Source organism: Pseudoalteromonas sp. MER144-MNA-CIBAN-0113 (genome assembly GCF_040308965.1).
In the GTDB taxonomy this organism is placed as follows: Bacteria; Pseudomonadota; Gammaproteobacteria; order Enterobacterales; family Alteromonadaceae; genus Pseudoalteromonas; species Pseudoalteromonas tetraodonis.
The window spans coordinates 1-48,251 of record NZ_JBEOOG010000025.1 but is presented as its reverse complement, the minus strand read 5'-3'; the positions used below and the strand labels follow the sequence as shown (position 1 = coordinate 48,251).

Sequence of the window (48,251 nt, the reverse complement as noted above, 5' to 3'; positions counted from 1 at the left end):
AAAAGAAAATGGCAGGGCTAGACGATGATTATCGCTCAACCCTGTTAGAATCTGGGATTAAAATGCGCTAGCCGTGCTAGGCATGTGATTAAAAAGGCAACTTTACTTGTATGATTCGCTAGTTTTACCGATAGGTTTTAAACACACTATGAATGCCAACCTATTATTCATACCAGACACTTTGACTATTATTATTTAGTTGTTTACACCCTCTATAGGCTGGACTAAGTTAATGACATTAACCAGACTATTAAACGCCTCCCTAGGGAAAAATCATGCAACAGAGTGTCCCATCTGCAATATTTATAAATTTTTTAGGTAAAGCACCTCAATGGTATAAATACACCATTATTGCATTTTTAATAATTAACCCGCTGCTGTTTCAATTAAACCCTTATTTGTCTGGCTGGGTACTGGTTATTGAGTTTATTTTTACACTGGCCATGGCGCTCAAGTGTTACCCACTGCAACCTGGTGGTCTACTTGCCATTGAGGCACTATTAATTGGTATGACATCAACCACGCAAGTTGAACATGAAATAGCACAAAACCTAGATGTGCTTTTATTACTTATTTTTATGGTTGCCGGTATTTATTTCATGAAAGATCTGCTGCTGTATATTTTTACCAAGTTAGTGGTTTCAGTAAGAAGTAAAACCGTTTTATCGCTTGCGTTTGCAATAGCTGCTGCGTTTTTATCAGCTTTTTTAGATGCCCTAACTGTAATGGCGGTTGTTATTGCGGTGGCCATGGGCTTTTATAGTATTTATCACAAGGTGGCCTCAGGAAAAGATTTTATTAGTGAGCACGATATTAACGATGATAACCAAGTAAAAGAGATAAACCGTCAAGAGCTTGAAGAGTTTCGTGCTTTTTTACGTAATTTACTCATGCATGCCTCGATTGGGACCGCACTTGGCGGCGTGTGCACTATGGTTGGTGAACCACAAAACTTAATTATTGCAGAGCGAGCAAGTTGGCTATTTGGTGAGTTCTTTTTAAGAATGCTGCCCGTTTCTTTACCCGTGCTTTTTGCGGGCTTATTAACAACCTTTTTATTAGAAAAAACAAAAACCTTTGGCTATGGGGCAAAACTGCCAGAAACAATTCATGCTATTTTAAAAAACCATGCACAAACACTTGATAAAAAACGTACCAAACGCGATAGAGTGAACCTCACAATTCAAGCACTTATCGCTATCTGGTTAATTACTGGCTTAGCGTTACATTTAGCAACCGTGGGCTTAATTGGTTTATCGGTAATTATTTTAGCCACGTCGTCGGCCGGCATAATAGAAGAGCACCAACTCGGTAAAGCCTTTGAAGAGGCCCTCCCCTTCACTGCACTACTTTGTGTATTTTTTAGTGTGGTTGCAGTAATCATCGATCAACAACTCTTTACTCCCGTGATTACTTGGGTACTAACATTTGAAGGGCACTTACAATTGGTGATGTTTTTTATCGCTAATGGATTGCTTTCAATGGTCAGTGATAATGTATTTGTCGGCACTGTATATATAAATGAAGTTGCTGCAGCTCTAAAAGCAGGTCAAATAACTCGAGACCAATTTGATTTACTTGCAGTGGCAATAAACACCGGCACAAACTTACCCAGCGTGGCCACCCCTAATGGTCAAGCTGCTTTCTTATTCTTACTGACATCAACACTAGCTCCCGTGTTACGCCTATCTTACGGTCGAATGGTGTATATGGCTTTACCTTACACTTTTGTGCTTACCTTTGTTGGGTTAAGCGCGACTTATTTTGGCTTGAGTGAAATAACCAGTTTGTTTTATGACTGGGGGATAATACAACACCACATCCCTGTAGCGAATTCTGGGCATTAAGAGCTTCCCCGACTTTGAGGAGCTAGGAAATTTCATAGCTCCTCACTTTTCCCTTTTACTTGCTCCGCTGTTTATCCTACGTCATAATCTAAGCCCTTATTTAAATACGGATTTGTTATGAACTGGCTTGCTAATCTAAGTACTCAGCGTACACCTTGGTTATTATTCAGTGGGATTGTTTTTCTGCTTGAAGTCATCGCGCTCTTTTTCCAATACAACATGGGGTTAGCGCCGTGCATTATGTGTATTTACCAACGCACCGCGGTATTAGGCTTACTTTTTGCCGGTATTATTGGCGCCAGTAAACCAAACAACCTCGTAGTCCGTATTGTCGCTTATACAGTGTGGGGGGTTTCAAGTGTATGGGGGTTACTAATAGCTCGTGAGCACATTGAAATGCAAACAACCACTGACCCCTTCGCATTTAGCTGTGAGTTTGAGCCAAATTTTCCAGAGTTTATGCCATTACATCATTGGATACCGCAATTTTTTGAGGCAACCGGTGATTGCGGAAACATAGATTGGCAATTTGCAGGCTTAAGTATGCCAGCATGGATGGAAGTTATTTTTGTATTGTTTACCGCCACACTCTTTATATTGGTGGCCAGCCGATTAATAACTAAAAAGTCACTTTAATATGTTTACTTTTTTTTCAAGCCACGTTGACGAACTTAAACACTTAAAAGTTCGTCAAAGACAAACCGTTATTGCGATCTCGTTAAGTATGCTCTCTCCTAGTGACAGAGTGTTAATGCGTATTGTAAAGCTTATGCTGCTAAGCCCATTTTTTTTAATATTTACCCTTTTTGAAGGATGGCTACTCGTGCCCTTTTTGATTGTGGCTGGTTTAAGCTACCCGCTATTAACTGCCCCCGTAGATGTTAATTTTGCTAAAAAGCACCTTGGTGCTGCCTTAAAACAGTTTTATCAGGGCGCATAGCGCCCTTTTAAGTTAAAACGCCACCTTTCCATCAAGTTTGGCTAGCATTTTTTTACCCACCCCTTTTACTTTAGCTAGATCTTCAAGTGATGCGAAATCACCATTGGTTTCTCTATAATCGATAATTGCCTGTGCTTTTTTCTTGCCGACACCTGGTAACTTAATTAACTGTTTTAAATCAGCAGTATTAATATTAACCACGGCTGATTGCATCTGCTCTGATAGCATATCGCTTTGCGCAAAGGTGGTACCCATAGGTAATAAACATAAAGCAGCGGCTAATGAGATGATTTTAATTAATTTCATACTATTTCCTTTTGTGTTCTCACATGAACATTTGTTGATTATTTACACCCAGCACTTTTACATAACGTTGTGGTTACTAAGTACTAACGGTAACAATCACTCCTTGCGACTCCTTTACTGCAACGCGTTATAAAGTGACTTAATAAATAAAGTAGAGTTACTCTTTATTGTCAACCAAGCTGCAGATAAACTAAGGCTAAAGCTTGCAAAAACGCGCGCAAGCTTGTACTGTATATAAAAACAGTAATCTAATGATTTAAATTAATCATATTGCCACGTAAGTAAGCAGGAGAAATCATGGCTGTTGTTGTTAAATATGTTGTAGAACGAAACGGAGTCGAGCGCATGACGTTTACTACTAAAAAAGAAGCTGATGCCTATGACAAAATGCTCGATATTGCCGAGTCACTAGAACTCATGCTTGAAAAAGTAGATGTACCACTAAGTGAACAACAGGTTGAGTCGCTCGCGCTGGAGATTGCAAAAAGTAAAGACGACTTTATGGCCGTACTTAAAGGTGGTAAAGAAGTACCCGCCAAGGCTAAAAAAACAAAGTCAGATAACGTTGCAGATATAAAAGAGAAAGCAGCGAGTTAGTACTTTTAAAAGCTCAATAGTAATTATTAAAAAAACTGAATTCGTTATTCGAATTCAGTTTTTTTATGCCTTTAAATAACCTGAACTCTGGTTAAGAGATTTACTAACGTATTGAATCAAAAAATGATATTTATGTTTATTTTTCTCTAGCCAGAGATTTCCAGTGAAAACAAGGCGAAATTACGCGTCAATAGCTAGCCTATTGCAAGTAAATTCAACGCAGTTAGCGCTGAAAATAGCTGCTTGAGATAGATTTATTATCCAGAGTTCAGGTTAAATAATAATAGCTAAAGGCAAGTAATCGGTGATTAAGCGTCATAATCTCAGCTGTTTAAACGAGATGAATGGTCTCTGCTAAAGGTCAGCCAATAAAAAATGCCAACCAGTTAAACTGATTGGCATTTATAAAAACCAACACTTTACGTTAGCTAATCAGTTACAATGACGATTCAACTTCATCAAACAGATCAGTAATTTCTTTTTTCGGTTCAGCTGTCACAAGGCTTCCTACCACAATAGCAATACTCGCTAAAATGAAACCTGGGACGATTTCATAAATTACACTGCTTAAGCTCTCACCATTAATGGTAATAGGCGCATAAATCCATACAAGCACTGTTAAAGCACCAACAACCATACCGCTAATAGCCCCTTTTAAGTTCATACGTTTCCAGTAAAGGCTAAACAAGACAAGTGGACCAAATGCAGCACCAAAACCAGCCCATGCGTTGCTAACTAAATCAAGTATTGAACTATTACGGTCATACGCTAGGTAAATAGCAAATAACGCAACCAGTATTACGCTAATACGCCCTACTAACACCAGCTCAGTTTGCGAGGCATCGCGGTTTAAGTAAATCTTGTAGAAGTCTTCAGTAAGCGAGCTTGAACACACCAATAATTGCGATGAAATCGTACTCATAATCGCAGCTAAAATAGCAGCCAGTAGGAAGCCAGCAATTAATGGGTGGAAAATAAGTTCAGCTAATACTAAGAAAATGGTCTCTTTATCGGCAATAGGCATTTGGTTTTCAATCATAAAGGCAGCACCAAATAAACCGGTAAATACCGCACCAATCGCAGATAGTGTCATCCAAGACATACCAATACGACGCATAGTTGGCATTTCTTTCACTGAGCGAATAGACATAAAGCGAACAATAATATGTGGCTGACCAAAGTAGCCTAAGCCCCAAGCCATCGCAGAAATAATAGCAATGGTAGAACCACCAGCAAACCAATCAAGCATATTCAATGAATGGATTTCACTGGCTTTTGGTGAACTTAACAACTGCTGGTAATTTGCATTTGCTAAAGTATCCATAAATGGCTGATCAAGCATCATATAAGTAGCGATAGGTACTGCAAGCAAGGAGATAAACATAATACAACCTTGCACGAAGTCTGTTAGGCTAACCGCTAAAAAACCACCAAATAAGGTGTAAACAACAACCACACCCGTGGTGATGTATAAACCCATTTCGTAACTCATCTGAAATGAATTTTCAAATAACTTACCACCGGCGACTACGCCTGATGAAGTATACAAAGTAAAGAACACAATAATAACAATTGCAGAGATCACACGGAGGATATTCTTGTTATCATCAAAACGATTTGCAAAATAATCAGGGATGGTAATAGAGTCATTTGCTTTTTCAGTATAAACACGCAGTCTTGGGGCGACTAAGAAATAGTTTGCCCATGCGCCTAATACTAAGCCAATAGCAATCCAAACCTTGCTAAGCCCAAATAAGTACATTGCGCCAGGTAGGCCCATAAGTAACCAACCACTCATGTCTGATGCACCCGCTGATAAGGCAGCAACACTGGGGGCTAAATTACGACCACCTAGCATATACCCTGATATATCGCTGGTAGATTGCTTATATGCGTATAGTCCTATTCCCAGCATTACAATAAAATATAATGCCAGTGAAATAATCATTCCTGTTTCCAAATTTGCCTCCACTTAAATAAGTAATAACAGGCTTTTAATCCAAATAATGACTCTTGAAATCTTATAATTAAGACAGTATTGGAATAAAAGCTTTCTACTGAACTATAACACGGTAATTGCTAATAACTCCAACCCGCTCATTTAAGTAGATAAAAAACCATCGGTTAGCTCACTTTTGCAACAAATAAAATGAAAAACAATAAAATTAGATTAAGAAATACCAAACCAACCATAGTATTTTATTAATAATGTTCATTTTACCGATGCTATTTTGAATGTTTTCCAATATATTATTACAATGTTAATCAATTTCTACTCTTTCGGAATCCAATATGTATTTTTACGCTGCTCGGCAACCTATTTTAGATCGCAATAAAGAACTAATTGGCTATGAGCTTTTATTTCGTGATGGAGTTGATAACGTATTTCCAAATATTGACGGCGATGAAGCCACGTCTCGACTGATTGAAGGCAGTCAATTTAACTTTGGCTTAGAAGATTTAACTGATAATAAACCCGCTTATATTAACTTTACCTTAGACACCTTGTTAAAAGGCTACCCAACCCTTTTAAACAAAGATGGGGTGGTAATTGAAATACTCGAAACCGTCCAGCCAGGTAAACGCTTATTGGCAATTGTTAAAGACCTAAAAGAAAAAGGCTATACGCTAGCGCTAGATGACTATGCACATCAACCTGTATGGCGGCACTTTTATCCGTTTATCGATATTATTAAAGTCGACTTTTTAACTTGTGATATTGAAAACGTTAAAACGATCATAGAGGATTTAAAACCTTACCCACATATCAAGTTACTCGCAGAAAAAGTTGAAACTTACGAGCTTTACAATCAAGCTTTTGAACTAGGTTTTGAATACTTTCAAGGCTTTTTCTTTTCAAAACCAGAAATGGTGCAAAGCAAGGCGTTACCGCCATCGGGCATGGCATTGGCTGAGCTACTCTATGAAACATCCAGCGTAGAAATGGATCTTAAAAAAATCACCGATGTATTTGAGCGTGATGTCAACTTATCGTATAAGCTGCTACGCTACTCAAATTCGGCAGCATTTGCTCGCCGCTCTGAAATAAACACTATAAAACAAGCGCTTATTGTATTGGGCGCGGCTGAAATAAAAAAACTACTCTCTTTATTATTTGCCGCACAAGTCTCTGCAGACAAACCTCTGGAGCTTATTAGGTTGTCGCTAACACGCGCGCGTTTTTGTGAGCTTTTAGCAATTTCACATGGCAAACTTAGAGATACAGGAATAGCATTTTTAACCGGCATGATGTCGCTTATGGATGCCATACTAGATGAAGAGATGGACAGTGTAATGCTTAAACTACCGCTTTCAAATGAGATAAAAGCGGCATTGTTAAACAATGAAGGGCTGCTTGCTGAGTATTTAAACTTAGTAACCCTCTATGAGCAGGGTAACTGGCACGCTGCTAACGATAAAGCCCAACAGCTTAACTTAGGTGATGATGTGCCTGATGCTTACCACGAAGCACTTAATTGGGTTAGTGAACAAATGCAGATAATGATTGATAATTAAAGCGCTCATTAGTAATTAATAACTAAAAATAAAACGCCAGCATTTGCTGGCGTTTTATTTTTATTAAAGGCTTTCTAAGAAATCTTCGTCAAAATCTTCAGGCTCTTCTTTTATTGGCGGATTGCCATCGTAGAGTTCATATAACTGACGCTGAAAGTAAATGTCTTTAACAAACAGGTATGGGTCTAATGAATCATTTAATAAACCCTCTTGAGCCATTAAAGACGCCCTTGCCTCAACCGCCTTTAACGCAAACACTAAAATTGTTTGTGGTGTTGTCAGTGCAATTTTAGGTAAAACCACATTATCAACAACATCACCGGTTAAGTTGCGTGCAGTTGATGGCCCCATTGCAGGGATCATTAAATAGGCACCATCGCCTACTCCCCACACACCTAAGGTTTGGCCAAAATCTTCATCAGTTACTTCAAGCCCTAACGAACTTGCAACGTCAAATAAGCCAAACACCCCCACCGTAGAGTTCACTAAAAAGCGCGCAAAATTAATTCCGGCACTGCTTGGCTTTCCTTGCAGACCCGCATTAATAATATCAACCGGTGCTGTAATATTATCGGTAAAATGCACAATACTTCGACGCACAGGCTGTGGGGTTACTGTTATATAACCCACTGCCGCAGGCCTTAAAATATAAGCATCAAGTACGTCCATATTAAAGTCATAAATAGGTCTGTTTACACTTTGTATGGGATCGCGCTCATCATATTTACTCTCAGGCACTTGAGCACAACCCGATAACGTGAGTAAACATAATAAAAGTAAGCCTTGTTTTAACATCTCAAATCCTTAAGGTATTAATGTATCAATGTTCAGTTGCACTTGGCGCACCTCTTTAGAAGCAAGCACTTGAGAATGCCCTTCAAGCTCCCCAGTGCTTGGCATAACTGAATCATCATTAGAGATACGCGCAGAAATGATAATTTCACTCGCACTCGATAAGTTTAGCCCTGCCATCATGGCATTAGCATCGCTCAGCTCAACCGTAATTGGAAAGCTATAGTCTGTTAGTTTGACCACGGCTAAAGGCATCGGTGATCCCTTAGCCGCTTTAGCAAACACAAACAAAATACCGTTATTGGGCTGTTTATCTACAAGTTGGCCATCGATATCAACGGTAACTTGAATACTTTGAGCCGCTAACTGCTCGCCACTGGTTGCCACGTTTTGCTGAGCAATTTGTAGATCGATTTCGCTAATACGTTGGTTGATCATAGCATAGCGCGTATCAGACTCATCCATACTTGCAAGTAGCACCTCAAACGCTGCCTTTGCCTGTAGCCAGTCTTTTCTCTCAAAGGCGATTAGTGCAAGTAACGAAATCGCATCAAGGTTATTTGGTTGAGCTTGCAGTACTTTAGAAAGCATACCCGCTGCACGAGTCATGTTTTCTTCACTGCCCTCAAGTAATAGCACCTGAGAGTAGCTAACAAGCGCTTGCATATTATCAGGGTTTATTTTTAATGTTTTATCGAATGACTGTTTCGCCATATCAAATTCATTTAGCATTAAAGCAACACGCCCTAACAACATCCAAGCGACTTCATCATCACCGCTTTGACTTAACTTAGTACGCAGTGCTAGGGCAAACGCTTGTAACTCATTTTTAGTTAACGGCTCGCCCTTTTGCATTACGGCGCGCTGACCATAATCGGCCAAGTTATCCATTGCATCATGCCAAGCTGCAATTTGTTGCTGGCTGCCTGTCATTGCATAGAAAATACCTGCTAATGCAATTAAAAACGCCGCCCCTGTTAAAGCAAATATACGATTGTCACCACGGCTATTTAGTGACTTCTCCGGCGATAATTCATTAAGTAAACGGCGTTTTAATTCAATAATAGCTTCGCTGTGATTTTGCGAGTCTATACGTTGATTATCTAAATCTGCCTGTAATTCAACTAAACGCTGTTCATAAATGCTGATAAGCTGTGCATTGGCGTTATGGGTGATGGTTACTATGCGCTCTTTTTTTAAAAAAGGCACAATAATAAACAGCAATGCAATGAGTGTGAGTAAAGCAAAAGACGCCCACATTAAAATCATTTAACTTTGCTCCTGATGTTTATTTTGTTTAATCAGCTTATTGAGCATCACTTCATCAGCGTCACTCCAGGTTTGTTTTACCGACGCTTTACGTTGGCGAATCACAATAAAGCCAAACCCAATTATTACGATGAGTACCGGAAGTACCCACAGTATTAACGTGGCAGGTGTTACCGGTGGATCGTAATGAACAAAATAGCCATATCGATCAATCATGTAATCAATAACTTCATCTTTGGTTTTGCCATCTTTTACCAACGCCAGCACTCGCTCGCGCAAGTCTTTTGCGACAACGGCATCAGAGTCAGCAATATTCTGATTTTGACACTTCGGGCAACGTAATTCTTTTGTTAGCTCTTCAAAGCGAACAGCTTGCTCGTTGCTATCAAATTGATAACGGTCTTGCTGAGCAAACGCAGCTACACTAACAAACAAGCTAAGGGTTAATAAAAACAATCTCATGGCTGCAGCTCCTGCATAATAGGCGCAAACTTAGCACGCCAAACTCGAGGGTTTATATCACCAGTGTGATGTAACAAAATGGTGCCATTTTTATCTACTAAAAATGTCTCTGGTGCACCGGACACCCCTAAATCTAAAGACAATGAACGTTCTAAATCTAAAATATTAAATTGATAAGGGTCGCCCGCACGTGAAAGCATATTACTCACATCATCACGCAGCGCTTGCATATCAAATGGGCCATCAAAATCGGCGTCGTAACTTTGTACATAATACAAGCCGATAATTTTAACCCCTTGCTCGCGTAGCTTAGTTAAATAGCCAAGCTCAGCTAAACACGTCGGACACCATGTACCCCAAACGTTTAGCAAATACACGTCACCCTTTAGCTGCTCATCAGTCCAACGTTTATCGTCTTGCATTAAATCAGGTAAATTAAACGCAGGCACCGTTTGACCAATTCGCCCTGTTTGTATTTCCCGCGGGTTGGCAAACAACCCTTGGTATAAAAACACACAAATAAAGATAAAAATTAATAAAGGGGCAATTGCGATAAGTTTACGGTTCATACTGCCCCCTCTATTTCATCTTTTCGCGGTGAGGCGCGATAGCGCTTATCGAATAAAATCACAAAACCAGCGAGTGAGATCAGAATACCGCCAATCCACATCCAACGTACAAACGGTTTATGGTAAATGCGTAATGACCATGCCCCTTCACTTAGTTGCTCACCAAGCGCAAGATATAAATCACGAGTGAATCCGGCATCAATAGCGGCTTCGGTCATAAATTGCATACCAATATCGTAACGACGCTTTTCTGCATATAAACGCGTTACAGTGTCATTCTCTTTTAATACCGTCACGACACCAGCATGACCACTGTAGTTTGCACCACGAATAGTCTTCACACCTTCAAAGCGGTATTGATACTGGTTAAGCTGCACGATATCGCCTTGCTTCATCGATACATCACGCTCAACTGAATACGTCGAGGTGAGTGTAATGCCCGCTATAACAAAGGCTAAACCAACATGCCCCAGCACCATTGCCCAATAACTTAAACCTAAACGCTTTATGCCGAGTGTAAGCGAGCCATGAACCGCTGCTTTGGTATATAAATCAATAAAAGTGGCAATAAATATCCATACACCTAGCGTGGTTGCTAAAAGTGTTAATGGAGTCACTACCTCATAGCTACTAAATAACCACGCACAGGTAATGATAATACTGACTAATGCGCCTACAAATATTTTATTTTGTAAAAAAGCCCACTTATTTTGCTTCCAACGCAGGAAAGGTCCAATGCCCATTAAAATAGCAAATGGCACCAGTAAAATAGCAAACATTTTATTAAAGAAAGGTTCGCCAATTGAAATACTGCCTAGCCCCATTTCCTTGTGCACCATAGGTAATAATGTACCTAACAGTACAATTAATGTAGCAACCACTAAGAAAATATTGTTTAACCAAAGTGCCACTTCACGCGATACAAATTTATAACGCCCTTCACTTTTAACTTGTGAGACACGCAAGCCATATAATGCTAAACCGCCGCCAACAACTACGGCCAAAAAGCCAAGAATAAATAAGCCACGATCAGGGTCTGTTGCAAAGGCATGCACCGAAACAATAATTCCTGAGCGAACGATAAAGGTTCCTAGTAAACTTAATGAAAACGCCGCAATAGCCAGTAACACTGTCCATGATTTAAATACGCCACGTTTTTCAGTCACACTTAAAGAGTGCAGTAACGCGGTTGCGACTAACCATGGCATGAGTGATGCATTTTCAACAGGATCCCAAAACCACCAGCCGCCCCAGCCTAGCTCTGAATAGGCCCACCAACTACCTATGGTGATACCTAAGGTTAAAAAGCCCCATGCCGTCATTGTCCATGGGCGTGACCATTTTGCCCAGGTGTTATCAAGCTTGCCGGTTAACAACGCGGCAATAGCAAAGGCAAAAGCAACAGAAAGACCGACATACCCCATATAAAGTAATGGAGGGTGAATGATCATCCCCGGGTCTTGTAATAATGGATTTAAATCGCGTCCCTCAACAGGGAAATAGGGCAGTAAACGTTCAAACGGACTTGAAAGTAGCAAGGTGTACATCATAAATCCGACACCTAAAAAGCCAAGCACACCTAATACGCGAGCACGAAGTACCCAAGGCAGTGACTTTGAACGCAAAGCAACAACGGCGGTCCAACCTGCCTGCATTAATAACCACAGTAAAATAGCGCCTTCATGGCCACCCCATGTTGAGGTTATTTTATAATACCAAGGCAAGGTGCTACTTGAGTGATACGCTACATAAGATACGGTAAAATCATCGGTTAAGCTGGCATAAATAAGCGCAGCAAAAGACAAAGCAACAAATGCAAACTGACCAATAGCAAGTGATGGCGCAGCGCGCATCAAACGAAGGTTTCCTGTGTGTGCACCCCAAAGTGGGAAAATACACAACAGAATACTCAGTACCATGGACAATGTTAGGGAAAAATAACCAAGTTCTGGGATCATATTAGCTCCCACTATCTAAATTGTATTTTGGTTTCTCGTGCTTAATTCCTTTTACTGCCTCGGCAACCTCGGCTGGCATATATTCTTCATCATGTTTAGCCAGTACTTCAAACGCTTCAATGACGTTAGGTTCAACTAACACACCTTGTGCAACAATTCCTTGCCCTTCACGAAATAGATCAGGCAAAATTCCTTGATAACGCACCGTGACCAATGGGCCAGTATCAATCAACTTAAAGCTTACCTGTAAGCTTTGCTCATTTCTTTGCACTGTACCAGGGACAACCATACCGCCAATGCGGAGCTTTTGTCCTATATGAGGCTTTTCTTTATTCGGGCCTTTACCATCAATTAATTCACTGGGGGTGTAAAACAAATTAATGTTTTCTTGTAAGGCGTACAACACTAAACCAATTGATCCACCAATACCAAAGAGTACGGCAATAATAACCAAAAGGCGTTTTTTACGTCTAGGGTTCACGAGGTTTGCTCCTGCTTAGAATTTTTAATTCGAGTTTCACGCGCAATTTGCTGCTCTACCGACGCTAAAATTTGTTTTTTGTCGCGTAACGAGCTAAATAAAATGCCTAATAAAATTAATGCGCATGTACCAAAAGAAAGCCATACATAAAAGCCATAGCCTCCCATTGCAATAAAATCTGAAAACGAGTCAAACTGCATAATTACCCCTTAGTTAACAACTGTCGCACCCATGGGCGGTGCTTTTCACGGTGTAAAATTTCATTTTTAAGACGAATTAAAGTCACAGTGCCAACAAACGCGGCAAAGGCTAAAATATTAATCATTAACGGCCAAAACATACTTGGATCTACCGCGTCGCGGTTAAACTTAGTGATGCTTGCCCCTTGATGCAGGGTATTCCACCATTCCACCGAAAAGTGAATGATAGGCAAGTTAATAACCCCAACAATAGCTAAGATAGAGGCGGCGCGACCGGCTGATTTTTTATCTTCAAAGGCATGGTACAAAGACAACACCCCTAGATATAAAAATAACAAAATAAGTTCAGAGGTCAGTCTTGCATCCCATACCCACCAAGCACCCCACATAGGTTTACCCCATGCAGCACCGGTGATTAAGGCTATTGCGGTCATGCAGGCACCTACGGGTGCTATTGCAATCACCGCAAGCTCTGCATTGCGTAATTGCCATACAAGCGCAACAATGGCAGCAATCGCCATTGATGAATAGGCGCCCATAGATAAAATAGCGGAGGGCACGTGAATAAAAATAATACGGTAACTGTCTTTTTGTTGGTAATCGGCAGGAGCAAAACCTAATCCCCATACCCAACCAACAACCATACTAATAACCGTTACTACTGCAAAATATGGCAGTAGAGTATTGCATAATTGATATGCTCGCTCTGCTTTCGCATACGGATGTAACCACTTCCACATATTAACTTACACTCACTTTTAATGCTGATGATATGGCAATTGGCGCACTGATAATCGCAACGACTAACATCGCACCAAGGATTGCAAGCTGACCACTGTAATCCAGCGACATAGTGCTGGTATCAATAGCGGAAGTTGCAAAAATTAAAACCGGAATATACAAAGGCAAAACGAGCAGACTCATTAAAATGCCGCCTTTTTGTAATCCCACAGTCAAGCCCGCCCCTATTGCGCCTATGAAGCTTAATAAAGGCGTACCCAATAATAGCGTTAATAACGTAGCCATTAGGGCCGTCGTATCTAAATTTAGTAGTAAAGCAAATAAAGGAGTCATTAGCACTAACGGGAGGCCGGTGATCACCCAGTGTGCGGCTACTTTGCCCAGCACCGTTAATGATAAGGGGTATGACGAAGCAATGAGCTGCTCCAAAGAGCCGTCGTGGTAATCATCTCTAAACAGTTTATCAAGGCCAAGCATGGTCGATAATAAAGCCGCCACCCAAATAATGCCCGGTGCCATCCTTGATAACAAGCCTGGCTCTGGCCCTATGGCTAATGGAAACAGTGAGATAACAATTAAAAAAAACAAGATAGGATTAACTATTTCAGCGCGCTGACGAAAAGCGAGCTTAACGTCTTTGCTAAATACCGCGACAAATAACTGCCAATATGAATGCTGTCGTGTCATTAGTGGCGGTACTCCAAAGTCAACGTTTGTAAGTCACTAAAGTGGGTGGTTAAATCTTGGTGTGTTGTTAACAAAATAGCGCCCCCCTTTGATAAGTGCTCAGTAAAACGTTGCTGTAAAAAGGCAACCCCGCTTTTATCTAGCGCCGTGAAAGGTTCATCTAAAATCCATAACTTGGCCTCAGATAACCATAATCGAACGAGAGCCACCCGTCGCTGTTGACCCGCAGATAACGTTCTTACAGGTACATCTTCCAGCCCCACTAAACCTAACTTACTTAATAAAGGGTATAAGTCAGGAGTATCAACATAACCATTAATAGCCAACCAATGTGCTACATTTTCAAGTGCACTAAGTTGTACGTTAACACCGGTTTTATGGCCTATAAATAATAAGTCTCTGGCATATTCGTCATAATATTTTTTGATAGATTGATTTAGGTATAAAATATCACCTTCATCCGGCAGCGAAAAACCAGCAATAATGCGCAATAATGATGTTTTACCAGCCCCATTAGGGCCAGCTAACTGCATGATTTGACCGCTTTTAAGGCTAAAATTAAGTTCATCAAACAAACAACGCTCTTGCTTGATACAAGTAACGGACTTAATGTGTAACAAGATGACGATTCTCTCTGCCAAAAATTAGCCGTAAGTCTACCATAATGATAGGGTAATACGAATATTGCTTTAGAATCGATTTACTTAAAATAAAGAAAACTTGATATAAAATAATGAATACACCAACGCACATCACATTGTCTAACCCACAGGTTAGTAATCAAACAACTGATTCTGGTAAGGCTGCGTTAGCAACACTGCCACCTGAAGTGCTGGCGGCAAAAAATATTCAGTTTTCTAAAGATTCAGTCACGCTTGATGTGTTTATGAATAAGCATTGGCAAACGATTCGCCTTGGGACAACTGAGACATTCACAAACGTTGAAAAAATAGCAAGCGCTAACATACAGTTAAGTGCAGATGGTAAAAGCTTAACCATCATCCCTAACAATACAACTTTAACAATTAAACAACCGGCTCAGTTGCAACGATTTTTAAATTTTATAAACACCCAAAGTGATATTCAAAACAGTCCACTATCACTTCAGGTGGTATTACAACCAACACCAAAGTTGGTCATTGAAAAATTTAATGCCAGTATTGCTATTAATAAACACGTTGCACAATTACTCGCAGATGAGCTTTTAATAAAGGGGATGATTGAAACGGATAGCAAAGGTACACGACTTAATATTATTAACCGTTTTGCTGATATAGTGCATTCACAGCCAATAAACCAAGCCAAACTAACACAGTTGCTTGCCAGTAATTTAACCCCTGCTCAGCTTCATGCTATGCCTAAGTTTGCGATATTAAGCCCAAACTCTTTTAAAGACTCATTAACTATTAACCTAAGTCATCGACAATTAAGTGAACTACCTACCATCCCGACTAAGGTAAACATTACTCACCAAGCAGATAAATTACTGATCAAAACCGCTTATCACACTATGACTGTGAGCCTTAAAAACTCATTTAGTAAACCGTTTAATGAGATGCTCTCTTTGCAACAATCGCAAGGCCTAATTGATTCCTCGCCAAGTAAACAGCATCCGCTCATCACGATAAACAGTCCCATTCAATCATGGTTAAAAAGCAGTTTTGCTGATTTTAAAACACGTATTTTAGATGCGGTAAAGTACTTTGAAAGCAAGCCATTTACGACCTCGGTAAGCTCATCTCAAAAACCAGAATTTACTGGCAATGCTCAGCAAAAATGGCTCACTTCAATGCAAAAAATTGACATGACACAATTAAAAAACGTGTCAAATTTAGCGCCGCCCCTAATGCAATTTACCCAGCAAATAAAATCAAGCGTTTCTATGTGGCAACAACAACCGTTAGTAGCACACACTTTATCTCCTTTAGTAACTCCTTTTTCATTCCCACCAACTAACGCGGTTACATTTGGTCAGAGCTTACAGCCTTTAGAAAAACTCTTATTAGCGACGGTTATAAAACAAAGTCCAAGCACCTTAATAGAACAAAAAGATGCGACCAACCAAATAGTAAGCAGCCAACTTAATACCATTACAAGCAAACTGACGGATCAAGGAACCGATTTAAATCGTTTAGTTAATCAGGCTTTTAATCGCATGTTGTCAGATACTAATTTACACCCAACAACCATACAGCGCGAAATACTCAGCACCATAAAACCCACACAACTTCAAAGCGACATCTTACAAAGCTCGTTTAATAGAGGTGTTGAACAGCTTTCATTAAGCATTTTAGCCGCGCCTATCATTAACCAAAATCCAAGTGCGGTGAGTATTAATAATCAAACGGGTTTAGAAGCTTTACTGCAGGTTTTATTACCGACGTTTAAAGTGGGTAATAGCGCCAATAAATTGTTGGAACAATTACAGCAACCACAAGTACAAGCATTAGCAGGTGAATTAAGCCAAATTAAAAACACCTTAAGCCAAGTACAAGCTCCCGTTTTGAGCCAGCAGCCTGACACAAACGCCTTAGTGCAATTTTTATTACCGATGAAGCTGCCTGCTGAAGCGGCGCAAACAGAAATAACTTTAGGGCAGTATAAAAAGCACAGTAGCGGTAAACTAGCGGATAAAAATGTCTGGTTTGTTAGGCTCAACTTTGATTATGCCGAACTGGGTAAGCTACAAATAATCGCAGAACTCATGGATAAAGCTTTAGATTGTCAGTTGTTAGCCTCAACCCAAGCGGTGAGCGCTTTAGCTCATCCACATCTTGATAATTTACGCTCAAAACTGGCAAAACAAGGCTTACAAGTGGGTGAGCTTAAACTAAAACGAGCGGATGACAACCATCAAGCATTTTACCAATCCCATGCCATTATTAATATTAAGGTTTAGTCATGACTGAGTCATCAAAAAGCAATTCAGCAATTGGACTACTCTACGAGGCGGGACATTCACCCATTGTAAGTGCTAAAGGGTTTGGTGAACTGGCGGATGAAATTATTGCCCTAGCCAAAGAAAAAGGAATTTTAATCCATCAAGATGAAGCACTTGCAAATACACTATCGAAACTAGACCTCGCAGAAGAGATCCCCAAAGAGTTGTACTTTGTTATTGCTGAGCTCATTGCGTTTTCATACGTGGTTAGAGGAAAGTTTCCGCCTGGTTGGCAAGACTTTCAGGGAAAGCTAAATATAAAAGCATAACGCAGTGTTATAAAAGCAAAAAAGGCGCTAAGCGCCTTTTTGTTTGTGTAATGAAAACAACAGTTCAGCCTCGGCGCGGGGTAATTCACATTCGCGAATAACCTCATCTAAATCAGCACCTAACTCAACCATTTTTACTGCACGAGAGTATATTTTAGCATCGGGGTCATCGTATTTTTGAGCTGCTTGTTGCTGTATCAGCTCTTGGTTTTGTTGTTCTACCTCAAGCACACGCTTACCAATACTCAGTAAACCGGTTCGCAACTCTGACACTTCGCTACGTAAAATATTAATCTGCTCTGATGAATCTTTAAACTGTTGTAATTGCGCGCCAAGCTCACTCGCATAGCGCTTTTTAAACATCACAATTAAAAGCAGCGAGAATAGTCCAAAAACTAAACCCGCAATAGCAATACCAAGTAATAACATAGTTTTATGTAGAGAAGCTTATATATCGCTTAACTCATCCCATTCGTCATCACTAAGTAGTTTATTTAAATCAACCAGAATAAGTAACTCATTGTCGCGGTTACATACACCTTGAATAAATTTAGCACTTTCCTCTGTACCTACATTTGGCGCACTGTCAATTTCAGAGCTACGTAGGTAAACAACCTCAGAAACGCTATCGGCTAGAATGCCAATCACTTGCTCTTCTGCTTCAATAATTAAAATACGTGAATTATCCGTCGCTTCAATATCAGGTAAACCAAAACGAGAGCGAGTATCAATAACGGTAACAACATTACCACGTAAGTTAATAATACCAATCACATACGAAGGCGCACCTGGTACAGGAGCAATCTCGGTGTAACGCAGTATTTCTTGCACTTGCATTACATTTACGCCATAAGTTTCATCTTCTAGCTTGAACGTAACCCACTGCAAAATCTCATCATTATTATCTGCATTTTTCTTAGCTGACAGTAATTTATCTTCACTCATGCTCTTACCTCGTAATGGTCATTACTTGTGACGGCTATCTAAGCCTTTCTCTAATAGTGCGTTTAAATTATTAACATCTATTAAAGCACACATTTTTTCTTTAATTACTCCAGCAAGCCATGGGCGCTTACTGTTATTTGTACGCCATTTTACATCTTCTTTACTCAATGTAATGTTATTTATTAGTTTTTCTGCTAATAAACCCCATTGGCTATCACCTAAAGTGATGAGATATTGATAATTTAAAGATGCCTCTAACTGCTCATCGTACTTTTCAGGCATAACCCAGCGAGCGGTATCAACAACATTGAGCTTTTCTTCTCGGTTTATCATAACCCCTTTAAACCACTTAGGCTTGCCAAATAAATGATTTACTTCTCCAAGCTCATGAATGCCACCTAAGGCTTTTAGCGGCACCGCTAAAGTAAGCCCTGCCACTTCAAAAAACAGCGCTTGAAACTCACCATCAAAGTAGTCAGCTTCACCACCTACAACCACCTCTTGCTCAGGCACGACGTGTTGCTCTTGGTGGGTGTCAATTTCTACATTCGATACTTGCTTATTGAGCTTTTCAACTTCAACAACAGGCTCAACTATTACTGGTTGTTCTTTTTGCTCTTCATACGTTACCTGCTCAAGCAGTTTAGCAACAGGCTCAAGGTCTTTTGTTGGTTCGTCATCAGATAATAACGCCCCTAAGTACTGAGTGACTACTTTTTCATTAGCAAATAATTGCTTACTCATTTATTAACCTTGTTTTATTAAATATTTAAGTAATGCTTTATAAGCATAGACTCCACGCGCATTTGGGCAAAAATCTACCGGTACTTTTTGCGCTAAACTTGCATCTCTAAATTTAGTATCAACAGGAATAACGCCTGGCCATACTTTTTCTTTATACGTTTCTTGTAATGTTTTATAGGCCTCAAGCGATGCTTTGGTTCGTTTATCATACATAGTTGGAATTATAGTATATTCATAGCTTTTCGCTTGAGAGGTTTGCATTAACTCCATAGTACGCATCATTCTATCGAGCCCTTTAAGCGCCAAGAACTCAGTTTGCACCGGCACTAACACTCTTTCACAGGCGGCAAGCGCATTGACCATCAGCACACCTAAAACAGGTGGGCAATCTAAAATTGCGTAATCGTAATACTCGCTAATTTTAGCCAGTGTTTTTTTTAAAATCAGGCCCATTCCCGTTTTATTACCCATGCTACGGTCAAGTGTCGCGATCGCCATAGTTGCAGGTAAAATATCAAGGTTTTCAATTGTTGAGGGGCATAATGCTTGCAATATTTCTTCGCTTTTCATACTCGAGCCTCGAGTAAAAATATCGTAAACACTGACCTCTAAATCTTCTGAATCAATACCAAAGTAATAGGTTAGTGAAGCATGAGGATCTGTATCAATCAATAACACGCGCTTGCCTTGAAGCGCAAGGATCCCTGCAAGGCTAACCGCTGTAGTGGTTTTGCCTACTCCCCCTTTTTGATTGGCTACTGTCCAAACTTTCACATTACATCCTAATTACTGTTCGTTGCGCGTTGTAACACGGATGCCACCATGCGGTAAACGAATTATTTTTATTGTATCGTCTTGGGCAGGCAGCTCAATTTCTGGCTGACTTTGCTCTGATACTGAAATTGATGATTTCGTTTGTTCATCAGAGGGCTCGGGGGCTAAACCATATTTAGAAAGTGCAATCACGACTTTACGGTTTTCAGCACGCCCAGCTTCGGTATTATTATCGGCAAAGGGCGAGTATTGACCATACCCCTCAATGGCCATGCGCGCGGATTCAATGCCCAAACGCTCTAGCTCAACTAATATTGAGGTTGCACGCGCCACTGATAACTCCCAATTAGAACGAAATATTTCATTTCGTATGGTTTCGTTATCTGTATACCCGCGTACTCTTATATAGTTATCGACTGATGCAATGATTGCTTCAATTTTTTTTACAATCTCTTTGGCCTTGTTATGTGCAACAGCACTACCACTGGCAAACAACAATCCGGAATTGAGCTCAATAACCAACCAGTCTTGGCTTAGTTCTAAGCTAGCCTCGCCACTGCGTATCTCATCAATTAGCGACGATTGTAATTTAGCCAATAAACTATCCAGCGGCTTACCTAAGTGGCGTTGACTAATATTGCTATTGTCACTTTGACCATCGAGTAACATTGGGTCTTGCTCTAGCTCTTGAATACTTTCGCCATAGAGAATTTCAGCCTCAGGGGTCACCCTTTCAAGCAATAAAGCATCACCATTTACCCCGTTACCCTGCTGAGAATATTGTTTTGCAGACTTATCAAAAACATGCTCAAGAGAATCAGATAAAACCTTGATGTTGTCTTCTTTGTTTATCGCAATTGCATACAATACAACAAAAAATGCAAACATTATGGTCATATAATCCGCATAAGAAACTAACCAGCGCTCAGTATGTTGGCTCTTTAATTGGTGATGACGTAAGCGACGGCGTAACATAGGCGCTAATGGGCCTGTAAAATTGGACGTTCAACGCGGTAGGCTTCAAGCTTTAGTTCAATATTAATAGGGCTCTCACCTTGGCTAATAGCAATTACACCTTCCGCTAACATTTCGTGATAAAGCATCTTTTGCTCAACCCGTTGCTTTAGCTTATTGGCCATAGGTAAAAATAATAAATTAGCCAAACCAACACCATATATAGTTGCAATGAACGCGGTGGCAATACCCGTTCCTAACTGCTCAGGATCGTTAATAAATGACATGGCTTGAATAAGCCCAAGTACCGCACCTAAAATACCAATAGTTGGGCTATACCCACCCATTGCTTCATATACCCGGCTAGCATCAAGTAATCGTTCTCGCTCAAGTAATAAGTCAATCTCGAGGGTATCGCGTAGTTTTTGCTCTGAACAGCCATCAACTAATAAGCTCAGTCCTTTGGCGGCATAGGGATCTGAATGCGCAAGTGCTTCGCTTTCTAATGCTAAATACCCTTCTTGACGGGCTTTATGCGACCAGCGTTTTACTTGCTCAATAGCATCTTCAATATCATGGTCGTCGGTAACAAAAACCCAATGAGTAATACCAAGCATTTTTTTAAATGTATTGGCTGATGTTTGTAGCATCACCGCACCTAATGTACCGCCTAATACAATAATTAGTGCAGGCCCATTAAACAGCGCAGATACCACACCTCCCTCTAAAGAATAACCGATTGCAATAGCACCTAATGCAACCAGTAATCCTAAAACAGAAAGCTTATCCACAGCCAGCCTCTCTTTTTAAACGTGCAGCCACATCATGAAGGCTAATGCTTTCGCTCGCTAAACCTGCACTGGCTATCGCCTGAGGCATACCATAGACAACACAGCTTTTTTCATCCTGAGCCCAAATTGTAGCGCCAGTTTGCTTAAGCATGCGAGCACCATCACGACCATCTGCACCCATGCCTGTCAAAATAATGGCAAGCACATCACCTTGATACGCTTTGGCCGCACTGGCAAAGGTAATATCAACACTTGGTTTATAGTTTACTCGTTCATTTTTATCTTCAAACACACGAAGGGTTCTATTAGAGCCACGTCCTTCTACCATCATTTGCTGGCCACCTGGCGCTAAATAAGCGCACCCAGGTTGTAATCTATCGCCTTGCTGCGCTTCTTTTACCTTAATCTTACACAAGCCATCTAAGCGAGTAGCAAAAGCCGGGGTAAATGCAGCAGGCATATGCTGTATGAGTAAAATAGGGTGTGGAAAATTAGCAGGTAATTGCGTCAAAATAGTTTGCAGTGCAACCGGCCCACCTGTGGATGTACCAATAGCAACTAACTGATACTGCTTACCACTGGCACGCGCTGAGGCACTGCTGCTAGTAGATGCAGGACTCGCATTATTAAAGCTACGATCAGGTTGAACTATCGGCTTTTTAGCAAGGTTAGAAAAGCGCTCAGAGCTGTTTGACGCTGGTTTACTAATACTTGGAGATGGGGCCGTTCTCGTAATTCTTCCAATACGCTGGCGGCCTATTTCCTTAACCTTATTTTGCAATAACTTAATTGCATCATCGTTATTGCGAGCAATATCTTCAAACTTTTTAGGTAAAAAGTCCATCGCCCCAGCATCAAGCGCATCCAAAGTGGCAGATGCTCCTGCTCGTGTTAACGATGAAAACATTAAAATAGGTGTTGGATTACTCGCCATGATCTCTTTCACAGCACTAATACCATCCAGCACCGGCATTTCAACATCCATGGTGATAACATCAGGACGTAACTGAGCTGTTTTTTCGACGGCCTCTCGGCCATTTACAGCAAAGCCTATTACCTCAATGCCGCTGTCTTGTTCAAGAATTTCACTCACTCTGCGGCGAAAAAAGCTTGAATCATCAACTACTAAAACTTTAACAGCCATTTCGCTCTCTTATTCAATGAATGGGTAGGCATAAAGTTTATACCTACTTTTTATTATCCAGCGTAATGCTTTAGCATACTCGGTACATCTAATATCAGTGCAATTCCACCATCAGAGGTAATAGTCGCACCCGCCATACCCGGCGTACCTTGCAATAATGCATCTAGAGGCTTGATCACCACTTCTTCTTGACCTATTAGTGAATCAACAACGAACCCTACTTTTTGAGTCCCTATTTGCACAATAACGACATGCCCTTGTGCTTTTCGCTGACCTCTATCAGCGCCTTTTATAAGCCAATGTTCAAGGTAGAATAATGGAATCGACTTTTTACGAACAATAATCGTTAGCTGGCCATCAACCACATTAGTTTTTGTTAAATCTAAGTGGAATATTTCACTTACACCCGCTAGCGGCAAGGCAAAGGTTTGCTCTCCCACCACCACCATTAAGGTAGGCAATATCGCAAGTGTTAGTGGAACTTTGATTTCTAAAGTAGTCCCTACGCCCATTTCTGATTTTATGTTAACCGAGCCATTGAGCTGAGTGATTTTTGTTTTAACCACATCCATACCAACACCACGGCCAGAAATATCTGAGATTTCTTCTTTGGTTGAAAACCCAGGTGCAAAAATAAGGTTATAAGCTTCAGTATCAGAAAGACGACTCGCTTGGTCGTGATCAAGCACCCCTTTACTAATCGCAATCTTTTTAAGCTTTTCAGCATCCATACCGGCACCATCATCTTGGATGGTAAGCAGGATATGGTCGCCTTGCTGAGACGCTGATAAAGTAACAGTACCGGTTCTAGGTTTACCCGATGCTTCACGAATATCGGGCATTTCAATACCATGATCCACTGAGTTGCGCACTAAATGCACGAGTGGATCTGCCAATGCTTCCACTAAATTTTTATCTAAATCGGTGTCTTCACCAACAAGTAATAAATTAATATCTTTTTGCAGCGTTCGTGCTAAATCTCGTACTACACGGGGGAAACGGCCAAACACTTTTTTAATTGGCTGCATTCGTGTTTGCATTACTGCACCTTGGATATCAGCAGTCACAACATCTAAGTTGGAAATAGCTTTACCCATAGCCTCGCTGTCAGAGTTTGTTGCCAAGCTTACCAAACGATTTCGCACAAGTACTAACTCGCCCACCATGTTCATTATTTGGTCTAGGCGTTTGGTATCAACACGTACAGTTGTTTCTGCCGGTGGAGGCGCTGCTTTTTTGGGCGGCGCAGCTTTAGCTGCTTGTGCCGCAGGAGCCGGCTTAGCTGGCTCTGGTTTAGGCTGTGGCTTAGCTGCAGCAACTGGTTCTGGCTTTTTAGCTGCCACTGGTTCAGGTTTACTTACAGGAGCCGGTGTTTCTATCGACTTAGGTGCACCTTTACCATGAAGTTCATCAAGTAAGGCTTCAAACTCGTCGTCACTTATTTCATCATCGCCCGAGCTTTGCTCGTTACTTGGTGAAGCCACAGGAGCCGATGGTGTTTGTTGTGGTGTACTTGCGGTTGCTTGGCTCACTTCGCCAAAGCTGCCTACACCATGAAGTTCATCCAATAAGCTGTCAAATTCATCGTCAGTTATATCACCACTGACATCATTGCCACTTGATGATGATTGTTTTTCTTGTGGGGCTTGCCCTTTTCCATGAAGTTCATCAAGTAGGCTTTCGAATTCGTCTTCGGTTATTTCATCAATCTGAGACTCAGTACTGCTGCTATCTGGGCCGCTAAATAATTCATCAAAAGCAAACGGGTCTTCTTCAGCATCGTTGCTCGGTTGCTCTGCAACTGGTTCAGGCTCTACCGATGGAGTTTCCACAGGAGCTATATCTTCAACCACAGAATCGCCGGCAAGCTCTTCTGCTGTCGGTGGCTGCCCAAGTTTGTGAAGTACTGCAAGTAATTCTGGATCAGCAGGCTCTGGCTGGTCACGATTTTTAATCGTGGCAAACATTTCATTAATGGTGTCCAGTGCTTGTAAAATCACATCCATTAATTCAGAGTTAACTGTTCTTACACCTTGGCGCAGTAAATCAAACACATTTTCAGCACCATGACATGCATCAACAAGCTCTGTCATAGCCAAAAAGCCAGCGCCACCCTTTACAGTGTGGAAACCGCGAAATATTGCGTTTAGTAGCTCAGTATCATCTGGGTTGTTTTCCAGTTCTACTAACTGTTCAGATAAAAGCTCAAGGATTTCTCCGGCCTCTACTAAAAAGTCTTGTAAAATATCTTCATCGACTTCAAAGCTCATGCAGTACTCTCCTATTAGAAGCCCAAACTTGATAATAGATCATCAACTTCATCTTGATCAGATACAACATCATTACGCGTTTCTTTATCAATAATAGGCCCTTCGGGACCTGCTAGTGTTTGTGCAACAATGGGATCTTCTATTTTTTCTGGTTGTTCAGTTGGTTCAACCTCACCACCTTGCGCTGCAAATGCAGTTAACAGGTGAATTAAACTTTCTTCAACTTCACGGACAAGTTCAATAACACGGCGAATAACCTGACCGGTTAAATCTTGATAGTCTTGAGCCATCAGCACATTAGTCATCAGCATTTGTAACTCATCGGTTTTGTGATGAGAACTGCTCATAAACTTATCAATACTATGGCAAAGTGATTTAAACTCACCAAGCTCTATTTCGCGGTTCATTAAACGATCCCACGTTGGCTTGATATCAGCTATTTCGTCAGCGATTTCTTGTGCTAATGGTAAGCTTGCTTCAACCGCATCCATTGTCTTATTGGCTGCGTTTTCTGTCATTTCCATGACATAGTTAAGGCGTTTTTTTGCGTCAGGGATGGCATCAGTGGTAATGTCTGTTAAACGCGTGTCTAACTCGAAACTTTTTAAAGCTTCGTGCAGTTGACGCGTCAACTTACCCACCTCAGCAAATAACTGTGATTGCTCTTGTGAAGCTGTTTCTAAAATTAACTGATTCGCTTTATCTTGCTCACCATTTTCTAAAAAAACAACTAACTGGCGAGCTTGTTCTAAAGTAATCTGAGGCGCAGCAGGTGCTGACATAAGCCTCTCCCTCTCATTAACCTAAGCGTTCGAACACTTTTTCTAATTTAGTTTTCAATGTACCTGCAGTGAATGGTTTAACAATATAACCATTAACACCTGCTTGGGCCGCAGCAATTATTTGTTCTTTTTTAGCTTCTGCTGTAACCATTAAAACAGGAATATGCTTTAATTTTTCATCAGCTCGAATTGCCCTTAAAAGATCAATACCTTGCATGCCTGGCATATTCCAATCTGTTACAACAAAATCAAACGCTTGATTTTGCAACATAGGCAAAGCAGTTGACCCGTCATCTGCTTCTTGAACATTGGTAAAACCTAAATCGCGCAACAGGTTTTTAATAATACGTCTCATTGTTGAGAAATCATCAACAACAAGAATTTTAATGTTTTTATCCAAAACATCCTCCAGTGAGGCCTGAACCTTTATTTACTTACTTCTAGTTTATCCAGTCATTGATTTTTGCTTTAAGCTTAATCATCGCCTGACCATGTATCTGACTTACACGCGATTCACTTACATCGAGTATATGCCCAATTTCTTTTAAATTCATCTCATCGTTATAGTACAAAGAAAGCACCATTGCATCTTTTTCCGGTAACGACTTTATTGCACTGAGTAAAGACTCATTAAACCGTTCATTTTTAACATTATTGAACGGTTTGTCTAGTGCTAAATCTTGGCCATGAGGTGTAATCACATCGTCATCTATACCAAGGTCTTCAATACCTAACACTTTGCTTACATTTACATCGTTTAAAATATGATGGTACTCATTTAGCGAAATTTCAAGTTTTTCAGCAACTTCACTATCTTTAGGTTCACGGTTTAAACTGTTCTCAAGCGCAACAATAGTTTCTGCAACCAAACGGCTTTTTCTGTGAACTGAACGTGGAACCCAATCGCCTCGGCGCATTTCGTCTATCATCGCACCACGAATACGAATACCGGCAAAGGTTTCAAAGCTTGCGCCTTTGCTTGCATCAAAGTTTTTTGAAGCTTCAATTAAACCAATCATACCCGATTGAATTAAATCATCTAGCTGCACACTGGCCGGTAAACGAGCAATTAAATGGCACGCCACTTTTTTGACTAATGAGGCATGCTTTTCAACAATCATATTTAAATTTTGTGTTGACTGATATCCCATAGCTCTATTCACCGGTATTGTCATTGTTAGTTACTAACTAGTTTCTCAATGAAAAACTCTAAATGACCCGAGGCTTGACTAGGTGTTGGCCACTTAGCAATTTTTGTAGCCAGTGTTTTAAAAGCAATTGCAGCAGGCGACCCAGGAAAAACCTCAACAATTACTTTTTGGCGGCGCGTTGATTTGCGCATATTCTCATCATAAGGAACTGTTGCAACCAACTCCATTGATATATCTAAAAATCGGTCGGTAACCTTTGAAAGTTTTGCAAACAATTCCTGCCCTTCGCGTAAGCTACGCACCATGTTGGCAACAATTTTAAATTTGTATACGCCGTGCTCACGGCTCAGTACTTTAATGAGCGCATAGGCATCGGTAATTGATGTTGGCTCATCACATACCACCACAACCACATCCTGTGCGGCACGAGAAAAGCTCAATACCATGTCAGAAATACCCGCAGCGGTATCAACAATTAAAATATCAAAGTCGGTGTTAAGTTCACTAAATGCACGAATAAGTCCAGCGTGCTCTGAGGGTGATAACTCAACCATACTTTGCGAACCCGATGTTGCAGGCACTATTTTTATGCCTGCGGGACCTTCGACTAAAATATCATCAAGTTCACATTCGCCCGATAAAACATGAGATAAATTACGCTCAACGCGCAGTCCAAGCATCACATCACAATTCGCTAATCCTAAATCAGCATCTAGTACAAGCACACGTTTGCCTTGTTGGCCTAACGCGATTGCCGTGTTAAGGGATACGTTCGTTTTACCCACTCCACCTTTGCCGCCGGTGACAGCGATAACTTTTACGCCGTTATTATTATTCTTGCTCATTTTGCGAAGGCCGCTTGCTTGATCTAAAACTGTGTTAATCATACATCTCTACTGTGCTCGACGCCACTGATTGGTGTCGTGATTGTTGTGCTTTTATTCTTTTTAAATACAATTGCTCAGCTTTTTTTACTAGTTTTTCGGCATTTGCCACTCTAATATCTTCTGGTACTCGCTGACCGTTAGTAAGATACCCTATTGGGAGACGATTTTGAATCGCAATACTAATAATCTCACCTAAACTCAATGACTCATCAAGTTTAGTAAAAATACATCCGCTTAGCTGTACTTTTTTAAAGTGCCTTACTGTTTCTTGTAATACATTAATTTGCGCCGTCGCACTTAATACTAAATAACTACGTATATCAACACGCTGATTACGCATCAAGGTGTTTAACTGCTCGGTTAAGCGTAAATCACGTTGACTCATTCCTGCTGTATCAATTAAGACTAGACGTTTATTTCGTAAATGGTATAAAACTTCTGCTAATTCATTTGCATCTTTAACTTGTTTAACGCCACAACCTATAATACGACCATACGTTGCTAGCTGCTCATAAGCACCAATACGGTAGGTATCGGTAGTAATAAGCGCTACTTTATCGGCACCGTATTTTTGTGCACCCAATGCTGCCAGTTTTGCAACTGTGGTGGTTTTACCCACGCCAGTAGGTCCGACTAACGCAAAAACACCGCCTTGGCGAAGTATTTCGTTGTTCGTGGTTTGCATTTGATCTTCAACCATGTTCAATAAAGCTTTCCAGCCTTGTTGGCGAGACACATCGTCTGGTACAAAACATGCCATTTGCTCAGCAACATTTTTTTCTATCCCCATACCGACTAAGCGGTCAATCATACATGCACGGGTCGGGTCGCGACGTGCCATATCTTGCTGCATTAAACCTGATACTTGGTGCTCTAATAGTTGACGAATTGCGTTCATTTCTTCACGCATTGTGCTGATGTCACTGGATTCTTTATGCATTGTTTGCTGACGCGGTGCGCTAGGTGAATCTAAATCGTCAAAGCCACTGTCTAAGTCGTCGAAACCTAAGCTATCGGCTTGGGTGCGAGGGCGCACTGGCGCGCTTTGTTCACGTTCAAACATATTTTTAGGTCGTGATTGCACAGGCTCTTGTTCTTGATAGTGACCAGAAGTGTCAATGCCAGAGTGTGAAAACATTGAAGCAAGCTCTGCTGAACGAGGACGTGGAGACTGACGCTCTAGTAAAGCTTGTAAGCTATCTGCAACCTTTGCCTGTGGCTTAGGTTGAGCGCGTTGCGGTTCTGGTTTAACAAAATTATGTGAACTTTGCTCAGTATGTGCAAATGAAGCTCTTGCAGCAGGTTGGCTTTGAGGCTGCTCTGGCGCTTTTGTCGCTGCTTTGTCGTAATCAACTGCAGCAACAATTTCAACGCCATTAGCTAGTTTTTTATTTGACATAATAACCGCATCAACACCCAACTCTTCTTTTACTTCTTTTAGTGCAGTGCGCATGTCTTTAGCAAAAAAACGTTTAATTTTCATAATTCAAACCCCTTTAAAATCTTATTGTTGGCCTACAGAGCTGACAATCTTGATCTGTCTTTCATCTGGTATCTCTTGATAAGACATCACTCGCAATCCTGGAATGGTGTATTTAACAAATCGAGATAACACAGTGCGTAACATTCCTGACGTTAGCAATATTGAAGGTTCACCGGCCATTTCTTGATTTTGATGCGCTTCATTCAATGATGTTTGAAGTCTATCAGCAAGCCCTGGTTCTATTCCGGCACCTTCATCACCTGCATTTTGAAGTGACTGATGCAACATCTGTTCCAACTCAGGCGCCAAGGTTATGACAGGGATTTCAGAAGACATACCAACGGCATCTTGGACGATTAATCTACGCAGTGATATTCGCACTGCAGCCGTTAATACATCTGGGTCTTGGCTACGAGGGCCATACTCAACAAGGGTTTGAACAATTGAACGCATATCTCGTATTGCCACCCCTTCGTTTAATAAATTTTGTAGTACTTTAACGATGGTGGTCAGCGGTAATACCTCAGGTACAAGTCCTTCAACTAAGCGAGGGTGACTCTTACCTAACATATCTAATAAGTTCTGTACTTCTTCATGTCCGAGTAATAATGCGGCGCTATTGGTGAGTAACTGGCTAATATGGGTTGCCACCACGGTCGCCGAATCAACCACCGTGTAACCTAAAGACTGTGCTTCATCTTTTTGATCGGGTTTTATCCAAACCGCATCTAAACCAAACGCAGGATCTTTAGTTTCAATTCCTTTTAGCGGGCCAAATACTTGGCCTGGGTTAATCGCTAATTCATCACCATGTTTAAGCTCACCCTCACCACTTGATACACCCATCATGGTTATGCGGTATGCATTTGGGTCGAGTTCTAGATTATCGCGTATATGCACCGGCGGCACTAAAAAGCCCAGCTCTTGAGATAGTTTTTTACGCACTCCTTTAATACGGTTTAACAGCTCGCCACCTTGTGATTGGTCAACGAGAGGAATGAGTCGGTAACCGACTTCTAGACCAATAACATCAACTTGTTGAACATCATCCCAACCCAGTTCTTTTTGCTCTTGTTTAGCCGCAATTCCGGTACCTGAGGCCGCATTTTCGGCTTCTTCTGCTTCTGCAGCGGCTAATTTCAGTTTATTTTGCTGAGTATAGTATGCAAGGTAACCTAAAAGCGCCCCTAAGCTTAAAAATGCAAGGTGTGGCATACCTGGGACTAAGCCCATAGTAATAAGGATACCTGAGGCAATAAATAACGACTTTTCGTTACCTAATTGCTTCTTAAACTGATCGCCCATGTTGTGCGATTCATTTTGACGGGTTACAACAATTGCAGTACCAATTGAAAGTAGTAATGAAGGTAATTGCGCGACTAAGCCATCACCAATGGTCAATAGTGTGTACACTTCCATAGCGCGTGAAAAACTTAAATCATGTTGGATCATGCCAACAAATAAGCCACCCACAATATTGATCACTAAAATGACTATGCCAGCAATAGCATCGCCTTTTACAAATTTACTAGCACCATCCATAGAACCATAAAAGTCAGCTTCACGAGTTACTTCCTCACGACGTTCTCTGGCTTGCTCGGCACTGATAAAACCGGCATTCATATCTGCATCTATGGCCATTTGCTTACCTGGCATAGCATCTAGAGTAAAACGCGCTGATACTTCTGAAATACGACCAGCACCTTTGGTGATTACCACAAAGTTAATGATGATCAGAATTAAAAACACCACCAAGCCCACGGCGTAGTTACCACCGATTACCACTGAACCAAATGCTTCAATGACTTTACCAGCAGCATCCCCACCGTTATGACCCTCAAGCAGTACCACCCGGGTACTGGCCACATTGAGTGCTAAGCGCATTATGGTTGCAATTAACAGCACGGCTGGGAACATACCAAACTCAAGCGGTTTCATGGTGTATACAGTGACCAGTAATACAACTAACGCAAGCGCGATATTAAACGAAAATAATATATCAAGCAGGAATGGAGGCAGTGGTAAAATAACCATACCCAGCGCAGCCAACACCAAAAGCGGTGTACCAACGCCCTTCGCATATTCTTTTTTATCTTTATTAAGTTGTTGTAATACCGCTTTAAATTCCATAACTCTACAATTTCAAAAAATTGACACTACGCTGAAATTGCAATAACTATTCCAAGTTAGTTGGTTAGCAGTTAATACTTAAATTCATCGGGGATAGGCAGCTTTTTATTAAGGGCAACAGGGCGTTTTCCACGGCCTTTTTTAAACCGTTTAAGCTGAAACACATAAGCAAGCACTTGAGCAACCGCAGTAAATAGCTGATCGGGGATTTGCTCACCCACTTCTGCAGTATGATAAAGCGCTCGGGTTAAAGTTGGAGACTCAACAATAGGCACTTCATTACCCAATGCAATTTTACGAATTTGCATGGCGAGCTCATCCACACCTTTGGCTAATACAATAGGCGCGCCTGCTCGCTCTGTATCGTATTTTAAAGCTACGGAATAGTGAGTAGGGTTGGTAACAATAACATCGGCGTCTGGCACATCCTGCATCATTCTCTTTTGCGACATTTGACGTTGGGTTTGCCTTATGCGCGCTTTAATCTGCGGATCACCTTCTGAGTTTTTATATTCGTCTTTTACCTCTTGCATAGTCATTTTAAGCTGTTTGTTATGACTATAGCTTTGAAATGGGGCGTCAATAGCAGCAATAATAATTAAGGTGCAAGACATGGCTAAAAACATCCACGCTAAAATTTCCAAAGCATGAACAATATTGCCAGGCGCACTTTCTATACTTAAATGTAAGATTTCATCAAAAAACGTATTAATTAAAAAAATAGCAAATGCGGCCACCAAGCCAAACTTTAATAATGACTTAAGCAATTCTATAGCCGCTTGTGGACCAAACATGCGGGTAAAGCCTTTCATTGGCGACATTTTACTGGCTTTGGGCGCAGCTGCTTGCCAACTAAAATTAAAGCCGCCAAGCATGGTATTACCGATAAATGCAGCCAATACAATAATGAGTACAAACATCGACATAGGAAATAACAGTACGTCGGCCACCTCTCCCCATACGGCAAACATTTTGGTGGTGTCGTAGGTTTCATTGCGGTTAAGACTCAGCATTCTTCCCATAATGCGGTACAAGCCTTTGCCAATTTCAGGCCCATACATTAATAAGGAAATAGCAGAAAAAATAAGCACAAACATGGTACCTAACTCTTTAGAACGCGCTATTTGGCCTTTCTTTTTAGCATCATCAACTTTTTTTGGGGTGGGTTCTTCGGTTTTTTCTTGTCCGGAATCTTCAGCCATTACGCTCTCCTAAGGGGAACAACCAATTAGAGTACACATCAGCTCAACCATTTTTAGCCATTGGAACTCAAACTGAGTGACAAAGTTACCGAGCGTTGCCCAAATAATAACGAGCCCTGCCACTAAGGTAAACGGGAAGCCTATCGAGAAAATATTTAACTGCGGTGCAGCACGGGTCATAATACCAAATGCCATATTAATAACCAGCATGGCGGTTAATGGTGCTAATGACAGCACTAATGCAGTGGTAAACATCCAACCACCCCATGTCACTATGTCCCAGTAATGATCAACCGCCCACCAATTGCCATCAATCGGGAGTACTTCAAAACTGTGCACCACCATTTGAATCATCATTAAATGACCATTAAACACAAAAAATAATAAGGTAGCTAATATTAGATAAAATTGCCCCACTGCAGGCACACTCATCCCATTAGAGGGGTCAACAACAGATGCAAAACCTAAACCGGTTTGCATAGCAAGAATTTGACCGGCTAACACAAACGTATTGAGTAATAGTGTGGACGCAAAACCAATTGCGACACCAATCAACATTTGTTGGAGTACCACTAAAATCATTTCAAAAGAAAATAGATTAGTAAATGTAGCAGCAGGAAGAACAGGAACAACTAAGAAGGTGACCACTACAGCCAAGCCCATTTTTATTCGAGCAGGTACGTTTTTTGCGCCAATACCCGCCATGATCATGATCATAGAGCTGATGCGCACTAAGGGCAGTAAAAAATCACTTAACCATTGAATGACAACGGAAAATGGAAATTCCATTGTTAACCTGCAATTTCGGGGATAAGCAGCACTAAGCGATTAAAAAAGTCCATTAGCTCTTGAGTAAACCAATGTCCTCCCACAATCAGGGCACTGATGGTGATAAATAAACGCGGTAAAAAACTCAGTGTTTGTTCGTTAATTGAGGTTGCTGCCTGAAACACAGCCACAACCAACCCAATAATTAAGCCAGGTACCACAATGGCAGACACCAGCTTAATCACTAAAAATAGGGCTCCACTTAAAATATCAACAAATACTTCAGGTTCCATGGACGACTCCTAGTGTGGTTGGTTCAATGAAGAGTGCACAACTACGTGCCCAAGCCAAAGCTTTTAGCGAGTGTACCCATCACCAAGCTCCACCCATCAACCAATACAAACAACATAATTTTAAACGGTAGCGATACAATCATGGGGGATAGCATCATCATACCCATGGCCATCAATACCGATGCAACCACCAAATCGACAATCAAAAAGGGAATAAAAAACATAAAACCAATAATAAAAGCGGTTTGTAACTCACTGGTCACAAACGCAGGAATAAGCACAACCATTGGCGTTGCTTCAGGCGAGTCAAGCTGATCGTAACCTGCTATTTTAGCAAAGGTTTCTAAATCTTTTATACGTACCTGTGAGAGCATAAACGCTTTCATTGGCTCTTTGGCTAAATCAAGTGCTTCAAGTGACGTTACTTGTTCACTTAAATACGGTTCGATAGCTCGCTCATTTATTTGCTCATAAATTGGCGCCATAATAAAAATACTTAAAAACAGCGACATACCTAGTAATACTTGGTTCGAAGGCGTTTGCTGCAAACCAATGGCTTGGCGCAAAATAGCTAAAACAACAATAATTCGAGTGAAAGAGGTCATCATGATAATGGCGGCTGGAATAAAGCTCATAGCCGTCATGATCGCCAACACTTGTAGCGTCACTGAGTAGTCTTGGGTGCCATCGGCATTAGTAGTGATCGTCAGCGCGTCAATCCCCTCGGCATTGACCCCTGGGACAAACACCATGGCAAATAGGAAAAGCAGCCATTTAGTCATAATATTAGTTCTTTTTATTTTGATTAAGTTGCGGATTCAACATTTTGCCAAACCGCTTCGCTAATTCTGGTAACTCTTTTTCTGTTAGGGGGGTTTCTAACTTGTGTAGATAATTAATACTGTGTGGAGTAACCCCTAATAGGTGCTGTGCATTATCTATTTCAACCACCATTAAGCGCTCACGTGATCCCAACGGAAGACTGCGGATCACTTTAAACTCATCGTTATTGGTTAAATTTGGATTGAGCTTTTTTACAAAAAAAGCCAACACTAAAATTAACACCACAACCATACCCAAAGATAACACCATGGATACGATATCTGTGGTCGGTGTTGCAGCATCTGTTGCTGCAAACACCGAATTGCTTAAACTGGCTAGTGCTATCATCGTAACTTTTTGATCCGTTCAACCTGGCTAATTACATCCGTTAAACGAATACCGAACTTATCGTTCACCACAACCACTTCGCCATGCGCAATCAAAGTACCATTAACTAAAACATCGAGCGGTTCGCCGGCAACCCTGTCAAGCTCAACGACCGAACCTTGGTTAAGTTGTAATAAATTACGAATATTAATTTTAGAACGCCCTACTTCCATAGAAATAGTAACGGGAATATCTAAAATAGTATCGAGTTTACGTTTTTCTTCACCGCTGAGTTCATGCTTTGAATCATCAAGCTCATCAAGCTCGGTTACTTTGACCTCAGGACTATCGTCAGTGCCTTCAGCTTCAGCAAGTGCTGCTGCCCATTCGTCCATTGTATCTTGATCATCGCTCATACTTTTAACCTTTTAATCAATTACCAGTCTAAGTCTACACCGTTTGAAAGGTGTAAATCATCTTCTAGTTCTGCTAATTCTGCATCTGAATCAATTTTTTTGCCGCCTTTGGTAAAGACATGCAGCTCAGATTTAACTGAATCAGGGCGTTTAATTTTTTCACTAATTTGTAGCGCAACGTTATCGCGTGAACGACCCATTTTAGCTCTAAATGTAGGGAGTTCTTCCACAAATACGGTAATATGCTCAGGCATTTCAACTGGAATTATATCCCCAGCTTTGAGCTCCATTATTTGTTTTAAGCTTAAATCAACTTCAAGTAGCTGGGTCGATAAATCGACTTCTACGTCCATTATTTCGTCACGAAGCGCCTTACTCCAACGTAAATCGGTATCTTCAGTATCAGACTGAACACCCGCATCCAATAGCTCTCTGATAGGTTCGAGCATTGAATAAGGTAGCGCAATATGAAAGTCTCCCCCGCCACCATCCAGCTCAATATGAAAAGAGCTGATAACCACTACTTCGGTTGGGCTAACAATATTAGCCATCGCAGGGTTTACCTCAGAATCGAGGTACTCGAACGACACATCCATCACCGGTGCCCATGCTTCTTTGTAATCTTCAAAGATTATTTTCAGCAGCATTTGCACGATTCGGCGTTCTGTTGGGGTAAATTCACGTCCTTCAATTTTGGCATGATAACGGCCATCGCCACCAAAGAAGTTGTCTACCAGTATAAATACTAAGCGTGCTTCCATGGTAATAAGGCCGGTGCCTTTTAGTGGGCGAAAACGCACCATATTCAAACTCGTTGGTACAAACAAGGTATGTATGTACTCACCAAACTTGATCATTTGCACGCCGTTAATTGACACCTCAGCGGTGCGGCGCATCATGTTAAATAAGCTGATTCGCATGTGACGGGCAAATCGCTCGTTAACAATTTCAAGTGTCGGCATGCGACCACGCACGATGCGATCTTGCGAAGAAAAGTCGTACTGTAGTGTACTTCCCTCACCATCTTCACCGTCGTGTATATCTTCCTCTTCGACTTCATCGACACCATGTAATAGCGCATCAATTTCGTCTTGGGATAATAAATCGCTCACACTGGCCCCTTATTGCATCACAAAGCCGGTAAATAGTACCCGCTCAATTACTTTATTCCCTTCAACATCCATCATAGCGGCCTGTACTTTATCAAGTGCAGTAAAACGCAGTGTTTCTTTGCCTACACTGGTGCTAAGTTCATCAGCCGTTGTCATGGAAAATACACTCAGGAGTGTGCCTTCAATCAGTGGAATGTGTTTTTTAGCCGTTTCTTCATTACCATCGCCGCGCACTAATAATTGCACTTTAATCTGTACAATTCTATCGCGACTAGCCCCTGGCACATTAAAAATAAATGGTCTAGGCATCGCAACATATAAAGCACTGCCAACCGTTGCCGAAGAACTTGTTGGCGCAGCAGCTACCTCACCATTGGCAGCATCATCTGCAAGGGTTTCTACTGGCTCATCACCACCTGATAATAAAAAGTACCCTGCCACAGCGCCAACAATAAGTAATACAGCGGCAATAATTATTATGAGTTTGCTTTTACTTTTACTGACTTCTTCTATTTCTAAATTAGTATCTTCAGCCATTGTGTTTCCTTTATTTGCAAAGGTATTTGCTTGTTTTAACTATTATAATAGCAGGACTTAGGCATAGTAATCTATTGATGATGACGTTTGTTGTCCAGAACCCTGTATTTGTTTATCTGGTTGCTCACTATTTGTCTCATCTGTAGAGCGATTATTAGCCATTTGCCCTTGTGCATCACCTTCTTGTTGCTGTGCTTGCTCACCTGAGGAATCACCGTAAGAAATACTGCTTTCACCTAGTTCTAAACCTTGCTGCATCAGCATTTCTCTAAGCCTAGGTAACGACTGCTCCAGCGCTTCTTTGGCTTGCTGGTTTTGCACTACAAAGTTGATTTGTGCTTGTTCAGCATCACTTCTAATACGAATTTGCATGCTGCCCATTTCTGGCGGATCTAGGCGAATTTCAGCTTCTTTATTATTAATACTTAACATTGAGCTAACCCGCTCTTGTAGCATTTTAGCCGCATCACTTTTAATAATGTTTAAAGCCTGTAACGTGGCAGGATCAATGCTTACTTGTTTCGCTTGTGCTGTACTTTGTAACTGTCCTGCTTGCAAGCTTTGCGCTTCAATAATAGCTTGTTCGTACCCTAAAGTATCGTATTTAGCGAGACTACTAAGCGACTGTTTGTCAAATATATTAATGATCTGAGAGAAAATTTGTGCTGCACGCGGTGGCATTTGCTCAGCATTAGTGCCGCGCATGCTCTCTTTTTGTAATGCGTCTAACTGTTTGGCAAGCTCTTCAGGGTTATCAGCTACCGATTTTGAACTCTCTAATTTTAGCTCAGGTTTTACATTGGCTGATTCAGTACCAGCCTGTGCTTTTGGCGCTATTGCTCCCGCCAAAGCATTATTTGAAAATAGTGGCTTATCTTTGGCGCTAAACAAGCTGTCCGCGTTAATCGCGGTCTCTAAATCACTGATTACTCCTTTTAGCGAGGTAAGTTCTTTCGTTGATAAAGATTCATTTTTAACGTAACCCTGCAACTGATTGAGTAAGGCCTGTTTTTCTGAGGTAGTTAACGTACTTATTTGTGCATTAATGGTCTGCTGAGGTGTTTGCGGCTTCTCACTTTCACTCACATACTTACTGAGTAATTGCTTTAAATCCGCTAGGTTATCTTTATTAATTGGCTTGCTCATCGCATTAAGCTCAGTGGCTAATTCACCTTGCTGAGCAGGTGTTAAATTTGCCAATAATTTATCTGCTTTAATGGCATTATCATCTTTTGATAACAGCGCCAAAATTGATGAGTCTAATGATGATTTTACGGTTGTGGTATCAGTCGGCTTATCGGCCACCTTATCTGTTGCTAATTGGCTTGAAACAACATCGCCTTTTTGACTCGCATTAACAGCTGCTAGCGCTTTTGTGTCAAGCAGTGTCGGCTCACCTTCGCCTTTTCCTGCTAAATTAGCACCTTGTACATTTTGTGTTTGTGGAATGATTTCATCATCCATAACGGCATCACTTGGCAAATTAATAACAATAGGTGCAAGCTTATCTTCAGGCTTGATGTTTATTTTGACACCGTCTTTATCTATTAACTGTGCACCGCCATGAGGGGGATTTTTTACTGAGGTATCGATTACCTGTGCCGCATTAATTTGCGCCAGCATATCTTCACCGCTCAAAGGCTTATCTTCGCTAGTTTGCTCTTTTAAGTCGGATGGTTCATCTGATGATTGTTTTTGTGGCGCTTTGGCTTGCGCCCCTTGTGTTTCAGAAGCTTGACTAGCAAGAGCTAATTGATCAAAAAAGCCAGCATCATTACTGCTATCTAGCTTTGTTTTATCACTGTCTTTTTTAACTAAGTATGAGTCTTGCTCAGATACCGCTAACATTGAAATATCATTTATCGCCATAAATCACCTAATAAAAGCGGCAACAGCCCACCGCACAATCCTAAAAATCATTGCTCTTATAGAATCTAAGCAATTAACATGCCTACCTTATAGCGCTTTATTCCTTTGATAAAACTGATTTGAGGAAAATTCATCGAGCATTTTTTGCTCACTTTTAGCGGCCAACATATCCGCTTTTATCTGTTGTTTTTCAATTAACTTAGCAACCGCTTTCGCTTTTACTTGTTGCTTTAACCACAAGGTTTTACGCTGGCTAACCACCTGCTTTGCAGTGTTAACAGTGCTTGCTTGTTGACGTATCGCTTCTTCAATCTTAGCAATGAATGCATGATACTGACTAAATCCGGCACTTGATAAACCCGACTGCCCCTTAATATGAAGTTGCTGCGTGTATTCAAGTCGAAAGTCATTTAAGCCCTGCAGCTTTTGCTGATTTACTTGCAAATTTTGATTAGCTTGCAAGTAGCTCATGCGCAACGTTTCTTCTTTTTCGTTTTCAAGCCTGAGCAACAAATGCAGTTTATTTTTTGCCATTATGCTTGTCCTAATAATTGCGCGAGCCCTTGAAGGCCATCATCATAGCTAATCACATCACGCATCCCTTGTTGTAAAAATGCGTTCACTCTTGGCATCATGTTTATTGCCTGATCGAGCATTTGATCACTGCCTTTTTGATAAGCGCCCAAGGTGATCATGTCTTTGTTCTGTTGATACATAGAATATACCTGTTTAAGCACCCGAGCTTGTTGCATGTGCGATTCAGACACCACTTGAGGCATAACTCGAGAAATCGATTTTTCTATGTCAATGGCAGGATAATGGCCGCTGTCGGCTAAATCACGAGATAAAACAATATGTCCGTCAAGTATGGCACGTGCAGCATCAGCAATCGGGTCTTGCATGTCATCGCCTTCACTCAGTACGGTAAAAAAGGCAGTAATAGAGCCTTGCCCTTCCCCGCCATTACCCGCTCTTTCCACCAGCGCAGGTAATTTAGCAAATACTGAAGGTGGGTAACCTTTTGTTGCAGGGGGCTCACCTACAGCCAGGGCGATTTCACGCTGTGCCATAGCATAACGCGTCACCGAGTCGAGTAATAACAATACGTTTAAACCTTGATCTCGAAAATACTCTGCAATGGTTACCGCACTTTCGCAGCCTTTTAATCGCATTAATGGTGAGGCATCAGCGGGGGCTGCAACAACAACTGAACGTTTACGCCCTTCAACACCCAGTATTTCTTCAATAAATTCTTTTACTTCTCGACCACGCTCACCGACTAAACCCACTACAATCACATCGGCTTCACTGCCTCGGGTCATCATGCCTAATAATACTGATTTACCCACACCAGAGCCTGCAAATAAGCCCATGCGCTGGCCTTGGCCGACAGTAATCACCGAGTTAATAGCACGTACCCCCACATCCATAGGCTTACTAATGGGGCGTCTTGCAAGAGGGTTTATTGCATTTTGAGCAAATTTGAGTGTATGTTCTGCATTAATTTTACCTAAGCCATCTAAAGGTCTGCCTAAGCCGTCTACCACTCGACCAAGTAAGCTCATGCCAACAGGCAAACCTGTGTCATTAACTTGGGGGATAACTCGCGCACCAGGAAGTACGCCTGAAATGTGGTCGTTAGGCATTAAATACAAAGTTTGATCGTTAAATCCAACAATTTCAGCGTCAACAAAGCCGTTCATTGTTTCAATTTTACATTGGCTGCCTACCGGAGCGCGCAAACCTTTGGCTTCCAGTGTTAAACCAACCACACGGGTTAAAACGCCCGCAACTGCAGGCGCTGGAATTTTAATATGTCGTTGGTATTGAGATAAGCGTTCGCTTAATGAAGTATCGCTCACAGACATGACACGCCAATAAAAAAGTTAGATACAACTATTATGCAAAAAGCTATCCAACGTTTCTTTGACACGGGTTTTCAAGGTCATATCTAAAGATGATAACGTTGTTTTAACTTCACAACCGCCCCGCTCTAGAGTGGGTTCTGCAATTAATTGCCAATGATTATCTTCAATAGCTTGTTCACCATAACTGGCTTTTATCAGCGTTAAGTCATCTGGATGAAGATGAATTCGAACTTTTTCTTGTTCTGCATTAAGTGCATCAATGCTTTTTTTCAAAGTATGTAAAATAATATCAGGTGATGTTTTTACTTCTTGATAAATAATCGCTTCACTGAGCATAGTGGCTAGCTGTACCAGCTGTTTTTCTGCTTGCTCGTCCACTTTTTTAAGCGGGTCGCTTAAACTATCTAGTAAGCCACGCAGGCTGGTCAACTGCTCATCAATTAAGGGTTTAACGTCTTCTTGGCCTTGTGTTTTACCCAGCTCTACACCTTCTTTGTAACCCGCCTCTTTACCCTCGGTTACGCCTTTGTCAAAGCCATCTATATAGCCTTGTTCGTGCCCTTGTTTAAGGCCTTCTTCGTAGGCATCTTGGCGAATACGCTCCAGCTCTACCATAGTTAATGAAGGCAGCTCTGGTTCTTCCGGTTCTTCTACTTGTTCTTTTGCTATTTCTTTACGGTATAGCTCGGCTAAGGGTGTGCCATAAGCCGTAGAGCGATTGCGAAAGCTTCGCTCATCGGGAGCAACATCAGGAATTGGCCAATTTTTTAATAACTCATCAGCTTCATCTGCATGTAACGGGCGACCTTTAGAGTGACTCATAGGTTATAAGAACTCCTCACCACCGCCACCACCAAGCATAATTTCACCTGAATCAGAAAGGCGACGTGCTGTTGATAAAATTTCTTTTTGCGCCGCTTCTACTTCACTAATGCGCACAGGAGCCATAGCTTCTAAATCATCAGCGAGCATTTCAGCGGCACGTTTTGACATGTTACCCAAAATTTTCTCTTTAAGGGCATCGTCGGTCCCTTTAATGGCTTTCATTAATACATCTTGCGGCACTTCACGCAGGATTGCTTGAATGCCTCTGTCGTCTACATCCATTAAGTTTTCGAAGACAAACATTAAGTCTTGAATTTGTTGCGACATTTCTTCGTCATGCTCACGGATTGAATCCATTAACTGCCCTTCAACATTGGTATCGAGGTAGTTCATGATATCTGCCGCAGCTTTTAAGCCACCCATTTTCGCAGCTTGTGCACCCGCTTGACCGGCAAATTGTTTTTCCATAATTTCATTCAATTCTTGCAATGCTGCCGGTTGTACTTCTTCTAAATTAGCAATACGCATGGTTAAATCGAGGCGCACTTTTTCAGGAAATTGCGCTAAAATTTCAGCCGACTGTTCAGGCTCTAGGTAAGAGAGAACAATTGTTTGAATTTGTGGATGCTCATTACGAATAATGTTAGCCACCTGTTTAGAGTCCATCCATTTTAATGAATCAAGCCCTTTAGCGCCTGAACCCATCACTATTTGGTCTATCAAGCTGGCGGCTTTATCTTCACCTAATGCGGCTGTAAGTGCTTTTTTGATGAAGTCTTCAGACTGAAAACCTATCGTACTAAAGCTTTGAATTTGTTCAATAAATAAATTATGAACCGCGCTAATTTTAGCTTGTGACAAATCATCGATTGCCGCCATGGCCATACCGACCTTTTGCACTTGTTTTGGCTCTAAGTGCTTTAGGATTTGCGCTGCATCTTCTTCAGTTAAGCTCAGCAATAATATCGCGGCTTTATCTACACCATCAAGTTTATCAACATCAAACGCTTGAGGTAGTTGTTTTTGTTCTTGATCAGTCATCTTCTGTTAACCACGCTTTCACTACTTGTGATGATAGTTCTGGTTCATTGGCTACAAGGGCACGAACCGCTTTGAGTAAGTCTTCGTCGCCGTGTAGGTCTGGTAAGCGTAGTGTACCATCGCTTGAGAAGCCAACAGAAGCAGAATCAAAGTCATTATTTAGCATATCTAATGTGCTGTCACCAAGATCAACACCTGAACTAAGAGAATCTTCATCGTATTCTTCAAGTGTATTATCTGGGTAGATTAAGCGTTTAAGCATAGGTTTAACGACAGCTAAAATCAGTACAATAATAACCAGTGCACCTAATACTAAGCGCATCATTTTCATAAACCAATCTTGTTCCCATAAAGGCAACTCAAAATCAAGCGCTGAGTCTTCACGAACAAATGGTACGGTCACTACTTCAAGTGCATCGCCACGTTGCATATCAAAGCCTACGCCACCTTGTAACAAGCGACGAATATTTGACAGGGCTTCAACCGAGCGTGGCGTCATAGTTGTTTCACCATTTTCACCCACCGTAGGCAGGTAATCAACCGCAACAGAGACGCTTATTCTGCGGATCACTCCAGTTTGCTGACGCTTATGTGAAATAGTGGTATCGAGTTCATAGTTACGAGTGGCTTCTTTGTGAGTTCTACTCGGTGAGGTTGCAGTGCCTGCACCGCCCGCCATCGCATCTTCAGGAATAGTTGAGTTAACTGGTGGCTGATTAGTCAGCGCGCCTGGAATACCAACCGCTAGGCCACCAATATTATTTTCTTCAAAGGTCGTTTCACTTCTTACCGCAGGTAAATCTGGGTTGTAACGTTTTTGTGTTTCTTCTACCGCACTAAAGTCCATACTTAAATCTACTTGTGCGGTGTAATTACCTAATCCAACCACGGGGATCAAAATACTGTCGATTTTTTCTAGGTATTCTTGCTCACGTTTACGTTCTATATCGTATTCTTTACGCGAGCGTGCAGCTAAAGAGGTTTGCGAGCCTGAATTTAATAAACGACCATTTTGATCGGTCACAGTAACGCGCGAAGGCTCAAGCCCTTGTACCGCTGAAGCTATCATATCAACAACCGAGTCAACTTCTTCGCCATCTAGAGAGCGACCGCGTTTAAGAGTAAGTACAACAGTTGCAGAGGGTTTTTTCTCTCTACGGGCAAATACATTTTCTTTGGGAATAGCTAACAATACTTTGGCGCGAGTAACATTATTTAGCTCTTCTATAGTACGGGCAAGTTGTTGCTCACGGCCATGTTTAAGGCGCTCACGTTCTAAACGTTGGCTTACCCCAAACCCCATGTCTTGCATAATAATGTCGCTACCTGATGTAGGCCCTTGATCTAAACCTTCACGGGTCATCAATAACTTGATATTTTGATATTCAGTTTCATCCACCGAGACCACATTGCCATCAAGTTGGTAGTCAATTTTTTGTGCATCTAAAAAGTCGAGTGTTTCTATTAACTCTTCAGTTTGCATTTTACCTAAAGGGCGCATATCTGGCTGACGAGCCCAAATAATAACGAAAATAGCAATGGCTAAACAAATAGCTAATGCAACAATCAGGGTAATTTGACGTAAAACATCAACACCGCCAAGGGCACTGAAATAGCCTGATTTTTGCTCTTGTTGATCTTCGTTTTCACTTTGCTCCATCATGCCATCAGCAAGTGCCAGATCTGTAGATTGATTAGATTGCGCCACAATAATTCTCCACTACCTAATTAAACAGGCATGTTCATAATTTCTTTGTAAGATTCAACAAGCTTATTACGAACCTGTACCGTAGCTTCAAATGCCACAGAAGACTTTTGCGAAGCAATCATTGCTTCAGCAAGCGATACGCTTCTGTCGCCATTCTCTACCGCTTTTACTTTTTGCCCTGCGTCTTGCTGAAGTTCATGCACTGTATTAAGGGCATTACTCAACATGTCACCAAACTGTGCTGTAGAGGTTGATTGCACTTGCGTTGGCAAGTTATTAACTTGATTACTACGTGTGGCCTCTGCAGCCATTGATTGCATTTCTTGAAATAAAGCACTGTTTTGAATTTTCATAATTGTCTCTGATAATGCAGTAAACTCTTAAAGAGAATAAAGCACAAAACATGCCAAAAATTAAAATCAATTAAAACAACGCTTTAAGTAAAATAATTAAGCAGTCAGAGTTTTGACAGCCCTAAATTCAAGTGATTGAACTTAGGGCTTATGGGGGTTATGCTGGGAGGGAAATACCTAAATCACGCATTTGTGCTAATTTGTAGCGTAAAGTACGCGGGCTAATACCTAAGGTTTCGGCGACCTCTTTACGTTTTCCTTGGCAGCGTGCCAAGGTTTCTAAAATAATACGATGTTCTTTATCTTTAAGCTCATCTTTGTAACTACCAGTATCGACGGCTAACAAATCATTTTTTTGCTCATCTGCAGGCGCTGCTTTTTCATCATAATAAGCGTTACTGAGACTACTTTTTACAGGCTCAATGTCAGCTTTAGTTTCTGCCAAAAAATGCGTTGGAGCTAGATTTTCGATAAAAATTGCATGCTCATCAATAGTACTGCCACTGCGTAAAATTAAAGCGCGTTGGATAACGTTATCCAGTTCACGAACATTACCCGGCCAGCTATGGCTAAGCAGTTTTTGTTCAGCGCTTGTATCTAGGTACGCCATTGGCTCTTTACTTTTACTTAAATGGCGTTCAATTAAGTGTTTCGCCAGCACAATAATATCACCTGGGCGTTCACACAGAGGCCGCCACAGCAAAGGGAAAACATTAAGTCGATAATATAAATCTTCGCGGAACTGATTATCAGCAACCGCTTCTTTTAACTCTCGGTTACTTGTGGCAAGCACACGTACATCCAGTGCAATGGTTTTACGACCACCTAAACGCTCAACTTCACGCTCTTGTAGTACACGTAACAGCTTGGCTTGCAGGCCTAAATCCATTTCGGTGATTTCATCAAGTAAAATAGTACCGCCCTGTGCTTGTTCAAACTTACCAGGGCAAGCTTGAATAGCACCGGTAAACGCGCCTTTCTCATAACCAAATAAAGTGGCTTCGAGCATATTTTCAGGAATAGCAGCACAGTTAATCGCAACAAACGGTTCATTACAGCGTTTTGATTTGTCATGAATATAACGCGCCAGTACTTCTTTACCAGAGCCACTTGGCCCAAGCACCATCACACTGGCATCTGAACGAGCAACTTTATTAGCAAGTTCGAGTAATTGAATACTACTAGGATCGGCGACAATGGGCCCGTCTGTTTCTTTTTCTTTTTCTGGTAAGTAACGACTCACCATATTCAATAGCACTTCTGGTGCAAATGGCTTAGCCATATAATCAATCGCGCCTAAACGCATTGCCTCAACCGCATCATCAATGGTGGCATAGGCTGTCATCATCAGTACGGGTAAATCAGGGTGATTTAATTTAATACTACGTAATAAATCTAGGCCACTCATTGCGCCCATTTGCACATCACTGACCACCAGTGAAAATACGTCTTTTTTTAATAGCAACATGGCTTGCTCAGCACTATTGGCGGCCATACAGGCTATACCTGACATTTCAAGCGTATCAATTAATGCTTCACGAAGTCCGGCGTCATCTTCTACAACTAAAATAGTGTTACTCATTGTGACTCCCCTAATTTAGATGTGACACTAATAGGTAGCAACATACTAAAAATTGCTCCCCCTTGTGGGTTGTTGTTTGCTTCAACACGTCCCTGATGTGCACTGGCCACTGAACTTACAACGGCAAGTCCTAAACCAGTACCTTGGCTTTTAGTGGTATAAAAGGGTTCAAATATTTTTTCGCTTTGCGCTAAGTCAATCCCAGGGCCATTATCACTAACACTAATGCGGACATAATCAGGGTCTTGCGTATCACGCAAAGCACTAAGATGTACTTGTGCACCACTGCCAATGACTTGAATACTATTATGAATTAGGTTTTGAATTGCGCTTGCCAATGCTGTTTTGTTACCCATAATTTCAATATCGGGTTCAGGTAAGCTCACATTTAATTCGCTATCATTGAGCGCTACCATAGCATCGGCACCGGCTTTAACTTCACTTAGTAGCTGTTGCATCGACACTTGCTCAACAACTTGCTGATCACCACTTTTAGCAAATAACAGCATGTCGTTTACTTGGGTTTCTAAATCTTTTAAACGTGACATTAATTTAGTATGAAAACTGCCGCGAGAAGCTTCGGGTAAGCGTTTTGAGCCTAAATTTGCAGCATACAACATAGCCGCTGATAACGGTGTGCGTACTTGATGAGCCAAAGACGCCACCATTTTACCTAAGGCACTTAAACGCTGCATATGCGCGACTCGCTTTTGTAAGCGTCGGGTTTCGGTTAAATCGGTCATTAGTATAAGTTGCCCAGGCTCAGGCGCGAGTGCAGTAATATCGAGCTTTATTAAGCGTCCATCTTTTAACGACACTTCATGACCATCATCTTGATGAGGACGAAATGAGCGCTGAATAACGCTAAACCACTTCTCTCCTTCTAATGGCTCGCCGAGCATATCGATAGCTATTTGGTTTGCCTTAGCGATCATTCCTTTACCATCAAGTACAATCACGCCCGCAGGCATGGTATCAACCAGATGAGAGAGCCAACTTGCTTGTTGACGCAAATCACTCAACTCACCAACATACTCCTCTTGCAGTAAACATGGGTTATACTGATTAGCAGAAATAAACTGAGGTTTTAGCACACTTGCAAGGGCCATAATCAACTCTCTAAAATAATGTAGATACACTGGATAATGCACAATATGTACCAAAATTATTTCCTTATAATATCAACAATTTAAACAGTTAAAATACGTGCCGTAAAAATGACGCGCTAAGGAATAAGCATGAAAGAAGAAGCTCAGTATCGCTGTCCATGGTTAGATACAACAAAACCTGACTATGTAGAATATCATGATCATGAATGGGGCGTCCCTGTGTATGACGATCAACTACTTTTTGAGTTTTTAACATTAGAATCGGCACAAGCAGGACTCAGCTGGTATACCATATTAAAAAAGCGTGAGAATTATAAAAATGCCTTCGCCAACTTTGATGTACACAAAGTAGCGGCCTTTACTGAACACGATATAGAAAAATTAATGCAAAATGCGGGCATAGTTCGCAACCGCTTAAAAATTGTCGCAACAATTAATAACGCAAAATGCTTTATTACTATTCAAGAAGAGTTTGGCAGTTTTAGTGATTATCAGTGGCGATTTGTTGGTAATAAACCTCAGGTAAACGATTTAGAGACGCTTGCGGATTACCCTGCAGTTACTGAGGCATCGACGTTATTTGCAAAAGATTTAAAAAAGCGCGGTTTTAAGTTTTTAGGCCCAACCACAGTGTATGCCTACATGCAGGCCTGTGGAATGGTTAACGATCATAGTAATAATTGCTTTAGAAAAGAAGAAGTTAAAAAGTTAGGGTTAAAGGTTAAAGGTTAAAGGTTAAAGGTTAAAGGTTAAAGGTTAAAGGTTAAAGGTTAAAGGTTAAAGGTTAAA

At 41.2% G+C, this 48,251-nt stretch carries 51 protein-coding genes; 8 read left to right on the top strand and 43 right to left on the bottom strand.

All coding sequences use genetic code 11. From position 1 onward, the window contains the following. Nucleotides 1-275: 275 nt before the first annotated feature. The 3 genes from nhaB to AAEY57_RS08865 all read left to right on the top strand — a co-directional run bounded on the left by nhaB (nt 276) and on the right by AAEY57_RS08865 (nt 2,787). Complete coding sequence (gene nhaB / locus AAEY57_RS08875; protein WP_008113298.1) at nt 276-1,847, top strand: sodium/proton antiporter NhaB; 1,572 nt, start codon at nt 276-278, stop codon at nt 1,845-1,847. 117 nt (nt 1,848-1,964) lie between these two features. Then, a complete protein-coding gene (gene dsbB / locus AAEY57_RS08870; protein WP_024602043.1) occupies nt 1,965-2,483 on the top strand; it encodes a disulfide bond formation protein DsbB in 519 nt (172 codons plus the stop codon). 1 nt (nt 2,484) lies between these two features. Further along, nucleotides 2,485-2,787 carry a DUF6170 family protein gene (locus tag AAEY57_RS08865; protein WP_008113302.1) on the top strand — a complete coding sequence of 101 codons (303 nt, stop codon included), beginning with the start codon at nt 2,485-2,487 and terminating at the stop codon, nt 2,785-2,787. Nucleotides 2,788-2,799: 12 nt separating this feature from the next. On the opposite strand, the gene AAEY57_RS08860 is transcribed toward AAEY57_RS08865, so the two are convergent. Next, complete coding sequence (locus AAEY57_RS08860) at nt 2,800-3,093, bottom strand: ComEA family DNA-binding protein (protein ID WP_024602041.1); 294 nt, start codon at nt 3,091-3,093, stop codon at nt 2,800-2,802. Nucleotides 3,094-3,390: 297 nt separating this feature from the next. Between AAEY57_RS08860 and AAEY57_RS08855 the strand changes: the two genes are divergently transcribed. Beyond that, nucleotides 3,391-3,690, top strand: coding sequence for a YebG family protein (locus tag AAEY57_RS08855; protein ID WP_064662605.1), 300 nt, complete (start codon nt 3,391-3,393; stop codon nt 3,688-3,690). A gap of 436 nt (nt 3,691-4,126) precedes the next feature. On the opposite strand, the gene putP is transcribed toward AAEY57_RS08855, so the two are convergent. Continuing rightward, nucleotides 4,127-5,638 carry a sodium/proline symporter PutP gene (putP, locus tag AAEY57_RS08850; protein ID WP_008113313.1) on the bottom strand — a complete coding sequence of 504 codons (1,512 nt, stop codon included), beginning with the start codon at nt 5,636-5,638 and terminating at the stop codon, nt 4,127-4,129. A 344-nt stretch (nt 5,639-5,982) separates the two neighbouring features. Here putP and AAEY57_RS08845 point away from each other — a divergent pair, with 344 nt between their 5' ends. After that, nucleotides 5,983-7,206 carry an EAL and HDOD domain-containing protein gene (locus AAEY57_RS08845; protein WP_350314784.1) on the top strand — a complete coding sequence of 408 codons (1,224 nt, stop codon included), beginning with the start codon at nt 5,983-5,985 and terminating at the stop codon, nt 7,204-7,206. A 63-nt stretch (nt 7,207-7,269) separates the two neighbouring features. Here AAEY57_RS08845 and AAEY57_RS08840 read toward each other — a convergent pair whose 3' ends face one another. Genes AAEY57_RS08840 through ccmA form a run of 10 tightly spaced genes read right to left on the bottom strand, consistent with a single transcriptional unit; the run spans nt 7,270 to nt 14,985 of the window. Continuing rightward, entirely contained in the window at nt 7,270-8,001 is a 732-nt protein-coding gene (locus tag AAEY57_RS08840) for an MlaA family lipoprotein (protein WP_008112252.1), read from the bottom strand. A gap of 9 nt (nt 8,002-8,010) precedes the next feature. Beyond that, nucleotides 8,011-9,267, bottom strand: coding sequence for a c-type cytochrome biogenesis protein CcmI (gene ccmI, locus AAEY57_RS08835; protein ID WP_290172504.1), 1,257 nt, complete (start codon nt 9,265-9,267; stop codon nt 8,011-8,013). Further along, the gene (locus AAEY57_RS08830) at nt 9,268-9,729 is read right to left on the bottom strand and encodes a cytochrome c-type biogenesis protein (protein ID WP_013465536.1); all 462 of its coding nucleotides are present in this window, start codon (nt 9,727-9,729) and stop codon (nt 9,268-9,270) included. Further along, the gene (locus AAEY57_RS08825) at nt 9,726-10,298 is read right to left on the bottom strand and encodes a DsbE family thiol:disulfide interchange protein (RefSeq protein ID WP_013465537.1); all 573 of its coding nucleotides are present in this window, start codon (nt 10,296-10,298) and stop codon (nt 9,726-9,728) included. The genes AAEY57_RS08830 and AAEY57_RS08825 overlap by 4 nt, the downstream gene beginning before the upstream one ends. After that, entirely contained in the window at nt 10,295-12,256 is a 1,962-nt protein-coding gene (locus AAEY57_RS08820) for a heme lyase CcmF/NrfE family subunit (protein ID WP_350607502.1), read from the bottom strand. The genes AAEY57_RS08825 and AAEY57_RS08820 overlap by 4 nt, the downstream gene beginning before the upstream one ends. A gap of 1 nt (nt 12,257) precedes the next feature. Beyond that, nucleotides 12,258-12,737 (bottom strand): cytochrome c maturation protein CcmE, encoded by a 480-nt coding sequence (ccmE, locus tag AAEY57_RS08815; RefSeq protein ID WP_008465420.1) that lies wholly within the window; start codon nt 12,735-12,737, stop codon nt 12,258-12,260. Next, the gene (gene ccmD, locus AAEY57_RS08810) at nt 12,734-12,937 is read right to left on the bottom strand and encodes a heme exporter protein CcmD (RefSeq protein WP_008112240.1); all 204 of its coding nucleotides are present in this window, start codon (nt 12,935-12,937) and stop codon (nt 12,734-12,736) included. Before ccmD ends, ccmE begins: the two co-directional genes overlap by 4 nt. A 2-nt stretch (nt 12,938-12,939) precedes the next feature. After that, nucleotides 12,940-13,677, bottom strand: a complete 738-nt coding sequence (locus AAEY57_RS08805) for a heme ABC transporter permease (RefSeq protein WP_010387946.1) — start codon at nt 13,675-13,677, stop codon at nt 12,940-12,942. A 1-nt stretch (nt 13,678) separates the two neighbouring features. Further along, complete coding sequence (gene ccmB / locus AAEY57_RS08800; protein WP_010387945.1) at nt 13,679-14,365, bottom strand: heme exporter protein CcmB; 687 nt, start codon at nt 14,363-14,365, stop codon at nt 13,679-13,681. Next, on the bottom strand, nt 14,365-14,985 hold the full coding sequence (ccmA, locus tag AAEY57_RS08795; protein ID WP_138764392.1) for a cytochrome c biogenesis heme-transporting ATPase CcmA: 621 nt from the start codon (nt 14,983-14,985) through the stop codon (nt 14,365-14,367). The genes ccmB and ccmA overlap by 1 nt, the downstream gene beginning before the upstream one ends. A 113-nt stretch (nt 14,986-15,098) precedes the next feature. On the opposite strand from ccmA, the gene fliK reads away from it, so the two are divergent. Next, complete coding sequence (gene fliK, locus AAEY57_RS08790) at nt 15,099-17,264, top strand: flagellar hook-length control protein FliK (RefSeq protein ID WP_273001588.1); 2,166 nt, start codon at nt 15,099-15,101, stop codon at nt 17,262-17,264. 2 nt (nt 17,265-17,266) lie between these two features. After that, on the top strand, nt 17,267-17,575 hold the full coding sequence (locus AAEY57_RS08785) for an EscU/YscU/HrcU family type III secretion system export apparatus switch protein (protein WP_010387940.1): 309 nt from the start codon (nt 17,267-17,269) through the stop codon (nt 17,573-17,575). A 27-nt stretch (nt 17,576-17,602) separates the two neighbouring features. On the opposite strand, the gene AAEY57_RS08780 is transcribed toward AAEY57_RS08785, so the two are convergent. The 31 genes from AAEY57_RS08780 to AAEY57_RS08630 all read right to left on the bottom strand — a co-directional run bounded on the left by AAEY57_RS08780 (nt 17,603) and on the right by AAEY57_RS08630 (nt 47,462). Next, nucleotides 17,603-18,004: a DUF2802 domain-containing protein gene (locus tag AAEY57_RS08780; protein WP_008112228.1), complete on the bottom strand. Its 402-nt coding sequence runs from the start codon at nt 18,002-18,004 to the stop codon at nt 17,603-17,605. 18 nt (nt 18,005-18,022) lie between these two features. Continuing rightward, nucleotides 18,023-18,520, bottom strand: a complete 498-nt coding sequence (locus AAEY57_RS08775; RefSeq protein WP_008112225.1) for a chemotaxis protein CheW — start codon at nt 18,518-18,520, stop codon at nt 18,023-18,025. A gap of 21 nt (nt 18,521-18,541) precedes the next feature. Next, entirely contained in the window at nt 18,542-19,264 is a 723-nt protein-coding gene (locus AAEY57_RS08770) for a chemotaxis protein CheW (protein ID WP_008112224.1), read from the bottom strand. A gap of 3 nt (nt 19,265-19,267) precedes the next feature. Further along, nucleotides 19,268-20,038 carry a ParA family protein gene (locus AAEY57_RS08765; RefSeq protein ID WP_008112222.1) on the bottom strand — a complete coding sequence of 257 codons (771 nt, stop codon included), beginning with the start codon at nt 20,036-20,038 and terminating at the stop codon, nt 19,268-19,270. A 12-nt stretch (nt 20,039-20,050) separates the two neighbouring features. After that, entirely contained in the window at nt 20,051-21,013 is a 963-nt protein-coding gene (locus tag AAEY57_RS08760) for a flagellar motor protein MotB (RefSeq protein ID WP_024602034.1), read from the bottom strand. A 5-nt stretch (nt 21,014-21,018) separates the two neighbouring features. Beyond that, the gene (locus AAEY57_RS08755) at nt 21,019-21,783 is read right to left on the bottom strand and encodes a flagellar motor protein (RefSeq protein ID WP_024602033.1); all 765 of its coding nucleotides are present in this window, start codon (nt 21,781-21,783) and stop codon (nt 21,019-21,021) included. Beyond that, nucleotides 21,776-22,927: a protein-glutamate methylesterase/protein-glutamine glutaminase gene (locus tag AAEY57_RS08750; protein ID WP_010387935.1), complete on the bottom strand. Its 1,152-nt coding sequence runs from the start codon at nt 22,925-22,927 to the stop codon at nt 21,776-21,778. Before AAEY57_RS08750 ends, AAEY57_RS08755 begins: the two co-directional genes overlap by 8 nt. 53 nt (nt 22,928-22,980) lie before the next feature. Then, the gene (locus AAEY57_RS08745; protein WP_350607493.1) at nt 22,981-25,197 is read right to left on the bottom strand and encodes a chemotaxis protein CheA; all 2,217 of its coding nucleotides are present in this window, start codon (nt 25,195-25,197) and stop codon (nt 22,981-22,983) included. A 14-nt stretch (nt 25,198-25,211) separates the two neighbouring features. After that, on the bottom strand, nt 25,212-25,979 hold the full coding sequence (locus tag AAEY57_RS08740; protein WP_010387932.1) for a protein phosphatase CheZ: 768 nt from the start codon (nt 25,977-25,979) through the stop codon (nt 25,212-25,214). A gap of 16 nt (nt 25,980-25,995) precedes the next feature. After that, a complete protein-coding gene (cheY, locus tag AAEY57_RS08735; RefSeq protein WP_008112210.1) occupies nt 25,996-26,379 on the bottom strand; it encodes a chemotaxis response regulator CheY in 384 nt (127 codons plus the stop codon). A gap of 40 nt (nt 26,380-26,419) precedes the next feature. Continuing rightward, nucleotides 26,420-27,130, bottom strand: coding sequence for an RNA polymerase sigma factor FliA (locus AAEY57_RS08730; RefSeq protein ID WP_008112209.1), 711 nt, complete (start codon nt 27,128-27,130; stop codon nt 26,420-26,422). A 26-nt stretch (nt 27,131-27,156) separates the two neighbouring features. Further along, a complete protein-coding gene (locus AAEY57_RS08725) occupies nt 27,157-28,017 on the bottom strand; it encodes a MinD/ParA family ATP-binding protein (protein WP_010387928.1) in 861 nt (286 codons plus the stop codon). After that, complete coding sequence (gene flhF, locus AAEY57_RS08720; RefSeq protein ID WP_096038654.1) at nt 28,010-29,500, bottom strand: flagellar biosynthesis GTPase FlhF; 1,491 nt, start codon at nt 29,498-29,500, stop codon at nt 28,010-28,012. The genes AAEY57_RS08725 and flhF overlap by 8 nt, the downstream gene beginning before the upstream one ends. Nucleotides 29,501-29,521: 21 nt before the next feature. Next, nucleotides 29,522-31,630, bottom strand: a complete 2,109-nt coding sequence (gene flhA / locus AAEY57_RS08715) for a flagellar biosynthesis protein FlhA (protein WP_008112204.1) — start codon at nt 31,628-31,630, stop codon at nt 29,522-29,524. 71 nt (nt 31,631-31,701) lie between these two features. After that, nucleotides 31,702-32,832 (bottom strand): flagellar biosynthesis protein FlhB, encoded by a 1,131-nt coding sequence (gene flhB / locus AAEY57_RS08710; RefSeq protein WP_008112201.1) that lies wholly within the window; start codon nt 32,830-32,832, stop codon nt 31,702-31,704. Between the two features lie 9 nt (nt 32,833-32,841). Next, entirely contained in the window at nt 32,842-33,621 is a 780-nt protein-coding gene (fliR, locus tag AAEY57_RS08705) for a flagellar biosynthetic protein FliR (protein WP_024602030.1), read from the bottom strand. A gap of 2 nt (nt 33,622-33,623) precedes the next feature. Continuing rightward, the gene (locus AAEY57_RS08700) at nt 33,624-33,893 is read right to left on the bottom strand and encodes a flagellar biosynthetic protein FliQ (RefSeq protein WP_024602029.1); all 270 of its coding nucleotides are present in this window, start codon (nt 33,891-33,893) and stop codon (nt 33,624-33,626) included. A gap of 41 nt (nt 33,894-33,934) precedes the next feature. After that, a complete protein-coding gene (fliP, locus tag AAEY57_RS08695) occupies nt 33,935-34,675 on the bottom strand; it encodes a flagellar type III secretion system pore protein FliP (RefSeq protein ID WP_013465552.1) in 741 nt (246 codons plus the stop codon). A 4-nt stretch (nt 34,676-34,679) separates the two neighbouring features. Further along, nucleotides 34,680-35,063 (bottom strand): flagellar biosynthetic protein FliO, encoded by a 384-nt coding sequence (gene fliO, locus AAEY57_RS08690; RefSeq protein ID WP_024602027.1) that lies wholly within the window; start codon nt 35,061-35,063, stop codon nt 34,680-34,682. Next, nucleotides 35,060-35,458, bottom strand: a complete 399-nt coding sequence (gene fliN, locus AAEY57_RS08685; RefSeq protein WP_013465554.1) for a flagellar motor switch protein FliN — start codon at nt 35,456-35,458, stop codon at nt 35,060-35,062. The genes fliO and fliN overlap by 4 nt, the downstream gene beginning before the upstream one ends. Nucleotides 35,459-35,478: 20 nt before the next feature. Continuing rightward, entirely contained in the window at nt 35,479-36,570 is a 1,092-nt protein-coding gene (gene fliM / locus AAEY57_RS08680; protein WP_010387912.1) for a flagellar motor switch protein FliM, read from the bottom strand. Between the two features lie 9 nt (nt 36,571-36,579). Beyond that, the gene (fliL, locus tag AAEY57_RS08675) at nt 36,580-37,107 is read right to left on the bottom strand and encodes a flagellar basal body-associated protein FliL (RefSeq protein ID WP_013465555.1); all 528 of its coding nucleotides are present in this window, start codon (nt 37,105-37,107) and stop codon (nt 36,580-36,582) included. A gap of 57 nt (nt 37,108-37,164) precedes the next feature. After that, entirely contained in the window at nt 37,165-38,976 is a 1,812-nt protein-coding gene (locus AAEY57_RS08670; RefSeq protein ID WP_024602026.1) for a flagellar hook-length control protein FliK, read from the bottom strand. An 87-nt stretch (nt 38,977-39,063) separates the two neighbouring features. After that, on the bottom strand, nt 39,064-39,510 hold the full coding sequence (gene fliJ, locus AAEY57_RS08665) for a flagellar export protein FliJ (RefSeq protein ID WP_024602025.1): 447 nt from the start codon (nt 39,508-39,510) through the stop codon (nt 39,064-39,066). After that, nucleotides 39,510-40,844 carry a flagellar protein export ATPase FliI gene (gene fliI, locus AAEY57_RS08660; RefSeq protein WP_008112184.1) on the bottom strand — a complete coding sequence of 445 codons (1,335 nt, stop codon included), beginning with the start codon at nt 40,842-40,844 and terminating at the stop codon, nt 39,510-39,512. The genes fliJ and fliI overlap by 1 nt, the downstream gene beginning before the upstream one ends. 18 nt (nt 40,845-40,862) lie before the next feature. Next, nucleotides 40,863-41,666 (bottom strand): flagellar assembly protein FliH, encoded by an 804-nt coding sequence (fliH, locus tag AAEY57_RS08655; protein WP_350607483.1) that lies wholly within the window; start codon nt 41,664-41,666, stop codon nt 40,863-40,865. Nucleotides 41,667-41,669: 3 nt separating this feature from the next. After that, a complete protein-coding gene (fliG, locus tag AAEY57_RS08650) occupies nt 41,670-42,710 on the bottom strand; it encodes a flagellar motor switch protein FliG (protein ID WP_013465559.1) in 1,041 nt (346 codons plus the stop codon). Next, nucleotides 42,703-44,418: a flagellar basal-body MS-ring/collar protein FliF gene (fliF, locus tag AAEY57_RS08645; RefSeq protein WP_008112179.1), complete on the bottom strand. Its 1,716-nt coding sequence runs from the start codon at nt 44,416-44,418 to the stop codon at nt 42,703-42,705. Before fliF ends, fliG begins: the two co-directional genes overlap by 8 nt. A gap of 20 nt (nt 44,419-44,438) precedes the next feature. Continuing rightward, nucleotides 44,439-44,771, bottom strand: coding sequence for a flagellar hook-basal body complex protein FliE (fliE, locus tag AAEY57_RS08640; RefSeq protein WP_008112177.1), 333 nt, complete (start codon nt 44,769-44,771; stop codon nt 44,439-44,441). 157 nt (nt 44,772-44,928) lie between these two features. Further along, nucleotides 44,929-46,353, bottom strand: coding sequence for a sigma-54-dependent transcriptional regulator (locus AAEY57_RS08635; protein WP_350607479.1), 1,425 nt, complete (start codon nt 46,351-46,353; stop codon nt 44,929-44,931). Then, nucleotides 46,350-47,462 (bottom strand): sensor histidine kinase, encoded by a 1,113-nt coding sequence (locus AAEY57_RS08630; protein ID WP_008112173.1) that lies wholly within the window; start codon nt 47,460-47,462, stop codon nt 46,350-46,352. The genes AAEY57_RS08635 and AAEY57_RS08630 overlap by 4 nt, the downstream gene beginning before the upstream one ends. Before the next feature lie 129 nt (nt 47,463-47,591). Here AAEY57_RS08630 and AAEY57_RS08625 point away from each other — a divergent pair, with 129 nt between their 5' ends. Continuing rightward, nucleotides 47,592-48,194 carry a DNA-3-methyladenine glycosylase I gene (locus AAEY57_RS08625; RefSeq protein WP_096038657.1) on the top strand — a complete coding sequence of 201 codons (603 nt, stop codon included), beginning with the start codon at nt 47,592-47,594 and terminating at the stop codon, nt 48,192-48,194. Nucleotides 48,195-48,251: the final 57 nt, after the last annotated feature.

Excerpts from the sequence above, each read along its gene's own strand:
- flhB (WP_008112201.1), bottom strand. The coding sequence starts at position 32,832 with ATGGCTGAAGATTCCGGACAAGAAAAAACCGAAGAACCCACCCCAAAA.
- AAEY57_RS08625 (WP_096038657.1), top strand. The coding sequence starts at position 47,592 with ATGAAAGAAGAAGCTCAGTATCGCTGTCCATGGTTAGATACAACAAAA.
- AAEY57_RS08865 (WP_008113302.1), top strand. The coding sequence starts at position 2,485 with ATGTTTACTTTTTTTTCAAGCCACGTTGACGAACTTAAACACTTAAAA.
- AAEY57_RS08830 (WP_013465536.1), bottom strand. The coding sequence starts at position 9,729 with ATGAGATTGTTTTTATTAACCCTTAGCTTGTTTGTTAGTGTAGCTGCG.
- fliH (WP_350607483.1), bottom strand. The coding sequence starts at position 41,666 with ATGAGTCACTCTAAAGGTCGCCCGTTACATGCAGATGAAGCTGATGAG.
- AAEY57_RS08860 (WP_024602041.1), bottom strand. The coding sequence starts at position 3,093 with ATGAAATTAATTAAAATCATCTCATTAGCCGCTGCTTTATGTTTATTA.
- AAEY57_RS08805 (WP_010387946.1), bottom strand. The coding sequence starts at position 13,677 with ATGTGGAAGTGGTTACATCCGTATGCGAAAGCAGAGCGAGCATATCAA.
- flhF (WP_096038654.1), bottom strand. The coding sequence starts at position 29,500 with ATGAAAATTAAACGTTTTTTTGCTAAAGACATGCGCACTGCACTAAAA.
- dsbB (WP_024602043.1), top strand. The coding sequence starts at position 1,965 with ATGAACTGGCTTGCTAATCTAAGTACTCAGCGTACACCTTGGTTATTA.
- AAEY57_RS08760 (WP_024602034.1), bottom strand. The coding sequence starts at position 21,013 with ATGTTACGCCGTCGCTTACGTCATCACCAATTAAAGAGCCAACATACT.
- AAEY57_RS08840 (WP_008112252.1), bottom strand. The coding sequence starts at position 8,001 with ATGTTAAAACAAGGCTTACTTTTATTATGTTTACTCACGTTATCGGGT.
- fliL (WP_013465555.1), bottom strand. The coding sequence starts at position 37,107 with ATGGCTGAAGATACTAATTTAGAAATAGAAGAAGTCAGTAAAAGTAAA.
- fliO (WP_024602027.1), bottom strand. The coding sequence starts at position 35,063 with ATGATAGCACTAGCCAGTTTAAGCAATTCGGTGTTTGCAGCAACAGAT.
- fliK (WP_273001588.1), top strand. The coding sequence starts at position 15,099 with ATGAATACACCAACGCACATCACATTGTCTAACCCACAGGTTAGTAAT.
- ccmI (WP_290172504.1), bottom strand. The coding sequence starts at position 9,267 with ATGATTTTAATGTGGGCGTCTTTTGCTTTACTCACACTCATTGCATTG.
- nhaB (WP_008113298.1), top strand. The coding sequence starts at position 276 with ATGCAACAGAGTGTCCCATCTGCAATATTTATAAATTTTTTAGGTAAA.
- AAEY57_RS08700 (WP_024602029.1), bottom strand. The coding sequence starts at position 33,893 with ATGGAACCTGAAGTATTTGTTGATATTTTAAGTGGAGCCCTATTTTTA.
- AAEY57_RS08825 (WP_013465537.1), bottom strand. The coding sequence starts at position 10,298 with ATGAACCGTAAACTTATCGCAATTGCCCCTTTATTAATTTTTATCTTT.
- AAEY57_RS08785 (WP_010387940.1), top strand. The coding sequence starts at position 17,267 with ATGACTGAGTCATCAAAAAGCAATTCAGCAATTGGACTACTCTACGAG.
- fliE (WP_008112177.1), bottom strand. The coding sequence starts at position 44,771 with ATGAAAATTCAAAACAGTGCTTTATTTCAAGAAATGCAATCAATGGCT.
- fliI (WP_008112184.1), bottom strand. The coding sequence starts at position 40,844 with ATGTCTGTGAGCGATACTTCATTAAGCGAACGCTTATCTCAATACCAA.
- fliJ (WP_024602025.1), bottom strand. The coding sequence starts at position 39,510 with ATGGCAAAAAATAAACTGCATTTGTTGCTCAGGCTTGAAAACGAAAAA.
- fliG (WP_013465559.1), bottom strand. The coding sequence starts at position 42,710 with ATGACTGATCAAGAACAAAAACAACTACCTCAAGCGTTTGATGTTGAT.
- flhA (WP_008112204.1), bottom strand. The coding sequence starts at position 31,630 with ATGGAATTTAAAGCGGTATTACAACAACTTAATAAAGATAAAAAAGAA.
- AAEY57_RS08775 (WP_008112225.1), bottom strand. The coding sequence starts at position 18,520 with ATGAGTGAAGATAAATTACTGTCAGCTAAGAAAAATGCAGATAATAAT.
- AAEY57_RS08745 (WP_350607493.1), bottom strand. The coding sequence starts at position 25,197 with ATGAGCTTTGAAGTCGATGAAGATATTTTACAAGACTTTTTAGTAGAG.
- fliR (WP_024602030.1), bottom strand. The coding sequence starts at position 33,621 with ATGGAATTTCCATTTTCCGTTGTCATTCAATGGTTAAGTGATTTTTTA.
- AAEY57_RS08820 (WP_350607502.1), bottom strand. The coding sequence starts at position 12,256 with ATGATCCCAGAACTTGGTTATTTTTCCCTAACATTGTCCATGGTACTG.
- AAEY57_RS08770 (WP_008112224.1), bottom strand. The coding sequence starts at position 19,264 with ATGAGTAAGCAATTATTTGCTAATGAAAAAGTAGTCACTCAGTACTTA.
- AAEY57_RS08780 (WP_008112228.1), bottom strand. The coding sequence starts at position 18,004 with ATGTTATTACTTGGTATTGCTATTGCGGGTTTAGTTTTTGGACTATTC.
- fliN (WP_013465554.1), bottom strand. The coding sequence starts at position 35,458 with ATGAGCGATGATCAAGATACAATGGACGAATGGGCAGCAGCACTTGCT.
- putP (WP_008113313.1), bottom strand. The coding sequence starts at position 5,638 with ATGATTATTTCACTGGCATTATATTTTATTGTAATGCTGGGAATAGGA.
- AAEY57_RS08725 (WP_010387928.1), bottom strand. The coding sequence starts at position 28,017 with ATGATTAACACAGTTTTAGATCAAGCAAGCGGCCTTCGCAAAATGAGC.
- AAEY57_RS08845 (WP_350314784.1), top strand. The coding sequence starts at position 5,983 with ATGTATTTTTACGCTGCTCGGCAACCTATTTTAGATCGCAATAAAGAA.
- AAEY57_RS08855 (WP_064662605.1), top strand. The coding sequence starts at position 3,391 with ATGGCTGTTGTTGTTAAATATGTTGTAGAACGAAACGGAGTCGAGCGC.
- AAEY57_RS08750 (WP_010387935.1), bottom strand. The coding sequence starts at position 22,927 with ATGGCTGTTAAAGTTTTAGTAGTTGATGATTCAAGCTTTTTTCGCCGC.
- ccmD (WP_008112240.1), bottom strand. The coding sequence starts at position 12,937 with ATGCAGTTTGACTCGTTTTCAGATTTTATTGCAATGGGAGGCTATGGC.
- AAEY57_RS08730 (WP_008112209.1), bottom strand. The coding sequence starts at position 27,130 with ATGGGATATCAGTCAACACAAAATTTAAATATGATTGTTGAAAAGCAT.
- AAEY57_RS08670 (WP_024602026.1), bottom strand. The coding sequence starts at position 38,976 with ATGGCGATAAATGATATTTCAATGTTAGCGGTATCTGAGCAAGACTCA.
- AAEY57_RS08630 (WP_008112173.1), bottom strand. The coding sequence starts at position 47,462 with ATGGCCCTTGCAAGTGTGCTAAAACCTCAGTTTATTTCTGCTAATCAG.
- AAEY57_RS08740 (WP_010387932.1), bottom strand. The coding sequence starts at position 25,979 with ATGTCAGCACCTGCTGCGCCTCAGATTACTTTAGAACAAGCTCGCCAG.
- ccmB (WP_010387945.1), bottom strand. The coding sequence starts at position 14,365 with ATGACACGACAGCATTCATATTGGCAGTTATTTGTCGCGGTATTTAGC.
- AAEY57_RS08635 (WP_350607479.1), bottom strand. The coding sequence starts at position 46,353 with ATGAGTAACACTATTTTAGTTGTAGAAGATGACGCCGGACTTCGTGAA.
- fliP (WP_013465552.1), bottom strand. The coding sequence starts at position 34,675 with ATGACTAAATGGCTGCTTTTCCTATTTGCCATGGTGTTTGTCCCAGGG.